The following is a 55957-nucleotide window of genomic DNA, read 5'->3' as shown; positions in this document are numbered from 1 at the left end:
GGCGGCATTGACCTGGGCCAGCAGTGATTTGTCCGCCGGCGCCTCGTCACTCATGCGCGCACCGCCCAAGGGCTGCGCCAATACCACGCGCCATTCATCCCCGATCCGATTGATGCCAATGTCCGCGTACTGGCTGTCCAGTAGCGCCGAGCAATGTTCTTCCGCCAGTATCTCGAACGCTTCGTCGGCATCCCGTGCGTCGGTCAGGCGGATGCTGCGCACGGTCCGGGCCTGGTAGCCTTCGTCCATCAGGGTTTCGCGCAGACCGCCCCGAAAGCCGATCGGCAAGGCCAGCTTGGCACGCAACACCAGGGGCGGGGCGGCGCGCATCGTTCGCCATTCGCATCGATGGGACTGGCTGCGGTAGTCATTGATGGCGTTCACCAGTTGCCCTTCACCCCGGGCATGGGCCGGGCTGGCGGACAGAGGAAGCAGGAACGGGAGACACAGCGAGGCAAAACGGCGAGAGAGAACCGAGTGGCGCATGAATGAACAGCTCTGGAGGACGGGATTGCTGGAACGCCGCGGAGGGCGCCGATCAGCCCGCAAACCTGTGGTTCCGGGCTGGGGTAGGACTGTGGATTTTCAAACTGGTTTCAGAAGGGGCGAGGATTAAATGCATGACGCCTGAATGCCGCCCTGTCGCAAGGGCGCCCAGGGGGGGCGATGCGGGAGCGGGGGACGGGAGAGAATGGCATTCACTTCGCTGCTTCGGCCATCGGCGCCTTGATCCGCTCGGCCTTGCGCCAGGTCAGCAACACGATGCCTGTCACCACGATCGCGCCGCCGAGCACCTGGCCGGGATTGAGCATCTGGTCCAGCACCAGCCAGCCGATGAGCAGGGTCGCCAGCGGTTCGATGTTCATCACCGGCGCATTGCGCGGCATGTCCAGGCGCGGCACGCACATGAACAGCACGATGAACCCTGTGCCATAGAGCACCACCAGCGTGGCCAGGGCCAACCAGCCCACATGGGTCGCGGGCAGGTCGAGGCCGCCGGGCAGGGCGCCCGTCAGGCCGGCCAGGTTGACGCTGCTGAACACGATGAAAATCGTCAGCAGGCTGCGCACCGAGCCGCGCACCTGGGACAGCTTGTGATCGGTGATCCACAACGCACACGCGAAGACGCACGCGGCGCAGAATGCCAGGCCGACGCCCAGCAGCCATTGCGGGCCGACATCCGCCTGGGACGACAATCGCGACGGCACCTCCAGCACGAACACCAGGCCGACCAGGATCATGCCCATCAAGGCCGCCGTCCGGGCGGTGGGGCGGGGGCCGCCAAGGGCCCAGGTCAACAGGGCCAGCAGGATCGGAAACAGGTTGCCCACCAACAGCGCCAGCGCCACCGGCACTCGCGCCACGGCTGAATACAGGCAAAGGCTCTGGGCAGCGATCAACAGGCCGAGGACCAGTTGCCAGCGCCATGCGCCGACCGGCAGGCGCAAGCTCTGCCGTTGCCACAGAACGATGGTTGCCAGTACCAACAGCGTCCCGCCCGAGCGCAGCAGGATCGCCAGCAACACCCCGGCACCGTCATCGAAAGCCGCCCGCGCCGCGACATGGTTGCCGGCGAAGGCGCAGCCCATGCACAACAGGATCAGCACCGCGAGGTGACGGGGAAACGGGGTGGGGGTGTCGGCAGAGGAGCGGGTCATGGCAGATATCTCAAAGGCGGGACGCCGAGGCGGATAGGCTTCGGACAATTTTTAGTTATAGGTTGTCGTACGACTGGTCTTGTACCGAAACAGACGCAAAGAGACAAGTCTCGAATCCCGAGGGCGTGCACCGTCAACCTCGAGCCGTGGACACCCCGCGTCGTGGGGCAAGGGGTGCAGAGGGCCTGACTTTCCGCGGATACCGACGCGTCCATCGGCGATTTGCTGTACAACAACTGACCGCTGCGTTGTTTTCCGCTCCGGTCCATCTGACCTTCTCACGGAGCGACCCATGCGCCTGGCCGATTTCATCGAGCACAATATCGAACCGATCCTCCAGGCTTGGGAAGATTTCGCCAGGACCATAACGCCGGCTTCGATCGGCATGGATTCGGTGGCACTGCGCGACCATGCCGAGCAAATGTTGCGGGCCATCGCCATTGACTTGCGCACCGCCCAGACCACCGAGGAGCAGATCGCCAAATCCCACGGCGACGCCCCGGCGACGGATGTCGAAACCGCGGCCGAAACCCACGCCGTCATTCGCCAGTCCTCCGGTTTCACCGTGGAACAGATGGTCTCGGAATACCGTGCGCTACGCACCAGTGTGTTGATGCTGTGGATGCCGCAGGCCCCGTTGCAGCAAGAGCAGGCGATGTCCGATGTGATTCGCTTCAACGAGGCCGTGGACCAGGCCTTGGCGGAGTCCGTCGTGAGCTACTCGGGGGCGGTGGATGCGGCGCGCAATATGTTTCTCGGGATCCTCGGGCATGATCTGCGCAGTCCGTTGGGTGCCATCCTGCTGGGCTCTGAAGTGCTCCTGCGCGCGGGCGACCTGCCTGCCAAGGCCACCAAGATTTCTTCGCGCATCTACACCAGTGTCAAGCGTGCCAACAAGATCGTCGGCGATCTGCTGGATTTCACCCGCACCCAGCTGGGGGCCGGCATACCGGTGCAGCGCTTCAGGGGAGACCTGGTCGCGGCGTGCGAAGGCATGGTGGAGGAGGCGCGCGCCTACCATCCGGAAAGCACCATCCTCTTCGAACCGCGTGGTGCCCTCGACGGGATGTTCGACCCGGCGCGAATGGAGCAGGTGTTCTCCAACCTGATCGGCAATGCCGTGCAGCATGGGACAGAAGGCGCACCGATCACGGTTTCCCTGAGCCGGGAAGGGGATGAAGGGGTCATTGCGATCAATAACCAAGGCAAGATCATTGAAAAAGATGCCCTTGCCAGCATTTTCAATCCCCTGGTCCGTCAACTGCGCAGCGGTGACATGCAATACGGACCCACGGCTGGCCTGGGGCTGGGACTTCACATCGCCTCGGCGATCGTATCGGCCCACCAGGGCACTATCGAGGTACATTCCCAAGCGCGGGCCGGCACTACGTTCACTGTACGCATCCCGCTCAGCCAGGCTTGAGGCGTATGGCGGGACGCAGGATATTAACTTGTACGATGTCTTATCACGCGGTAAAACTGGCGTCCCCGTCCAATAATAATTAACGGAGACGTACGATGGATGCTTCACAACCTTCAATCACCGATCAGCAGCGCCGGCTCTTCCTGAAAAAATCCCTGGTGGTCTCGGCCGCCGCCGCCACCCTGGGGAACCTGCCCGGGCTCACCCAGGCCGAGCCGTTGAGCCAACGGTATCCGGACCCCCTGGTGAATGTCCTAGACCCCAGCTTCATGGACCTGCGCATTTTCAACGCCAGTGTGGAAAAGCTCGCCACCGGCCTGCGCTGGGCGGAAGGGCCGGTATGGATCGGCGATGGTCGCTACCTGCTGGTCAGCGACATCCCCAACAATCGCATCATGCGCTGGGATGAGGTTACGGGCAGCCTGTCGGTGTATCGCGAGAACGCCAACTTCTCCAATGGCATGTGTCGCGATCGCCAGGGACGGCTGCTGGTGTGCGAAGGGTCCACTACATCCAGCGAAGGCCGGCGCGTCACCCGTACCGAGCACAACGGTACGATCACCGTGCTGGCGGACAGTTTCGACGGCAAGCCTTTCAACTCGCCCAACGACATCGTCTGCAAACGCGATGGCTCGGTCTGGTTCACCGACCCACCGTTCCAGACCGGCAATAACTATGAAGGGCACAAGGTCACTCCCGTCCAGCCTCATGCGGTCTATCGCATCGATGGCGAGACTGGCAAGGTCAGCCGGGTGATCGATGACTTGGCGGGCCCCAACGGCCTGTGCTTTTCCCCGGACGAAAAAATCCTCTACGTGGTCGAAGGCCGGGCCAAGCCCAACCGCCTGGTCTGGGCGATCACGGTCAAGGACGATGGCACCCTGGGGGAGCGCCGCAAGCATATCGAGGGCTTGGATTACGCGGCCATCGACGGACTCAAGTGCGACGAGAGCGGCAACCTCTGGTGCGGTTGGGGCGGTAACGGCGACCCCAGGGCCGACCTGGAGAAACTCGACGGCGTGCGGGTGTTCGATCCGCAAGGCAAGGCCATCGGGCATATTTCCCTGCCGGAGCGCTGCCCCAATGTGTGCTTCGGCGGACGTGAGGGCAACCGGCTGTTCATGGCTGGCAGCCACTCGCTGTACTCGCTGTTCGTGAACACCCGGGGTGCGACGTTCGCCTGAAGTCCAGGCATCGCGGATCGGTTGTCGCAGGCGCCACTTGCCGAGCCCGACGGCGACCTCTCGTTCATCGATCGGTCGCCGACTGGAGCGCGCAGCTCCATAGCTCCACAGCCGGTCGAGCCTGGCTAGCCGGTCCCAGCCAATGGCTCATCGGCTGGCAGTGTCCGGCATGACACAGCTGGTAGTCACCGGCTTGGGGCGTGCGCCCCAGCTTCAGCGGTTGCAGCGGTGGCAGTTGGCGATGGAAGCGCCAACTGCCATTTGCCAGCCGGGCACCTTCGGGAATTTCCATGCCGGCCCCATTGCCCTTGACCCTGGCCTCGCCCAGGACCAGGCCTTCTTCGGTGATGTGATAGTCCTCTTCCCAGCGGATCTTTTCGATGGTGTGATCCCAGGCCAGCGTGAAGTCGCGCAGCTCCAGTTGCGCCCAGACTGCGCCGGAGAGTCCCAGGCATAGGCCAATCAAGCCAAGGCCCGCCCGACACGGCGGGCGCGCCAGAGGTGTTGGCCGATCAACAGCGCACCCAGGACAAAGCCGATTTCATCGGTCAGCGGCAGCGCCACCACCAGCAGTGCGCCGGCGGCAAAACAGGCCAGCCGTTCCAGGAGGGGCATCTTCTGTTGCAGGAAACCGGTGGATGCCATTCCCCACAGGCCGACGGCGAGCAGTGTCTTGACCAGCATGTAGGCGGTCATCCACAAGTTGTCGCCCTGAAGCATCAGCGCCGGGTTGTAGACCGTCATGAACGGTATGACGAAACCGGCGAGGGCGATACGTACGGCCCAGAAGCTGATCTTCAGGCCGCTTTCCCTGGCAATGGGCGCGGCGGCGAAGCAGGCCAGGGCCACCGGCGGTGTCAGGTCGGCGAGAATGCCGAAGTAGAATACGAACATGTGTGACACGATCAGCGGCACCCCCAGCTCCAGCAAGGCGGGCGCGGCGATCGAACTGGTGATGATGTAGTTGGGAATGGTCGGGATGCCCATGCCCAGCACCAGACAGGTGAGCATGGTCAGGATCAGCGACAGCAGGAGGTTGTCCTTGCCGATGGCGAGGATGTAACCCGCAAAAGTGGACGCGACGCCGGTCAGGGAAACCACGGCGATGATGCTGCCGACCAGGGCGCAGGCGATTCCTACCGGTACGGCGTGGCGGGCACCGTCGACCAGGGCATGCAAGCAGATGACCAGGGTTTCCCGGGTGCCTTGCATGAACCAGCAGGCCATCACCAATACAGCGATGACTGCAAAGACGATACCGATCCCCAACTGGAAAAAACCGACGCAGAAAATACCCAGCGCGACCCAGAACGCACAGCGCAGGGCATAGTTCGAGACTTTCAGGATGATCGCCGAGCCGAGGATCACGATAGCCGTCAATGCCAACCCCACCATGCCGGAAAACAGTGGTGTGCGTCCGGAAAAGAGCAGGTAGACCAGCACCGCGAGCGGGATCAGCAGATACCAGTTCTCCTTGACCGCGCTCCAGGCGCTCGGGCATTGGTCCTTGGGCAGGCCTTTGAGATCGGAGCGTTTGGCCTCCAGGTGCACCATCCAGAATACCGAGCCGAAATACAGGCATGCCGGTATCAAGGCCGCCTTGGCAATTTCCACGAAGGGCACATTGATGGTCTCGGCCATGATGAACGCCACGGCGCCCATCACCGGTGGCATGATCTGGCTGCCCATGCTGGCCGTCGCTTCCACGCCACCGGCGAACGCAGCCTTGTAGCCGAAGCGCTTCATCAACGGGATGGTGAACTGCCCGGTGGTCACCACGTTGGCGATGCCCGAACCGGTGATGGTGCCCATCAATGCCGATGACACCACCGACACCTTCGCCGGGCCGCCCAGCTTGTGGCCGAACAGGCCCATGGAAAAGTCGGTGAACAGTTTGATCATGCCGGCCTTTTCCAGGAAGGCGCCGAACAGGATGAAGAGGAAGATATAGGTGGCCGATACATAGGTCGGCGTGCCGTAGAGCCCTTCGGTACCAAACGCCAACTGGTTGATGATCTGGTCCAGGCCATAACCGCGATGGGCCAGGTCGCCCGGCAGGTATTCGCCGAACAGGCCATAGGCCAGGAACAGGCCGCAGATGATCGGCAGGGCGATGCCCATCACGCGCCGTGCGGCTTCGAACACCAGGATGATCAGGAGACTGCCGATGACCATGTCGGTCGTGGTCAGGTCGCCGGAGCGCTGGATCAGGTCGGCTTCGAATATCCATTGGTATAGCGCCGTCGCCACGCCCGCCAGGCTCAAGGCCCAGGCCAGTGGCTGCCACGGTCGTTGTTTTCCGTAGGCCGGGTAGCTGAGAAATACCACCCACAATAGAAAACCAACATGCACAGCCCGTAATACGATGCTGGACACTGGGGAAAAGGCCGCCGTGATGATCTGGAATACGGAAAACAGCAGTGCCACGCAAAACAGGGCCTTGGGCCAATCCCGAGGATCTGCGGGGATGCCGTGCTGGTCTTCACTCATAGGTACCTGCCTGTTGTCTGCAGCGGGTGCGGAACGCAATGCTGCAACGGCGCGGTGCCATTGCAGCCCGGGAAACTACAGTGCGCCCACTTCCTTGTAGTAGCGCTCGGCACCGGGGTGCAGGGCGATCGGCAGGTTCTTCGCGGCGTTTTCGAGGGAAATGTCCTTGGCTGCCGAATGGGAGGTGCCCAGGCGATTGAGGTTGTCGAACAGCAGCTTGGTCATTTGATAAGCCACTTCGTCCGGCACGTCCTCGCGAGTCACCAGGATGTTGGTGATGGCAACAGTGGGCACTGCGTCGGCCTGTCCGTCGTAGGTATTGGCGGGGATCTGGGCACTCTGGTAAGCCGGGTTGCCTATTTTTCCTATCACATCGGCCGGAATCGACACGTAGTTCAGCGCCATTGTTGACGCCAGGTCGCGAATGGCCGCCATGCCCAGGCCGGAGGACTGCAGCGTGGCATCCAACTGGCGGTTCTTGATCAGGTCCACCGACTCGGCGAAGGGCAGGTACTGCACCTTCATATCGTCGTACGTCAGGCCCGCAGCCTTGAAGATCGCCCGGGCATTGAGCTCGGTGCCGGATTTCGCCGCGCCGACCGAAACGGTCTTGCCCTTGAGATCGGCCAAGGTCTTGATGCCCGACTCCTGGCTGGCGACGATCTGGATGTAGTTGGGGTAGGCTCCGGCGATGGCCCGCAACTTGGTCAAGGGGGCCTTGAAGCCAGCGTCTTCCACGCCATTGCTGGCGTCCGCCACCGAATCGCCCAGGGCAAAGGCCAATTCCCCGCGTCCGGCTTGGAGCAGGTTCAGGTTCTCCACCGAAGCCTTGGTAGCCTGGACCGAAGTCTTGGAATCCTTGATGCCGCTGCTGTAGATCTGGGAGAGCCCGACCCCGATCGGGTAATAGACACCGCTGGTGCCCCCGGTCAGTATGTTGATGTACACCGGGGCTGCGTAGGCCGTGCTGGCCACCATCAAGGCTGCGGCGGTGGCCAGGGAGATGAAGTGCTTGTTGATTTGCATGGGGAGACTCTCCGTCTTGTTATGGCTTTATGCAGAGTCTTTCCACTGTAGTTGAAACGGGCCTGATGGCGAGTCGATAAAGCCCATGTGCCTGGTCAGGTCATACCGGAACCTGGCGCCGCACTGCTGCCGCGCACCGTCAACTCGAACGGCAGCAGCACATGCCGCTGTGGGATGGGCTTGTTCTCGATCAGGGCGATCAGCATGTCCACGGCCATCTGGCCGAAGGTTTCGGCCGGTTGGGAAATGGTGGTCAGGGGCGGATCGCAATACGCCGCGAAAGGGATGTCGTCGAACCCCACCAGAGAAATGTCCTCGGGCACCCGCAGGCCCGTCTGCTTGATGCGCTTGAGGGCGCCGATGGCCATCTCGTCGTTTTCGCAGAACAGCGCACTGGGGCGCTCGGCCAGTGCGAGCATCGCGCCGGCACCCTCGAATCCGGCCTTGAGGGTGAAGTCGCCATGGCAGATCAGCTCGGGGTCGATGGCGATGCCGGCGTCGTGCAAGGCGTCCTGGTAACCGGCCACGCGGTCGAGGGTCAACGGACTGCTGCGCGGCCCCTTGATGATGCCGATGCGGCGGTGGCCGAGCCCGAGCAAGTATTGGGTCATGGCCCGGGCGGCGCTGCGGTTGTCCAGGCTGATGGTGGGGTAGGAAGCGCCCTTGACCACTTCGCAGGCATTGACCAGGGGCAGCGGGTCGGTGCCGGGGGGCAGTGATACGAAAGGGTCGCAGGCGCGCAGTTGTATGACCCCATCGGCCTGATGGGCGTAGACCAGCGCGGCAAAGGCCTGCTCGATGTCTTCCCGGCCCTGGGTGTCGCACAGCAGCAATCGGTAACCCGCCGCCTGCGCCGCCTGTTGGGCGCCGCTGATGACCCGGGCGAAAAAGGTATTGGCAATGGTCGGGACCAGGATCACCAGGTTACCGGTTCGCCGGGACCGAAACTGCACGGCCATCAGGTTCGGTCGATAGCCGGCCTGTTCCACCGCCGCGTTCACCTTGTCCCGCGTCTGGGGCAGCACCCGCTCCGGGGATTTCAGCGCTCTGGACACCGTGGCCACGGAAACGCCAGCCAGCCGGGCCACTTCACGAATATTGGACAAACGCACCTCGACGCAGCGCCAGGAAATAGGGGCACGGCTGCGCAGCTTACCGCAGGTTGGACGGCGCACAAACGTCCGGGGGCGTCCCTCCTGGATTTGACACGGCACGAAACCGGGCCTAGATTCGGCCATGATGTAACCGGTTACATCTCATATCAATCCTGCATGAGAGCGTCGTGATGAACCCTGTGGCACCCAAAATAAGAATGGGCTTCGTGGGCGGTGGAGAGGGCGCTTTCATCGGCCAGGCCCATCGCCAGGCCGCCGGCCTGGACGGCGGCTTCGAACTGGTGTGCGGTGCGTTCAGCCGCGACCCCCATAACAACCGGCAGACCGGCGCGTCCCTGGGACTGCCCGCCTCCCGTTGCTATCACGACTGGCAGCAAATGCTCGATGCCGAAGCGGTGCTGCCCCTGGATCAACGCATGGAACTGCTGGTGATCGTCACCCCCAATCACCTCCATGCCCCCATAGCCAGCCAGGCACTGAAGGCCGGTTTCCATGTGTTCAGCGAAAAACCCGCCGGGCTGGACCTCAAGCAATTGCTGGCGCTCAAGGACGATCTGCGAGGCAGCCGCTGCCTCTACGGTCTGGCCCACACCTACCTGGGCTATCCCATGGTCTGGCAGGCCCGGGAAATGGTGCGCTCGGGTGTCATCGGCAGGGTGCGCAAAGTGTTCGTCGAGTATCCCCAGGGCTGGCTCAGCCAGGACCTCGCCGGGCAAGGCAACAAGCAGGCCGAGTGGCGCGACGACCCGGCCCGGTCCGGGCTGGGCGGTTGCATCGGGGACATAGGCACCCATGCGTTTTCCCTGGCGGAGTTCGTCGCGGACCAGCCGATCCAACATCTGTGCGCCGCGTTGGGCACCCATGTCCCAGGTCGGCAACTCGATGACGATGTCGCCATGTTGTTCCGGATGGAAGGCGGCGCCAGTGGCGTGTTGCTGGCCAGCCAGGTCTGCAGCGGTGAAGAGAATCCGCTGAAGATCCGCGTCTATGGCGACAAGGGCGCCCTGGAATGGCGCCAGGAAGAACCTTCGAGCCTGATTCATCGTGCCGTCGACCAACCCTTGCGCATCCTGCGCAGTGGTGTCGGCCAGCCTTGGCTGAGCGAAGCGGCGACGCGACGCATGCGTTTGCCGGCCGGGCACCCCGAGGGCTACCTGGAAGCCATGGCGAACCTCTATGGCGATTTCGCCCGGGCCATTCGCGAGCGGGTCGAAGGCCCCGACGTGCCTGGCGTACCCGGCATCGAGACCGGCCTGCGCACCATGGCATTCATCGAGGCCGCCATCATCAATCATCGCGGCGAGGCGAAGTGGACCGCGCTGGAAACCGGAGAATCGCTGTTGTGAAAACCACCGAAGAAACACCGATGGGCCTGCGCGGGCCGGCTATTTTCCTGGCCCAGTTCATGTCCGACGAGACACCGTTCGACTCGTTGGCGAACATCGCCCGGTGGGCCGCCTCGCAAGGCTACAAGGCCATCCAGTTGCCGACCCTGGGCACGCGCTACATCGACCTGGCCCGGGCCGCCGAGAGCCAGGATTATTGCGATGAGCTCAAGGCCACCTGCGCCCAGGCCGGGGTCGAAATCAGTGAGTTGTCGACGCACCTGCAGGGGCAACTGGTGGCGGTGCACCCGGCGTTCGACGCGCTGTTCGATGACTTCGCCCCGGCCCACCTGCGCGGCCAGCCCCAGGCGCGGACCGAGTGGGCCATCGAGCAACTGAAGCTGGCCGCCCGGGCCAGCCGGCGCCTGGGACTCAAGGCCCACGCGACCTTTTCCGGTGCGCTGCTGTGGCCCTATATGTACCCGTGGCCACAGCGCCCGTCCGGGCTGGTGGAACAAGGGTTCGCCGAGCTGGCCCGGCGCTGGTTGCCGATCCTCGATCGCTTCGACGAGGCCGGCGTGGACCTGTGCTACGAAATCCATCCCGGCGAAGACCTGCACGATGGCGCCTCCTTCGAACGCTTCCTGGAAGCGGTGGACCATCATCCTCGGGCAGCCATCCTCTACGACCCCAGCCACCTGTTGCTGCAGCAGATGGACTACCTGGGCTTCATCGACCGCTATCACGAACGCATCCGCATGTTCCACGTCAAGGACGCCGAGTTCCGCCCCGATGCTCGTTCCGGTGTCTACGGCGGCTATCAGGGCTGGGTCGATCGACCCGGCCGATTCCGCTCCCTGGGCGACGGACAGATCGACTTCGGATCGATCTTCAGCAAGTTGACCCAATACGATTTCAACGGCTGGGCGGTGCTGGAGTGGGAGTGCTGCCTGAAGGATTCGCAGCAGGGCGCCGCCGAAGGCGCGGCGTTCGTCCAGCGGCACATGATCAGCAAGACCCGCAAGGCGTTCGACGATTTTGCCGGCGTTACGGCGGACGAAGAATCCAATCGGCGGCTGCTGGGCCTATTGAAATAGACCTGCACCCGTGTGGTGAGGGCGCTCACGCCCGCTGGAGCGCGAAGCGGTCCCAGGCCTGACACTTCGGCGTGTCAGGCTCATGGAGTCCATGGCCTCGGGCCCGCTTCGCAGCGCAGCGGGGATAGATCCCCTCGCCATCGGGAGCTTGCCTGGCTCCAGAGGGTTTATGAACTGGATAAACCCATGGCCTGGTTGCTTAACGGTCCTTTTACAAAAACAACAATCAGAACGGTGACGGTCATGACCACGATGAATGCACGCCTGAGCGTGATGATGTTTTTTCAGTTCTTTATCTGGGGAGGCTGGTTCGTCACCCTGGGGACCTTTCTCTCCAACACCCTCGGCGCCAGCGGCGGGCAGGTCGGCATGGCGTTCTCCACCCAGTCCTGGGGGGCGATCATCGCGCCGCTGGTGATCGGCCTGATCGCCGACCGTTATTTCAACGCCGAACGCATCCTCGCGGTGCTGCACCTGATCGGCGCGGTGCTGCTGTACCAGCTGTATGGCGCGGCGCAATTCGGCGAGTTCTATCCGTATGTGCTGGCGTACATGGTGGTCTACATGCCGACGCTGGCCCTGGTCAATTCCGTGGCGTTTCGCCAGATGCGCGACCCGGCGCTGGAGTTCTCGCGCATCCGGGTCTGGGGCACCCTGGGCTGGATCGTCGCGGGGGTGGTGATCAGCTTCGTGTTCGCCTGGGACTCGCGTGAGTCCATCGCCGCGGGCGGACTGCGCAATACTTTCCTGATGGCGGCCATTGCCTCGCTGGTCCTTGGGCTCTACAGCTTCACCCTACCGGCCACGGCGCCGCTGGAGGAGCAGGCCGGCGGTGGCGGCATCAAGCAACTGCTGGGACTGGACGCGCTGGGACTGTTGAAGGACCGCAGCTACCTGGTGTTCTTCATGGCCTCGATCCTGATCTGCATCCCCTTGGCGTTCTACTACCAGAACGCCAACCCGTTCCTGGCCGAAACCGGCATGGCCAACCCCACGGCGAAGATGGCCATCGGGCAGGTGTCCGAAGTGCTGTTCATGCTGCTGCTGCCACTGTTCATCCAGCGCTTCGGCATCAAGCTGGCGCTGTTGGTGGGGATGCTGGCGTGGGCGTTGCGCTATGTGTTGTTCGCCTACGGCAACAACGGGGACCTGGCATTCATGCTGTTCACCGGCATTGCGCTGCACGGCATCTGCTATGACTTCTTTTTCGTCTCGGGGCAGATCTACACCGACGCCAAGGCGCCCAAGCACCTGCGCAGTTCGGCCCAGGGGTTGATCACCCTTGCGACCTATGGGGTGGGGATGCTGATCGGCTTCTGGGTGGCGGGGCAGGTGACCGATCGCTTCGTCGTGGATGCAGGCCACGATTGGAACAGCATCTGGCTGTTCCCGGCCGGTTTCGCGTTGGTGGTGCTGGTGTTCTTCCTGCTGACCTTCAGTGGCCGGCAAGCGCTGGCGGCGACCTCGAAGGCATGAGGCCGGGCGGGACGTCGGTCATTTATGGCTGACGTCCAGCTTGGTGTAGGTCACTTTCCCGCCTTCGCTGGCGTTGCCGACGTTGTCCAGGGTGTAGACACCGGCCTTGAAGTAGAAGTTATAGGGATGCCAGGACGAGTCCAGCTTCACCTGCTTGCCGACGTTGTTGACCAGTACGGTGAGCTTGCCTTGCTTGTCCATCTGCAGCGAGTAGTTGAAGACTTTGTTCAGGGCCACGTTGGGTACGCTGAAGAGCACGGGGCTCTTCTTGTCCTTGGGTTTGACCCGGTACTCCACATCCACATTGCCCTTGCCCTTGGCGTAGCGGTACACCAGTTTCAAGAGCGGCGTAGGGGCATCCTTGGCGTGGATCTGCGCCACCACCACGCGACCTTCGGAAGGCACCTGGTTCACCGCCAGCGTGCCCTTGAGGGTATTGATGCCGCTGTTGTAGCGCCAGTTGCGCAGCTTGCCGTCCTTGCCGGTTTCCCGCAGCTCGGAGCGCGGGAATTCGCTCTTGCCGGTATGGGAACCGGTCACCGGTGCCCAGAACACGATGCGTTCGCCGCTGCGGTTGAAGTACTTGTTCTGCAGGCTCGGCATGGCCTTGGTGTGCACCACTTGCGCCGGGGTCTGCACGGGAAGGGTGATGTTCCAGACAGTCAGGTCAATCATGATCGGGTACTCCCATGGAGTCGGCCGTGGTCTCGGCCGTAATGGCAAATTTGCCTTCCATGGCACAGTGTCCATGTTATCGACCCAGGCCTGTTTCGCTGGAGAGGCACCTGACGGATGGCTCTGCACCGAGCCTTGCCGGCGTTTTTGCGGGTTGGCGTGACTGATGTCAAATTGAAGTCGATGGGGTAGAGTACGCGCCGCCCGAGAGATGGATCCCGGGCGTTATCCCATGGAGTAGTTGATGAAGCATTTCAGCAAAGTTGTCGCCGGCGCATTGTTGGGCCTGGTCCTGGCGGGTTGCACCGGTACCGCGATGAAGACCCAGCAGTACGACAGCAGCCAGTACACCGTTGTCGGTCACAGTGAAGCCAAGGCCACTGGCCTGCTGTTGTTCGGTTTCATCCCGATTCGCCAGAACAACCGCTTCGTGCGTGCCCAGGATGCGGCGATCAAGGCCAAGGGCGGCGACGCCATGATCAACACCCAAGTGCAGGAAAACTGGTTCTGGGCCTGGGTCCTGACCGGCTACACCACTTCGGTGTCCGGCGACGTGGTCAAGCTGAAGAACGTTCAGTAAAGACCCACGCTCGCAAGGTCAGAGCCCTGACCCGTGGCGAGGGAGCCAGCTCTCGCTCTCCCTCGCCACAAAGCGGATTACCTTCCTCCCACCACCATGTGACTGAAAGGCTCCACATACGCCTGCAGCGTCACCAGCCCGCCCACCAGGATCGCCAGCACCACCGAGTGGAAAAACACATACCGCAGGATTTCCCCTTCGTGGCCGTACCAGCGTGTGGCGGTTGAAGCGACCACGATCGACTGGGCGTCCACCATCTTGCCCATGACCCCGCCGGAACTGTTGGCAGCGGCCATCAGCACCGGGCTGATCCCCAGCTGTTCCGCCGTCACCCGCTGCAAGCCCCCGAACAGCACGTTGGACGCCGTGTCCGAACCGGTCAGCGCCACGCCGAGCCAGCCCAGCAAGGTGCCGAACATCGGATAGAAAATGCCCGTGGCCGCAAAGGCCAGGCCCATGGTGGCGTCCAGCCCGGAATAACGGGTGAGGAATCCCAACGCCAGCATCGCCACGATGGTAATCAGCGAATAGCGCACCACCCACAGCGTTCGCAGGTATTGGCGCACCAGTTGCGGGATGGAATAGCCCATCAGCAGGCCGCCGAGAATGGCCGCCAGGAAGATGCCGCTGCCGGTGGCGGTGAACCAGTTGAACTTGTAGACCGCTTCTTCGGTTTTTGGCTGGGGCACCACCGGCGGGACTTTTTCGATCTGCTGGTGGATGGTGCCGAAGGTCAGCAGGGGCGAGAAGACCGGATTGGCTTCGCGCATCGGCTTGCCCTGGGGGTCGAGCCGGACCGACTGGGTCTGCGGATCGATGGCCGGGCGGGTATCGAACAGGTTCTTGAAACCCTGGGTGCCCCAGGCGAACACGAAGACCGTGAGGATGATCCATGGCATCCAGGCTCGCAGCACGGCGGGGCGGGTGTCGCTGGCGAAAGCGCCGCTGGCCGCCGGTTGCTGTTGCTCGCTGGCGTCGATCTTCGAGTCATCGTGCCGGCCCGACAGCGCCGCCGAGGTGTGCACCGTGGCCGGTTTCCAGACCTTGAGGAAACCGGTCAGGCACGCCATGGAAATCAACGCGGCAATCACATCCACCAGCATCGGCCCATGGTAGTTGGAGACCAGGAACTGCGGGATGGCGAAGCTGACGCCGGCCACCAGGATCGCCGGCCACACCTCAAGCATCTTGCGCCACCCGGCGAACGCCCAGATCAGCCAGAACGGCACGATCACCGAGAAAAACGGCAACTGCCGACCGACCATCATCGACAGCTCCATTTCATCCAGCCCGGTAACCTTGGCAAGGGTGATGATGGGCGTGCCCAGGGCGCCGAACGCCACCGGCGCGGTGTTGGCGATCAAGGCCAGCCCGGAGGCGGCCAATGGCGAAAAACCCAGCCCGATCAGGATCGCACCGGTCACCGCCACCGGCGTGCCGAAGCCCGCCGCGCCCTCGAAGAACGCCCCGAAACAGAAGGCGATCAGCAGCAGTTGCAGGCGTCGGTCATCGGTGATGCGGGCCAGGGAGTCCTGCAGCACCTTGAACGAGCCGTTTTCGGTAGTCAGTCGGTGCAGGAAGATGATGTTGAGCACGATCCAGCCGATGGGCAGCAGGCCGTTGGCGGCACCATAGAGCGCCGCTGAGCCGGCCATGTCGGCCGGCATGCCGAAGGCGAAGATCGCGATGAGCAGCGCCGAGGCCAGGGCATACAATGCCGCCAGGTGCGCCTTGATATGAAAGAACGCCAGAGACGCCAGCATCACCACCACCGGAACCGCCGCCAGGATCGTCGACAGCACCGCATTACCGAAGGGATCGTAGACTTGTTGCCAAACCATGTTCCACCTCTGCTTTTTATTGTTGGAAGTGCAGGCCCCGGGAGGGATTGGCACAAGAGTATAGGCGGGTATTGGCGGGGGGATTGGCGCGCGGGCGAGGGGCAGGCTCCAAGGGGAGGCCAGCGCCCTTGCCGCAAGTGGTGTGCTGGCCAGCGCAGGTCAGCGCTCACCTTCCTCCTGGCGAAGTCCGAGACTCAAGCCGTCGCAGCTTTGCGACCAGGCGACCAGCCAGTCGGGCATGGCCGGCGACTGTTCGGCCAGGCCCAGCTCGCGGACGAATTCAGTCGGCGCCAGGGTGCCTTTGGCCGAGCGGAACAGGCCTCGCATGATCACCACCCCGACCACACGTCCCCGGCTGATGAAACGGTGCTCCATGAAGGTCCATTTTTCGTCCCAGCCGAGCATGCGCGTGTGTACCTCGAACGCTTCGAACAACTTCAATTCCCGCCTGAATTTGCCCCACACATCCCCGACGATCGGCACCGCCCGGTTGCGCAACGCCACCCTGTAGGCGCCGCTGCGCAGCACGTAATCCATGCGTCCCACATCGGCCAGGGTGAAATAACGCCCATTGGTGACGTGGCGATTGAGGTCCAGGTCCAGCGGCCACACGCGCATGCGCACCACCGTAGTACCCAAGGGCGCCGCGGGCTTGCGCCACGGGCGGCGGAACAGCATCAGCAACAGTCGGAACCAGAGATTCATAAGTACGCCGTGAACAAGGAAAACGGCGCACTTTAGCCTCCGCGCAGGGGGCGGGCTAGGTGCGTAACTGACGAATTGCGTGGGAAACGCGCATTTGAGCTATGTTCGGGATATTTGCGGCGAGGGGGCGATGTTTCGCTCAATCCCCTCGCCACAAAGCGTTTTGCAGGTCCACGAACGTTCTTTGCCGCTCAGCCCTTGGCCGCCATCGCCGTCACTTCCACCCGCATTCCCTCGACCGCCAGCGAAGCCACGCCCACTGCCGCCCGGACCGGCCATGGCTTGGCGAAGAAGCGTTTGTAGACTTCGTTGAAAGCCGCGCGATCGGCCATGTCGGTGAGGTAGATGGTCAGGTGCAGCACGCGGTCCATGGAGCTGCCGGCACGTTCCAGCGCGGACTTGAGGGCCTGCAGCGTGCATTCGCTCTGCAGCGTGATGTCCCCCAGTTCAAGGCTGCCGTCGGCGCGGGTCGGGATCTGGGTGGACACCAGCAGGCCGCCGAAGCCGGCGACGTCGGACGAGATGGAATCCGCATCCGGGTCGGGGGTGAAGGTGATGTCTGGGTGGGTCATGCGGCGCCTCATGAGTTAGGAAAAGACGCCGCAGTTTACCGCCCAATGCCGCCTCGTTCCCGGATTCCTTTATCCCGAGGACCGTCAACCGTTCTGCCTGGGTCAAAGATTGCCCTGGACCTGGGCGGTCATCGCCGGTTCAAGGTGCGGTTCCATGCCGTTCAGGCGCTCGGCCAATTGTTGCGCCTGCTCCCAGCCGAACTCCGGGTCCAACCAATCGAGCGCGTCTTCGGTGCCCAAGGCCAGTACGCACTGCTGTTGGCTGGCGATATCGCCATAGGTCACCAGGCTCAGGCCGTCACAGCCCAAGGGGGTTTCGCTGGCCTGGGCCAGGGCCGCAAGGAAAATCGGGGCCGAATGCCGGGACGTCGTGTACGTGAGGCGTTGTGCCTGGCTTGAGGAGGGGACCTGCGTCTCGTACCAGCCTTCCACGGGAACCAGTACGCGGCCTTCGCGCTTGATCGCGTCGAAGACCTTGGAACGCATCACCAGATGCAGCGGCAGATGCGTCAGGGGCGGCATCGTTCCCACTGACCAGATGGGTGACCAGCCCCAGCGAACCTTGATGGACTCCAAGTGCCCGCCGCGACGACGAATGGCGCTGACCTGCATGTTCGGCTTGATCAGGCTGTGCCGCTCCGGTGGCCTGACGGGTGTCGTCCGAAACAGGTCCATGCGTGTCAGGTGCGTATCGATACGTTCGCCGGGAGTGTCTCGCTGGGCAAAATACGCCAGGGAGTCCTTTGAGCAAACGTGCTGAACAAAACCGTCACACATAGTGAAAACTCCCTGGAGTGAAGCGCAAAGGACCCTCGATGCGCCTGACGAGTCCCGATTGTCCAAGCGCGCCGTCATTGCTTTCAGTGGGGCCATGTAAGTCCGAGCCGTGGGCCGATGCTTGGTTCGAAAATCCTCGTGACGGGGAGACGAGCGGCGGTCCGTGCCTCCTGGGCCTGCCGCCGTCTCGGTGCGTAACGGCTTGCCCTGGCACGGGCAATGGAAAAATACTGGCAGGTCTCTGCCAACCACCGGGCTGCTCATGACTGACACACCAATTGAAATTTCCCAGCAAATCACCCGTGCTCTCCAGGTGCTGGCGGCTCATCTCGGCGATGGACTGCAAGCCGTCTACCTGTTCGGTTCCGCGGTGGACGGCGGGTTGCAGCCCGGCAGCGACATCGACCTGCTGGTGATCGTCCACCAGCCACTGCCGCAATCGCTGCGGCACGGGTTGATGAGTGATCTGCTATCGGTATCGGCCTGGCCGCCGACCGAGTCATTGCGGCCGCTGGAGGTGACGGTGGTCGCCCAAGCGGCGCTGGTGCCGTGGCGCTATCCGCCGGTGCGCGAGTTGCAGTTCGGCGAATGGCTGCGCGAGGACTTGCAGGCCGGGTATTTCGAACCGCCCATGGCCGATCACGACCTGGCGATCCTGCTGACCAAGGCCAGGCAGCACAGCGTCTGTCTGCTCGGGCCCGCGGCCACCGCGATCATCCAGCCGATACCCGAGGCCGACTTGCTGCGGGCGCTCTATGACACCACCACGCAATGGAATGAAGACGCCGATTGGCAGGATGAACAATGCAATGTGGTGCTGGCCCTGGCTCGCATCTGGCTGACCCTCGCCACGGGCCACATCGTTCCCAAGGACGGGGCAGCGACATGGCTGCTCGAGCGTTTGCCCCTGGCCCATCGGCCTGTACTTGAAACGGCCCGGGCGGTCTACCGGGGGCAGGCCCGGGATGACCTGGCCAGCCGACCCCGGCAGGTTGCGGCGTTCGTGTGTCACGCCCGGTCGGAGATCGACCGGCTCTATTCGCGGTCGCTCAGCGGCCCCGGTTCTGATTGATGAAATCCACGAACGCCCGCAACGGCGAGGGCAGGTAGCGGCGGCCGGGGTAGTAGAGAAACGGTCCGGTAAAGCCCTGCCACCAGGGTTCGAGCACCGGCTCCAGGGCGCCGCTGTCCAGGTAGGGGCGGAGCCAGTCTTCGAACAGATAGACGATGCCCAGCCCGTCCACCGCGGCCTGCACCGACAGGTCCACCGCACCGCCAATGCGAGTGATCAACGGGCCGCTCGGATCGACGCTGACGGTTTCGCCGTCACGCTCGTACTCCCACAACGGCATGGCGCCGCTGGGGAACTTGCCCCGCAGGCAGGCGTGTTCCAGCAAATCCCTTGGGTGCTCGGGACGCCCCCTGGCATCGAGGTATGCCGGCGAGGCGGCGGTCGCGAAGCGCTGCAAGCGTGGGCCAATGGGCAGGGCGATCATGTCCTGCTCCAGGCGCTCGTCGTAGCGAATGCCCGCATCACACCCGGCCGCCAGCATGTCGACGAAGCTTTCTTCGGTGATCACTTCCAGGCGAATGTCAGGGTAGCTCTTCAGAAACGGTGTGATGATGGACGGCAGCACCAGGCGTGCGGCACTGACCGGTACGTTCAGCCTGAGGGTGCCGGAAGGGCGGTCGCGAAAATCGTTGACCACATCCAGGGCGGACTCGACCTCGCCCAAGGCCGGCACGATGCGTTCCATCAAGCGGGCGCCGGCCTCGGTCGGCACCACGCTGCGGGTGGTGCGGTTGAGCAGGCGGACACCGAGCCGGCTTTCCATCCGGCGTACGGCATCGCTGAGGCTGGAAGCGGACTTGCCGCTGGCCCGCGAGCCTTCTCGAAATCCCCCTGCATTGACCACGGCCACGAAGGCCAGCAGGTCCTGAATATCCGTCGCCATTGTTCTCTCCACCGTACAGCCCGTGCGGATTGCACCTGATTATCAGTGGAGTGGTCAACGCCTATAGTCGGCTTCAGGCAATCAATCCAAGGGGTACGAGATGAGCAAGGCAGACAAGGCAGGTCATTTTTCGTTGGGAGACCGTACGGTCAACCGCATGGGCTACGGTGCCATGCAACTGGCGGGGCCTCACGTGTTCGGGCCGCCGAAGGATCCGGCGGCGGCCATCGCCGTGCTGCGCGAGGCGCTCGCATCAGGGGTCAACCATATCGATACCGCTGACTTCTATGGGCCCCACGTCACCAACCGGCTGATCCGTGAGGCGCTGCACCCTTACGCCGAGGACCTGGTGATCGTCACCAAGGTGGGTGCCGTTCGTGGCGCCGACGCTTCCTGGAATCCCGCCGCGAGCCCGGCCGAGTTGACCCAGGCCGTCCACGATAATCTGCGCAACCTGGGTGTGGACGTATTGGACGTGGTCAACCTGCGGGCCTGGGGCGACATGCAGTCGCCCACGGAGGCGTCCATCGAAGAGTCGTTCACCGCACTGGCCGAACTGCAGCGTCAAGGCCTGATCCGTCACCTGGGGTTGAGCAACGTCACGGCAGCGCAGGTCAAGCAGGCCCAGGGCATTGCCAGGGTGGTCTGCGTGCAGAACCACTACAACCTGACCCATCGCGGTGACGAGTCACTCATTGCCGACCTGGGCCGGCAGGGTATCGCCTACGTGCCGTTCTTCCCGTTGGGCGGTTTCACACCGCTGCAATCGGGCACCCTTTCGGCCGTAGCGGCGCGCCTGGACGCGTCACCGCTGTGCGTGGCGCTGGCGTGGCTGCTGCAACGTGCGCCGAACATCCTGCTGATTCCCGGTACGTCGTCGGTGGCGCACCTGCGGGAGAACCTCTCGGCGAGCGAGCTGCAGATCCCGGCGCCATTGCTGGCCGAGCTGGATGCCCTGGGCGAGGGCTCGAATTGACCGTACAGAGCCTAGGCAGGCTGGAACTCCAGCGTCTGGCCATCTTCCGGCACATGCAGTCGCGCTCCGAGCCCGGCTGTCATGGCGGCGTCGCGCAGTGCCTTTCGCGTGGTGGGGCAGTGGCTGATCGCTTCGAGGTGATTGGCGAGCACGGCTGCACCCGATAAACGGGTGAACTCGATGGCTTCCTCGATTCCCATGATGATATCGCCGCCCAAATCGAAGCGTGCGCCGCCGGCCGGAATCACACTGACCTGCGGTTGATGGCGCAGGACGAACTCGCGCACGGTAGGGGTGAGCACGGTGTCGCCGGCGAGGTACACACTGGGTTCACCGGGCAGCTCGATCAGGTAGCCGACGCCGTGTTCCATCAGTTTGCCCACCAGGCCACGGCCGTGGGTGCATCTGACGGAGCGAAGAGTGCCGTCCAGGAAGGACACGGGCCGCTCGTGGTCCTCGGCCAGCGGCTGGACATTCAAGCCCCGTTTGGCGAGGTAGCCGGCATCGTGGGGCGTGCAGATGACCGGGATCCGTTTTTCCCTCAGCCAGCGTTTCGCCGTGCGGTCCAGATGATCGAAATGGCCTTTCTGGCAATGCGTGATGAGGCAGTGAGTGACGCGCTCCAGGTCTTTTTCGGCAGAGGCTGGAAGCTCCACCAGCGGATTGCGCTGGGTGGCACCGAACAGGCGAAGCGGCGGCAGGGTGCCTTTGCCGGCCAGCATCGGGTCGACAAGCACGCGATACGGACCGGACTCCAGGATGATCGTGGCGTTGCGGATCTGTTGGATTTTCATGAAGGTTTCCTGTTCAAGGCGAGCGCTTCATGGTGCCGATCCGGGGGGGCGGGCATAATGGCCGAGTCTGACATCATTGATTCATTTCATGCCATGCCCCAGCCAATCCGTGTCGGTCTACTCCTGTTCCCCGGCTGCATGCCTGCCGGCCTGTTCGCATTTGCCGATCTGCTGCACGCGGCCAACCGTCGCAGGGGCCGGGATCTGTTCGAGGCGACGTACGTCGCTCTGCAGGCCGGTCCGGTGGACTGTGCCCATGGCGTCAGCCTCCAGGCGCAGGCGGCCCTGGGCGAGACCGATCTGGACGCGGTCCTGGTTCCCGGCTTCTGGGCCGAATCGGCCGAACAGGTGAATGCGCTCGTTGCCGCCCAGGCCCTGCTAGTGAAGGCGTTGTCCAAAGGTCCCCGGGACCGTCAGCTCTGGGCCTACTGCACCGGCGTCTGCCTGCTGGCTGCCTGCGGCCGTCTGGATGGGCAATGCGCGACGGTGACCTGGTGGCTGGCGCAGGCGATGCAAGCGCGGTATCGCAAGGTGCGTTGGCAAAACGAACGCATCTGCGTGTTCAACGAGCGCAACGCCACTGCGTCGGGGGTGAACGGCTATTTGCCCTTGGCCGAAAACCTGATCGAGAAAAGTCTCAGCCGTGATGCGCTGCGCGACATCACCCGGCTGATGGTGTTGCCGCGCCCGGCCGTCCCCCACGCGGCATTCCAGGGCATCGCGCTGATCCAGCAGCCCGACGGGTTGCTGCGGCGGTTGCATGGATTGGTGGAGCGAATGCCGGCGGAGCAGATCACGGTCAAGGCGCTGGCGGATCGGCTGGCCATGTCCGAGCGTACCCTGGCTCGCAAGGTCGGCAGCGAAACCGGCCAGACCGTCGCCGCCTACGCCCGTTGCATCAAGTTGAACCAGGTCGGCGAGCGCCTGGTAATGACGTCATTGCCTCTGGCCAGCATCGGCGCCGAACTGGGTTTCAGCAGCAGTTCCAACCTGCAACGGATGTTCAAGGCGCTGACCGGGCTGACGCCGATGGCGTACCGGCGTCAGTTCGCACGTGTGTGAGGAGGGCGGTCTAGCTGCGCGCCTCCTCCGTTTCGTTGCGATGATGTTCAGGCCAGCTGTCGACGGGGTGGGCTCGGTCTTCGTTGAACATCTCGGTGAGCAGGGCATTGGCGCGCCGGTAGGCGTCGTGGCGGAACTTGAGGTCGTCTTCCGGCTGGGCGACGATTTCCTCCAGCATCTGCAGGTTCAGGCGACGGAACTGATCCGCTCGCTCCCGCGCCTCGTAGGCGCCGACACCCATCTGCACCAGCGCCCGGCGACCCAGCGACAATGCGCTCTCGAAGGTTTCCCGCTCGGCCACCTCGACCCCCATCTGGCGCAGGGTGATCAGGTGCCCCATGTCCCGGGCCCGCACGATCAGTTTCAGCGCGGGGAAGTGCTCCTGGACCAGGCGGGTCAGCGTCAGGTTGTCCTGCAGATCGTCAATCGCGTTGATCAGCACAGTGGCCTGGGCCGCGCCGGCGGCGTGCAGCAAGTCCAGGCGCGTGGCGTCGCCGTAGAACACTTTCACGCCGAACTTGCGCAGGGTCTCGATGTTGTCGGGGTCGTGGTCCAGGACCACCACTTCCACGCCGCAAGACATCAGCAGGCGGCCGGCGATCTGCCCGAAACGGCCGAACCCGGCGATGATGATCCGTGGGTTCTGCTGATCCACCAGGTCGGTTTCCTGGCGGCCCTTTTTGCTCGCCGATTCCAGTCGATCCAGCAGCAGGATCAGCAACGGCGTCACGCACATGGACAGGGCCACTGCCAGGGTCAGACTCTTGCCCCACTGGTCGGTGAGGATACCCGCCAGCGTCGCGGCGCCGAACACCACGAAGGCAAACTCGCTGCCCTGGCCGAGCAAGACCGCCTGCCAGGAGCGTTGCCCGGCGGGGACATTCAGGAAGCGGCTGACAGCCTTGATCACCAGCAGCTTGATCAGGATGAAGCCCAGGGTCAAGGTGATGACTTTCAGCGGCGCGTCGATCAGCGTGCCGAAATCGATGGACATGCCCACGCCGATGAAAAACAGCCCCAGCAGCAGCCCCTTGAACGGTTCGATGTCGCTTTCCAGGGCATGGCGGTACTCGGAGCTGGCCAGCAACACCCCGGCGAGAAACGCCCCCATGGCCATGGACAGGCCGGCTTCCTCCAGGAGAAAGCCGAAGCCGAACACCAGGAACAGGGCCACGGCGCTGAAGATCTCCCGCAGGCCCGAGCGCGCGGCGAAGCGCAGCAACGGCCGCGTCACGTAGCGTCCCAGCAGGACAACGGCGCTGATGGCCGCGACGATCTTGACGATGGACAGCACCAGGGCGGTACCGGACGGTGTTTCGCCGTGGGCCGACAGCAAGGGGATCATGGCCACCAGCGGAATGGCCGCGATGTCCTGGAACAGCAGCACCGCGAAGCTGCTGCGCCCGACGGCGGTGGCGGTCAGGTTGCGTTCGCTCATCGCCTGCATGGCGATGGCCGTTGACGACAGGCTCAGGGTCAGCCCCACCAGCAGCGCCGCCGTCCAGCCCAGGCCCAGGGCTGTGCAGAACGCTGCAATGGCGGCACCGCAGGCCAGCATCTGCAAGGCGCCGCCACCGAACACCATCCGTCGCAGCGCCCAGAGACGCTTGGGATCGAGTTCAAGGCCGATGATGAACAGCATCAGCACGACGCCGATCTCGGCGAATTCCAGGATCGCCTTCACGTCAGTGATCAGCTTCAGCCCCCACGGGCCGATCGCGCACCCGGCCAGCAGGTAGCCCAGCACGGGCCCCAGGCCCAACCGGACGGCAATCGGCACGATCAACGCCGCCGAGCCCAGGTAGATGAGCATCTCAATCAGGCTGTGGGTCTCCATATCAATCTTCCTTCCAGGCGGCCAGGCGGGCGGCGTAATGTTCGATTTGTGCGTGTTGCGCAGCGGATTCAGCGGCATAGGCGCCGTGCACCACCACCGGTTCCAGCCAGCGCATGTGGCAATAGAGGGCCGTTGCGTGAAGGGGCTGGGCCAGCACGGAAAAACTCGGATGGGCGCCGATCTGGAAATGCGCCTGGTCGCCACCGGTGGTGACCGCCCACAGCAGGCTCTTGCCCTTGAGGGCCGTGGTGCCCCGGCCATAGGCCCAGCCGTGGGTGAACACCTTGTCGATCCACAGTTTCAGCAGGGGCGGCATGCTGTACCAATACATCGGATGCTGGAGGACGACCAGTTGCGCCTGCTCGACCACACGCTGCTCGGCCTCGACGTCGATGGCAAAGTCCGGGTAGAGATCGTAGAGGGACCGCACGACTACGTCCGGATGACCGGACACCCGCTCGAGCATCTGCTGGTTGACCCGCGATTGGTCGGGGTAGGGGTGGGCATAAACGATCAGGATCATCGGCAATTCCAGCGCGGGTCCAGGCAAAAGGCCGGACATCCTACCGAGGAAGGCGACAGTTGTTTAGGCTTTAGTTCGTCGACCATTGCGGGGATGGTCAGGTCAAGGGCAACGAGACCTTGACCTCCAGGCCGCCATCGGGGCGATTGCCGAGGGTCAGCGTCCCGCCGTGTTCGAGCACCGTGGCCCGCGCCGCCGACAGTCCGAGCCCGACACCGCCGGTGTGCTTGTTGCGCGAGCCTTCGATCCGGAAGAACGGGGTGAAGACCTGCTCGAGGTATTCGGGGGCAATGCCGGGGCCTTGGTCCAGGATGCGGATGTCCACGCGGTTGGCATCGGCCTCCAGCGTGATGGTCGCTTCGCCGCCATATTTGATGGCGTTGTCCATCAGGTTGACCAGGGCGCGCTTGATGCCGATGGGCCGGCCCAGATAGACGAGGCGATGGGAGCCCTGGAAAGACACCTCGGCGCCCGCATCCTTCAAGTCGTCGACGATGGTGTGGAGCAACTCCGCCAGGTCGAACGCGGTGGCGTGTTCGAGCCGCGCGTCGTCGCGGAAGAATTCCAGGGCCGAATTGACCATCGCCTGCATCTCGTCCACATCCCTGAACAGCCGGGATTGCTGCTCGGGGTCTTCGATGAATTCCCCCCGCAGGCGCATGCGGGTCAGGGGCGCCCGCAGGTCATGGGAAATGGCCGCGAGCATCTGCGTGCGATCCTGCAGGTAGTGCTTGAGCTGGGCCTGCATGGCGTTGAAGGCACTGATCGCCTGGCGGATTTCATAGGGGCCGACCGCGGGGATGGGCGGCGCCTGGTGATCCACGCCAAAGCGCCTGGCGCCTTCGGCGAAGCGCTCCAGTGGGGTTGCCAGGTGCCGCGTGGCCACCAGCGCGACGACGAAGGTCGACAGCAGGATCAAGCCGATGATGATCAGATTGCGCTCCCATTCGTCCAGCCCCCAACTGCGCGAGGGGGCAGACAGCACCAGCCACGTCTGGTCGGCCAGCCCGATGATCACCGCGTAGCGTGCGGCCGGGTCATCGTTCGGCCAGTCGCCGGGTTGGTAGGCTTCCACGGGGGCATCCGGCCTGCCCAACTGCTGGCGCAGGAAGTCCAGCCCTGCGCTGAATTCCGGATCGTCGATCACCGGCAGCCGGGCCTCCTCACGGCGTTGCAACCATTGCACGTTGAAGCCGGCGTCGCTGGCCGCCCTGGCGATGTCGGGCCGTTGTGCAACGGGTGCCGTGTCAATGATGCGGGCCACGGCGGCGACTTTTTCGATCAGGCCGGTCTCCATCAGCGGCGGCCGCGCCCAGGCACCGGCCAGCATGCTGAACAATTCATTCAAGGCCAGCAGGGTCAGCATGGCGAGCAGGGTGGTCAGGGCGATCCAGCGGGCCACCGTGTCCCGTGGCCGGCGGGGGGCCGTGGGTGAAGGTCTCATCGTTTCAGCACCTGGGGGCTGAAGTAGTAGCCGCTGTTGCGTACGGTGCGGATCATGGACGCGCCGCCGATGTCGGTCTCCAGCTTGCGACGCAAGCGGCTGACCTGCACATCGATGCTGCGGTCGAAGGCGTCGAAGGTTTCGCCCCGGGCCAGGTCCAGCAATTGCTGGCGGCTCAGCACCCGGCGCGGGTGTTCGGCGAACACCAGCAACAGTTCGAACTCCCCCGTGGACAGCGGGATCATGACCTTGTCTGGCGAACGTAACTCGCGCCGGGCGACGTCCAGCTGCCATTTCTCGAATTCCAGGACCGGGCGCGACGCGTCGCCCGGCACGCCCCTGGCTTCGCCGGTGCGCCGCAGCACGGCACGTACCCGGGCCAGTAGCTCCCGGGCGTCGAAGGGCTTGGTCAGGTAGTCGTCCGCCCCCATCTCCAGGCCGACGACGCGGTCACTCAACTCGCCCATGGCGGTGAGCATGATGATGCCGACCCGGTGCTCGGCCCGCAGGCGCTGGCACAGTACCAGGCCGTTGTCCCCCGGCAGCATGACGTCGAGGATGATCAGCTCCGGCATCCTGCGTTCCACCGCCTGCCACAGGGCGATACCGTCGGCGGCCACTTCCACGCTGTAGCCGTGTTGTTCGAGGAATTTGCGCAAGAGGGCGAGGACTTCGAGATCATCGTCCACCAGTAGTAAATGGCTCACGGCGAGTACGCAGGGTGATGGATACAGGGGGCGATACTAGGGTCAATCCGTGGCCTGCGTCATATATTTCAATCCGGAAATAAAGTTGCAGGCGGGCAATATTGCGGAAATCTCCAGGCAAGAAAACAGCGGCAGGATCGCGCCGTTGCCAGTCGATCAGCCAACCACGGGTTCGGTTCTGGGCGGGCGTTGGGCGACACCTCTCCATTCCTTGCCGAGATAGCCTCGTATGCCGAAGTTCAAACCCGCGCCGCTACGTGTTGGATCCTCCCTGGTCATTGCACTGGCGGCACTCGCCAGCGGCTGCACCAGTACACCCGCTGCAAAGCCCGGCAGTTGCGAAAGCGTTCCGTACACCGTCCACGATCCTGCGCAGCCCATCAACCGTGGGATCTTCGCTTTCAACCGCACGGTGGACGATTATGCGCTGGCCCCGGTGGCCCGCGGGTATCGCAAGCTGCCGGACGCGGTCCAGACAGGCGTGCACAACTTCGTGGCCAACTTCGGCGAGCCCAAGGTGTTCATCAACGACCTGCTGCAAGGCAATGCGCAACGTTCGGTCAATACCCTGGGACGTTTCGTCATCAACTCGACCGCAGGCATCGTCGGGCTGATCGATGTCTCGGGCAAGCTCGGGATCGAGCGCCACAAAGCCGATTTCGGCCAGACATTCGGGGTCTGGAACCTCGCCCCGGGGCCCATCGTCGAGCTGCCGTTGCTGGGCACCGCCAACCTGAGGGACGCCACGGGCAAGGTGGTGGGTTTCGTGGTCGATCCGTTCGCAGGCGACAGCGACACCCTGGACACCCTGGGTACGATCAACACCGCAGGCGGCATCGTCGATGGTCGTGCGCAGGCGCTCCCGCAAACCGACCAGTTACGCACCCAACCGGATTACTACGTGGCCCTGCGTGACGCGGTGGCGCAACAGCGCGCCGATTTTGTCGCACAAGGCAAGCTGGGGGCGGTCACCCCGCAATGCGCGCAGGAACAGGCCGATGACTAACCAGGCGCTGGTGTTGCGACGACACACCAAGACCCTCAGCCGGGGCGGGCTGCAGTGTCGTGAGGTGGAGCTGCGGCTGGCCGAGGATGGCCATCATGTGTTGCTCAGTCGTTACGTCGAGCGCTACCACCATGAGCAAGGCGGTGAGTGCATCGTCCAGCATCATCAGGTGTCGATGGCGACCCTGATACGTTGGATGACCGAGCATGGAGAGCGGGTGAGGGCGTAGCCGCCAGCCTTGCCTGGCGGTGGGAACGCTTCGTGCACCGGCGCGGATTTGGCCGTCCGTGTCTAGAAACATTTTTACACACTTCGTCGACAATAAAGGTTGTACGACGTCGTATGTAGTGTGTTCGACTAGCTCCGTTTCTTACAAAAAAAATAAACGGAGACTCCATCTCATGACGAGCATTCCTACCGTCGAGGGTCAGGCCGCAGCGTCTACCCAAAGCCGCTTCGTCCGCATCCTGAAGCTTCTTGGTCCTGGAATCATCGCAGTATTGTCCTGGCTGGGCGCAGGCGACCTGATCACGTCTTCCGTGGCCGGGGCAAACTACGGCTACGCCATGATGTGGGTGTTGGCAGTGTCGCTGCTGTTGCGCTACCTGATCGTCAACATCATCGCGCGTTTCCAGCTCTGCAATAACCAGGGCATGACCATCCTGCAAGGCTATGCCCAGCTCAACCCGTTCTTCGCCTGGTTCCTGCTGGTGTACGCGCTGCTGATGGGGCATCTGATGAATGCCTACATGATCAAGGGCGCCGGCGAATCCCTGGCCATGCTGCTGAAGGTGGATTACCCCCTGGCTTGCTCGATGGCCGTGGTCCTGGCGGTGTGGCTGCTGGTCGGGCGCAATATCTATTCGATGATCGAAGGCGTCATGAAGGCGCTGCTGGCAATCATGACACTGGCCTTCATCGCCCTGGCTGTCATGTCCGGCCCGGATGTCGCCGGTATCGTGCGGGGCACCATCGGCTTCAGCATTCCACCCGATGAAGGCGTACACGGTGCGTTGCTGGTGGCCGTCTCGGTCATCGGTGCGGTCGCCGGCTCCATCGCCAACTTCGTGCACCCCTATGTCATGCGCCAGAAAGGCTGGACAGGTCCCGAGCACAAGCGCATCCAGCGCAACGACCTGCTGTTCGCGGTGTTCGTCGGGATCGTCATCAACCTGGCGATATGGATCGTCGGCGCGGAAATCCTGCGGCCCAACGGCATAGAGGTCAAAACCCTGGGCGACCTGGGCAAGGCCCTGGAACTGTTCTTCGGCCCGATCGGCTGGTATGTGTTCTTCGTCGGCGTGTTCGCCACGCTGTTCGCCAGTATTTCCGGCAAGACCACCGCTTTTCCGATGCTCATCACCGATGCCTTCCAGCACGTGCGGCCCGAGCGCCGGGAGCGGTATGGCAAGGAGTTCCACCGCGATCCGATGCACAAGTGGTTCATGCTGTTCATCCTGGTCACGCCGCTGATCTGGTCGTTCCCCGGCATGCCTGACTTCGTCACGCTGACCATCGGGGTCAGTGCCCTGAACATCATCGGCTTGCCGGTGATTTCCCTCGGACTGCTGATCATGTCCAACCAGAAATCGTTGCTGGGCAAGGAGTACCGCAACAACCTGTTCGAGAACATCGCCCTGGCCTTTGCCACCGGCCTGGCGCTGTGGGTCGCGTTCCAGCTGGGTGTCGACCTGTTCACTTGAGGCCGGGCCGCGCCCATCCGCTTGCCGCAGTGCCATGTCGCTGCGGCAGGCCGTTCATCACACCGACCATGGCGCAACGGGCGCACTGCTAGACTTTGCCGACCCGTGCCATTTCGGAGAATCCGGATGAACAAGAACAGAATCTGCCTGTGGTATGACGGTGCGGCGCTGGACGCCGCGCAGTTCTATGCCGCGACGTTTCCCGACAGCACGGTGGATGCCGTGCATCACGCTCCCGGTGATTATCCGGCCGGCAAGGAAGGCGACGTGCTGACCGTGGAGTTCACGGTGATGGGCATTCCTTGTCTCGGGCTCAACGGCGGCGCCCTGTTTCCCCACAGCGAGGCCTTCTCGTTCCAGGTCGCCACCGATGACCAGGCCGAAACGGACCGGCTGTGGAATGCGATTATCGACAACGGCGGCCAGGCCAGCGCCTGTGGCTGGTGCAAGGACAAGTGGGGGCTGTCGTGGCAGATCACGCCTCGGGTCCTGAGCAACGCGATCGCCAACCCCGATAGAGCCGCCGCCAAGCGCGCGTTCGAAGCCATGATGCAAATGAGCAAGATCGACATCGCGACGATCGAGGCGGCGGTCAAAGGCTGACACGATATCACCGGCGCCGCCGATTCCTTGCGCGAGCGAGCCTGCTCGCGATGGCGCCGCTGGCCTGCGCCGACCCACTTAGCCCCCAGCGGCGTCAGGCACTTTGGCGATCACCTTGATCTCGAACTCAAACCCATACAACCAGGTCACGCCCACCGCCGTCACCGTCGGATGCGGCGCGTTGCCCCAGAACTCAGGCACCACTTCCCATATCTTCTCGAAGGTGGACTGTGCATCGACCATGAAAACGGTCACGTCCACCACATCGTCAAAGGTGCAACCGGCGGCTGCCAGGATCGCGTTCAGGTTGTTGAAGGCGCGCCGGACCTGGGCTTGCAGGTCGGCTTCCGGCGAACCGTCTTCCAGGCTGCCCACTTGTCCCGATACGAACAGAAACCCATTGGAGCGCACGGCTGGAGAGTAGCGGTTGCGCTCGTAAAGCGCCTGGCGTCCAGGGGGGAAAACAACGTCACGCTGTGTCATAGATACCTCCATCAAAAAGGTCGGACCTGACCCGAAATCAACGATGAAGGCACTCTAGGGGCTTGTGCCGAGGCGATAAACGAGCAACCTTGGCGATCACTGTTTGTAAAATCCAAACAATCCGATGAGCCGGGGCAACCATGGACCGTTTCGATGCGATGCAGGCGTTCGTTCGCGTGGTGGAGGCGGGCAGCTTCACCAAGGCGGCTGAAACACTGCACATGAGCAAGACCACCGTGACCCAGCTGGTGCAGCAACTGGAGGCACGGTTGCGGGTCAGGCTGCTCAACCGCACCACGCGCAAAGTCAACGTGACCGCCGACGGCGCCGTCTACTACGAGCGGGTCATCCGCCTGCTGGCCGACATGGACGATGCCGAGACCAGCCTGTCCGGTGCCCAGGCCTTGCCCAGGGGCCGGCTGCGGGTGGACGTGCCGAGCCCGCTGGCCGCCCTGATCCTGGTGCCGGCATTGCCGGCGTTCTACGCGCGATACCCCGACATCCAGATCGACCTGGGGGTGAGCGATCGCATCGTCGACATGATCGACGAGAACGTCGATTGCGTGGTGCGCGGCGGCGAGCTGACGGACCAGTCATTGATCGCCCGCCGCATCGGCGATCTGGCCCTGGGGGTCTTCGCCTCGCCGGACTACCTGGCACGGGTGGGCACGCCTGTGCATCCGCGAGAGCTGGAAGAGGCGCCGCATCGCATCGTCGGCTTCCTGTGGGCGCGCACCGGCAAGGCCGTGCCGTATGCCATGCGCAATCACAGCGAGCAGCTGCATATCAAGGGACGCCATGCCCTGGCCGTCGACGACGGCAACGCCTACCTGGCCGCCGGCCTGGCGGGGCTGGGGGTGCTCTGGTTGCCGGAATACATGTCCAGGCGCCACGAGGCCCAGGGCGAGTTGGTGCGCCTGTTCCACGGCTGGCGCCTGGATCCGATGCCGCTTTACCTGGCCTACCCACCGAACCGGCACATCAGCGCCAAGCTGCGGGTGTTCATCGCCTGGGTGTCGGAGCTGATGGCGGAACATGCGCCTATCATTGAACGTCATCCGTTGTAAGTCGAATCCGATTGCAGAGGAGAACATGATGGAACGATTCACCGGCGGTTGCCTGTGCGGCGATGTGCGCATCGAGGCTTCGGGGCGCCCTTATCGAGTCGGCCTTTGTCACTGCCTGGACTGTCGCAAGCATCACGGCGCGCTGTTTTTCGCAGCGGCCGTGTTCCCCCAGGACGCGGTGACGATCCAGGGCCAGACACGGGAATATGCCGGGCGACATTTCTGCCCCCGCTGCGGTTCGTCGTTGTTCGCTCGCAGCACCGATGAAATCGAAGTGCACCTGGGCATCCTCGATGCTCCCGACCAACTGGCGCCTACCTACGAAAGCTGGACCGTGCGCCGCGAAGGCTGGCTGCCGCCGTTTCCGCTTGCACACCATTACTCACGGGACCGTGACGGCCAGGGGCGGTTCGAGGATTGATCGGCTTCATCGACCGGGCTAGCTAGCTGCGCGAACCTGACGGACGATAGAGCAAGACAGGCTCTGCTACGCCGGGCCCGCGCCGTCATTGCCCGTCTGGATCAGCGAACTCACCCGCTGGCCGAGCTCGTTCAAGCTGAACGGCTTGGTCAATATCCGGGTGTGCGCATCGGCCGTCACCAGCCTTTCGCCCTCGGCGAAACCGGTGATGAACAGCACCTTGAGCCGTGGATGCCTGGCTCTCATTTCCCGGGCCAGGGCGATGCCGTTCATGGCGCCGGGCAGGCCGATGTCGGTCAGTAGCAGATCCACAGGGCCGGTCTTTTCGGCCTGCTTCAAGGCCGAAACGCTGTCCAGCGATTCGATGACGCGGTAGCCGGTTTCAGCCAGGAATTCGGCCACCATCTGCCGGATGGCGGCTTCGTCGTCCACCAGCAGGATGGTTTCGTTGTTGCCCGGCTGCAACGACGTCGTCTCCTCCGAGCCGGGCTGTGGCGTGGTGGCGGACGGCTGGCTGACCACCGGGAAATACATCGTCACGGTGGTACCCACCCCGACGCTGCTCCGGATCCTGACCTGTCCGCCAGACTGCTGGACAAACCCGTAGATCATCGACAGGCCCAGGCCGGATCCTTCGCCAATGGGCTTGGTCGTGAAGAACGGATCGAACACCCGGGACAGGATGTCGGCGCTGATACCGGTGCCTGTGTCCACCACCGAGATGTCGACGTAGGGGCCCGGCGGCAGCATCTTCTCGTCGGCGGACTGTTCATCGATCAGGCAACTGTGCACGTTCAACTTCAGGGCGCCGCCCCCGGGCATGGCATCCCGGGCATTGATCGCCAGGTTCAGCAGGGCGTTTTCCAGCCCGTTGGGATCGCATCGGATCGGGTCGTTACCACTGAAAGAGCACTCGACCTGGATACTGGGCCCCACGGAGCGCCGGATCATTTCTTCCAGGCCCGCCACGACAATCCGTGGTTCGAAGACTTCGGGCTGGAGCGACTGCTGCCTTGAAAAGGTCAACAGGCGCTGGGTCAATGCCGCCGCGCGGGTGGCCGAGGTCAGGGCGACGGAGTTGTAACGTGACAGCTCGTCATACCGGCCCTGGTCGATGTGCCGTTGCATCAGTTCCAGGCTCGACGTGATGCCGGCCAGGAGATTGTTGAAGTCGTGGGCGATACCGCCAGTCAGTTGCCCGACCGCTTCCATTTTCTGGCTCTGGCGCAGCTTGGACTCGGCCAAGGTGCGTTCCCGCTGCTCGCGTTCGAGCTGCTCGGTGCGCTTGGCGATGCGTTCCTCGAGCCGGTCGTTCCAGTCCCTCAGCGCGTTTTCCAGCTGGACGCGTTCATGGATGTCTTCAACGGTGCCATACCACTGCTCGCACTCTCCGGCAGGGCCCAGGCTGCAGAGCGCCCGGATCCTGAACCAGCGGTATTCGCCGTTGCTCTTGCGCAAACGCAGCTGGGTGTCGAAGGGTTGCAAAGTGGTAAGTGACAGCGTCCAGAGCCGGGCAAAGGCCATTCGATCATCGGGGTGGGCGGCGTTCAGCCACTGGCGGCCCAGGGTTTGTGTCGGCGAGCGCCCGGTGTACTCGTACCAGCGCTGATCCAGGGTCAGCACCGCGCCGAGGCTGTCGGCGGTCCAGGGCCACAGGGGATTGAGCTCGGCGGCGATTCGATAGTGTCGCTCGCTTTCGCGCAGTTTTTCTTCAGAGCGGCGCATGGCCTGCAATGCGTTGACCCGCCGCTGTGCCGCGCCGAGCAGGTTGCCGTATCCGCGCAGAAAATCGATATCGCTTTCGCTGAACAGGCGGGGGCTGCGGCTGTCGACTTCGAAGATGCCGAACGGGTGCTTCTGCCCGGCGTCGTACACCAGCACGTTGACGAAGGCCCGGACCCCGTTGCGTATCTGGAAGTCGTGGTAGCGAAACCGGGTTTCGGTGGCGATGTCCGTGGAGATGACCGGGCTGCTGGTCTGCAGCGAATAGCGCTCCGGTGTCCCCGGCAACGCCTGTACGCGCACCTGGCCGACGACATCCGGTGTCCAGCCCACGCCGTTGCGCACCAGGAACGTCACGCCGTCTTCCTCCAGCCACATGAACTTGGCCAGGTGCGTGTCGAGCGCCTCGCTCACCAGGCGGCACGCCTGGTCAAGGATGTGCTCCAGGTCATCCGAGGCCAGGGCCAGCTCGCCGAACTCGGCCAGTACCTTGCGTTGGCGCAACAACGTGTCTTCGATTGCCATGGGGATCATCCGTGGTACGTCCTCAGTATCCGAGGGCCGGACGGCGGCGAGGTTCACAGCAATCGATGAGCGTTGCTCCGGGCGCTTCCGGCGAGGGTCTGGGTAACGCAAAAGCCCTTCCAGGGAAGGGCTTTTGCGAGGGGCAGGTGGGCGCGAGCCGGCTCGCGCCTACAGGGTTTATTCCTGGAGGAACTTCAGCAGATCCTGGTTGAGGCGATCCTTGTGGGTCTCGGTCAAACCATGGGGCGCACCTGCATAGACGATCAACCGGGCACCTTTGATCAGTGCGGCCGAAGCCCGGCCGGCGGCATCGATGGGCACGATCTGGTCGTCGTCGCCATGGATCACCAGCGTCGGCACGTCGAACTTCTTCAGGTCGGCGCGAAAATCCGTGGCCGAGAAGGCCGCGATCGAGTCATAGGTGTTCTTGCTGCCGCCCATCATGCCCTGCGCCCAGAAAGTCTGGATCAGACCTTGGGATGGCTTGGCGCCCTTGCGGTTGTAGCCGTAGAACGGGCCCGAAGCGATGTCCAGGTAGAGCTGCGAGCGATTTTCCAGGGACGCCTTGCGCAGGCCGTCGAACACCGTGATCGGCAGGCCGCCGGGGTTGGTGTCGGTCTTGAGCATCAGCGGTGGCACGGACGAGACCAGTACGGCTTTCTTCACTCGCGCGGTGCCGTGGCGACCGATGTAGCGCGCCACTTCACCACCGCCGGTGGAGAAGCCCACCAGGGTGACATCCTTCAGGTCCAGCGCTTCGATCACCGCTGCCAGGTCGTCGGCGTAGTGATCCATGTCGTTGCCTTCCCAGGGCTGGCTGGAACGGCCATGGCCGCGGCGGTCGTGGGCGATGACCCGATAGCCCTTCGAGGCGAGGAACATCATCTGCGCTTCCCAGCTGTCGGAGTCCAGCGGCCAGCCGTGGCTGAAGGTCACTACCTGGCCGTTGCGAGGGCCCCAGTCCTTGTAGTAGAGCTGCACGCCATCCCGGGTGGTGATGTAGCTGGCGGACTGGACGACGCTGCCGACGGCGGACACGGTCGTGCCGGCCTGGGCAGGCGTCGCGGCATGGGCGCTGAGGGTGGCGAGTGCGAGGGTGGCAATGGCCAGGGTGCGGTTGAAGGTGTTCATCGTTTCTCTCTCCATAAGGGGTGTGGTTCGATCTGCGGCGGTCGTCATCGATCGCGTTGGTGGGCAGATTAGAGAGAGTGGAGGGGGACGAGAACTGCATGCTATCGATAGCGACTATAAGGAAAACGGATAGCTGCGCTGCGCTTGGGTCGAGGGCTCCCCGAGCCCTCACGCATCGCGGCATGCAGACGCTCAATATCGATGGACGATGCCCAGCCGCCCCATGATTTCCAAGGCATCGACCAGGCCCAGGCCATTCATGGGCAGGCAGGCGAAGGCCTGGTATTCATCGAAATGCGTGCCGAGGGCCAGCAACTTCAGATCGTGGGCGTCGAGCCGGGCATTGAAATATTGCAGCACCGCCCGCTCCCAATCGCTGGCACGGTTGACGGCATCGACGGTGTCACGCTCAGGTGCGGGGATTTCGATACCCGACTGCCGTAGCGGGGCCAGGGCATTGACCGCATGGATCCCGCAGGACGACCACGCTTTCCATTCGAACTCGGCCAACTGGTTGGCCGCGGTGAGTGCTGAGGCCACCTGCGTCCACGCCCAGTCCCACTGCGCGGCAGGCGCCGGCAGGTTCTCGACGAGCGCTTGGGCGTGGACCTCGTCGAACAGGCAATGGAACAGGTCGGCCAGCGTATCGGCCACATCGAGCCCGGGGCCTTGCGCCTGGGTGTCCAGGTCGCGGCTCAAGCGCTGCCAGAGGCTGTCCAGCTCCTGCCAGTCCTCTTCGTCCATCTCATCGTCGATCACCTGGGCCTTGTGCCCGCGCTGGTAGTTATCCAGCCGCGTCTTGTGCACGCGAACCTCACATTCGGCAAGATGGACGGCATAGCTGGTGTGGTCCAGGTAGTTGGTCTGCAAAACGATGCGGTCTGGAAACACATCATGGACGAGGCTTTCCTCGGCATCGAAATACGTCGCGCCCTCGAACGTGCCATGGGCCGTGGTGATACGTTGAAACGACAGCGGATCGATTGGATTCATAGGGCAAGGGCCTGCAGGAGGGCGGGAGCGGATGCGCCGGGGCAGGTGCACCGCTTTTTCAATGGCGCTGATCCTACACCAAGGTACCGGGGTTGCTGAATCCCGGGTTCTGCAAGGAAAAATCCGAAGGCTCGAACCGCTCGCCAGTGTCCATGCGCACGTTGCGCAGCCCCACGGTCTCCAGGTGCGAGGCGTACAACGTCTCGGCAAAATAGCTGATCAGAATGGAGCGCCGGCGCGTGCCCACGGAATTCAGGCTGCCGGCATGCACCAGGTCGACATCGAGCACCAGGATGTCACCGGCGCAGCCCGCCAGCTGCACGGAGCGTGACTCATCGGCGAAGTCGAAGGCCGGTTCCCCCGGCCCGGGGCGATGGCTGCCGGGAACGAGACGGGTCGCACCGTTGCCGGGGCCATAGTCATCGAAGAAAGCCAGGGCAATCGCAACGTCGCCGGGCCGTTTGGCTGACAGGTCCCGATGCAACGGCTGATGGCCGCCACCGGCAAGAGGTTCGCGTCCTTCCACCTGGGACAGAAAGAACCGCTCGGCGATCAACTCGCCTGCTACCGCCAGCACCTGGGGCAAACGACACACTGCCTGCACCGTCTCATTGTCATCCAGCATCGAATAACGCCAGCCCGTGCCACGCGGTACCGGCCATTGATCCGCCGGCCTCACGCCGGCATCGAAAGCCTTGCGCAGCGCCTCCAGCCACCCGGCCGGGATCGCCCGACGAAGCAGCGCGTAGCCATCGCGATGAAGTCGCTCGCGATCCGTCATGTCTTTCCTCGACTTGCGTACAAGGGCATCCGCAAGGCTAGCCGTCAAACCCAACCCAGACCACCCCGCATGGCAAATCGAAGGCGATCACCGGGACAATATCCCGCGCCACCGTTATCATCACGCCACCATCCAGAAAAGGACTTCACCGATGAAGCGTCTGTTCGCCTGTACCTTCCTGGCGCTGGCTGTTGCCGGCTTTGCCAACGCCGAAGAAAGCACCTTCGAAGAAACCAACCAATGCACGCAAGACATCGACTGCCAAGGTGACTTGATCTGCAAGAACGGCCTGTGCGATCTGCCCCAGCCGCAACAAAGCCCCGTGGCAAAAACCACCACCACCCAAAAAGCCGCACCGTCGGCACCGCCCGGCGTAGCCTACCAGGCGCTGCCCATCAATACGGAGCGTGCAGGCCCCTTCACGACCCAGCCCCAGGGCACGGGAACCGCGCTGAACTACCGATCCCGTGCCGGTGTGATCAACGTCATGGAATCGGTCGTCGAACAGGCCGAATACACCGGCTATGTGACCATCGAAAGGGCCTTCACATTTGGCCCGAGCCGGTACGTGGTGGTCGTGTCCACCGGCGAGGGCGGCAATGCCTGCCCGGCGTCCACCTATGTCTTGAGCTTCGACACCGAGGCCGAGCGGGTCGATGGCAAGCAAGAGGTCAAGGGTTGCTCGGAACGGGTGGAGGTTGAGGCGCAGGGGAATAAGTTGCTGGTGAAGAAGGAGGACGGTGAGGTGACGGTTTATAACGGGGTTGTGCAATAGGCACGGACTCGTCCACACAATCATGCAGGCAGGGCCCGATCCCGCTGTAACCCCAACGGAATTTCTCAACATGCATTTGCGTTCAAGCCTGTTTTGCCTGTGTCTTTTCAGTGGCCTGACCCAGGCAGCCGTCGACTGTTCAGCCCTGGCGGAAAAGCTATCGGGGACGGTGCCGGAATTTCATCCGCCGCTACAAGGCAAGGTCATTGGCAGCGGCCGCCTGCATTTCCACGAAGCCCCGGACGAGGCCTGCGCCAACAAGAAAATCTTCGTCATACCCGGCGACTCCCTCACCCTCTACTCCAGCCTTGAAGACGAGTCATGGCTGGAAGTGAACTTCATCGCCAAGAGCGGCGATGACTTTACCGGTTGGGTGAGGGCGGATCGGGTGGAGATCGGCGAGTCTTATGGAGCACCATCGGGTGAGGCTGGGGATTCGGCGGAGGGGGATGACCAGTAAGCGTTGGGTAGCGATGAATACGCTCAGTTGAGGTGTGCTTACAGGTTGGGGAGGTGGTGAGTGAGTCTTGATCTGCGCATAGAGGCTGACCTGTATGTTCCGACGATGATGGCAGTCTTTTACTTCTCCAGAGAGCCAGGCTGTGCAATTTCTGTCAATGTCATTCCGACCTCAGGTGCGGCCTTCCATTGAAATAACTTGCAACCCTTGAGTGATTGAGAAACCGCACGCGCCTCTCTAAATTTTTTCTCACAACGCCGGGCCCCTCTGACAGCGAATCGCTGCCATGTCGGAGTTGCAGTTTGTACAACTTCGACATCAGAGGAGGGGGCTCATGACTGCCCTGGAAGCGTTCTTTCTTGCCGAGTTTCTCGGCACCGCCAGCTGGTTGTGGCTCGTTTTTGTCAGCATCGTCTTGAGCCTGTTGATCTTTGACCTCGGGGTGCTGCACCGTGAGCATCGAGAAATCGGCGTTCGTGAAAGCCTGTTACTGTCTGCCGGCTATGTCACGGCTGGCTTGCTGTTCGGCCTCTGGGTCTGGCAGGTCAAGGGCGGTGATGCAGGGATGGATTTCTACACCGGCTTTCTTATCGAAAAATCGTTGTCGATGGACAACGTTTTCCTCATGGCGATGATCTTCAGCTTTCTCTCAATTCCGCGTAAGTATCAGCACGAGGTGCTGTTCTGGGGCATTCTCGGTGTCATAGTGCTGCGCGCTATCATGATTGGCCTAGGTGCAGCGCTGACCGCCGAGTTCAGTTGGATTCTCTATGTATTCGGCATCTTCCTGCTGTTGACCGGGGTAAAGATGCTGTTCAGCAAGATCGATGCCCACCCGAACCTTAGCGATAACTTGCTGGTGAAGTTCCTGCGCAAACACATGCGGGTCACCGATCGCTTGCATGAAGAGCGCTTCTTCGTCCGCCAGATGGATGCCAATGGCAAGTCCGTGGTCTGGGCGACGCCGTTGTTCCTGGCCTTGGTGCTGATCGAGTGCGCCGACCTGGTATTCGCTGTGGACAGCGTGCCGGCGATCTTTGCCATCACCCAGGACCCCTTCATCGTCTACACCTCGAACATTTTCGCCATCCTCGGCCTACGAGCGCTGTATTTCGCTCTGGCGGCGATGATCCACCGCTTCGCCTACCTCAAGTACGCCTTGGCGCTGGTGCTGGTGTTCATCGGCGGCAAGATCTTCATGGTCGGCATCATCGGCAAGATTCCGGCAGTCCTTTCTCTGGGGGTAACGGTGGCTTTGCTGTTGGGCGGTGTGCTGCTGTCGCTTTGGAAAACCCGCGACCAAACCTCCGCTGGTCCCCAGGTTTAGATCCAGAAAACTGTCGGCTGCCAAACGAAAACAGTAAACCCGGCGCGAGGGCCGGGTTTGGAAACATATGCCAGTTACGCTTGCAGCGGATATCGTCCCTAGAAGTGGCTGTGAGCCAAGGAAAAAAGGGACAGTGATGACGAAGGGAAATCGAGTACTCCATGCTCTCATTAAGATAGGCGTGGGCTTTCTACAAGTGTTTGAAGTTGGGCTACGCTGACGAACGGCGGTTTCGTTGTGGCAACACGAAGACAGTGTAGAACGCCTACTTAACTCAGTCGTCCTGGACTGGCCAGCCTCTCCTGTTGTCAGATGAATCCGCGTTCTGCCTTGCCTGACTTGACATTAAGCACAACCTGGAGCGCTATCATGTCCGACCAGTCTCATCAGCAATTCAACAAAGACAGCACTGCCATTCATAAGGCCGACGCAAATCTCGATGATCAAACAGGACCGTCAAGCTGGAACTGGGCTGCAGCACTTACCCTGATCCCTATCATTGCTATCCTCCTTGCAACATGTGTGGCCATCGCTGTGGTGCCCATTCCGAGCCTGGAAACTTTAATTAATCCGACTCTGATCATCGCCGGCCTCGTTGCGATTCTCATGGTTGTCACTCTCGTCGCCCCATCAAACTACGTAAACATTGCTCGTGTTATCTGCTTGGTGGCGATTATCGCCGTAGTCATCATGTGGATGCGCGGACAATTGGCGTAAAGTCGCTGCCGTTTCAATTTGCGCGGAGAATGAAAATAGAGGGGCAGATTTCTTTTCTCGGTAATAGGTCTACCCCTTTGCGGTTATGCGATTGTTCCTGCTCAAGTCACCATCAACTTGCTGCAGTGATATCAAGACGCTATACGGTTTCAGCTATCCTGGCGCGCAAGATCAGTTGCACCGATAACAAACTAGAACGCCACCTCAGAACCTCTCTTCGCTGCATAACTGGCAACCAGACCGAGCCGTGTCTATTGTTTTGGGCGACTAATTGCTACGGGAGGCATGGACATGAGTCATAGCACTTCGCCCACCGCTGCGGCTGTGGGAAACACGGGCATGGTAGCCACGGCCTTATGGGGCTCGGACAAGATCGGCGGCATCACGGTCGATCCGGACGGTGCCATCTGGCTTGGCGCCTACAGCCGCCTGGGCCTGGGAGGCGAAGAGGATTCGGGCTTCACCGGCAGCCTGGTCCGGTTCAATGCCGACGGTCGCCTGGACCGCAGCTACAGTGCAGACGGCAAATCCCTCCTGCCTGTGTCGCTCGATATCGAGGACGGCGGTAATGCCGCGGTGCAGCCGGGCGGGGGCTACCTGGTGGCTCAGTACGTGAAAGTCGGCGATGCCTGGGTGTCGGGCGTAAGTCGTACCTTGGCTGACGGCCGCCTCGATACGAGTTTCGGCAACGGCGGAACCGCGACCGTGCCGTTCTACTGGAATGAATCTCTAGGCCAGCAAGCGTCGTTCTCCGTGCAGCGCGACGGCAGCTTTTTCGCGAGCGCTGCGTATCCCACTGGGGAAATCTATATCGCCCGCTTCGACGCGACGGGGGCCCTGGTCTCGTCTTTCGCAGAGGGCGGGGTCCTGCACCTGCCAGCATCCGTCGGCATTCAACCCCGCGGTACGATCGACGTTTCCCTGCAGGAAGACGGAAAAGTACTGGTCACGGGGCAGGACACCCTGACCCGCCTTAACCAGGACGGTACCCTGGATAGCAGCTTTGCCAACGGCGGCAGCCTGGCCCTGGATGTTCATGCAAACGCCCTCGTTATCCAGGAGGACGGCAAAATCCTGCTGGCGGGCGCCTCGGGCGGCGTGGCGACGGTCACGCGGCTCAACGCCGATGGCTCGCTCGACACCGGGTTCGGTGATCAGGGGCAGGTGAGCTGGGGCTCGCAAAGTGCGCCTTTCGCAGTCGCCGACATGGTGGTGCTGGCCGACGGCAGGGTGTTGATTGGGGGAAGCCAGGGGACGAAGGCGGACGGTTATCTGGCCGCCCTGGTTCAGTTGAACCCCGACGGTAGCCTGGATCACAGCTTCGGCAATCCCGACGACGGCTATTACCACCTTGACGGTAGCCAGAATGATGACTTCTTGCTGGGTACCGACTCGTTCGACGATGCCATCGTTGGCGGGGCCGGTAACGATCTGCTCGATGGCCAGCAAGGTCGCGACCTGCTGACGGGCGGCGTCGGGGCCGATACGTTCCGTTACGAGTCAGTCGCAGACAGCTACCGAACCGTAACCACGGCCCATAGCGACCGAATCACCGACTTCGACCCCAACACCGATACGATCGATCTCTCATCCCTGGGCTTCCTCGGGCTGGGCAATGGACATGACGGAACGCTGGCGATACGAGTCAATGAAAGCGGAACGCGGACCTACCTCAAGAGTTTCGATGCCAACGCGGAGGGGGAACGCTTCGAATTGGTCTTCGACGGTGACTTGAGCCAAACGCTGAATGAAACCAATATCCTGTTCCAGCAAGCCAGGTTGACGGGCACCGAAGAGGCCGATCGTCTACAGGGCAACGCCCGAGGCGAAATCATCGAAGGGTTCGCGGGGGATGACCGCCTCTATGGCGCACTGGGAAATGATGTGCTGGTAGGCGCAGAGGGCCGGGACCTGCTGGCAGGTGGCGGTAACAACGATGTGTTCCGCTTCGACGCGCTGAGCGACAGCTACCGTACCGCCACCGAAAACCACACGGATCGGCTGCTTGACTATACGGTGGGTGAAGACACCATCGATTTGTCCGCCCTGGGCTTTACCCGGCTGGGAAATGGCTACAACGGCACGTTGGACGTGGTTGTCAATGAAGCCAAGAACCTGACCTACTTGAAGAGCTACGAAGCCGACGCCAATGGAGCTCGATTCGAGTTGAGCCTGGCAGGGGACCACTCCGGGTACCGTAACCTGGACATCATCTTCGCCGAGCCTGCGGGAGATGAAGTCTTCCAATTGATCGGAGTGACTGACCTCTGGGTGTGAACGCCAACCTGGTCATTCCTTGCCTTGGGCCGATTCCTGAGCGGTCCAAGGCGCTATGCGCGTGGAAGACCTCCATATAGGGCAGCTTTAGGTCGATCGCTGGCCTTGGTCATTGCACCTACCCAGCACCCAACCCCCTCAACACATCCAACACATGTTGCGTAGACCGCTCGACCTCGCCACCCCGGTGGGCAATCCCCAGTTCACGCCACAACAAGGGCTGCAATGGCCTCATGACGATTCGTGTATCGGGCAATGGCGTGGAGGCTTCATGGGGCAGTAACGTTGCGCCATAGCCGGCAGCCACCAGGCTTTTTATCGCATCGTTGTAGTTCAGTTGAATTCGCGGCGTAGGCTGGCGTTCATCATTGGCGAACCATTCCGACGTCAAGCGCGAAAGCCGTGTGGTGCTGTCGTTCAGAATCAAGGGTTGGGCGGCCAGCCAACCGGGTGTCACGATGTCCGGGCAGTCCCAGCGAGCCGGCAAGAAGGCCATGACCGGGTCGCGTCGCCATGGCTCGATCCGCAACCCCTTCACCGGGGGCTGTGGCAGCGCGACCAGGCCGATTTCCAACGAGCCCTCGGCAAGCTTCTTCAACGTCTCCTGGGAGGTAAGCACGGCGACCTGCACATCGATAGCGGGATGGCGTTGGTCTAACGTCTCCAACGCTTGCGGCAGCAACTGGGCGATGGCCCCTGTGGAGGCCCCCAGCCGCACACGCCCGGCCAAGCCCTGTACCTGACGCTCGACGTCCTCAAGCGCCTGTTCCGCATCCGCCAACAGGCGCCGCGCGCGGTCCACCAGTGTTTCGCCAATCGTCGTAGGCTGAATGCGTCCACGGGTACGTGACAACAGCTGACCACCAACCCGCGACTCCAGATCGGTGATATGCAAGCTGACAGTGGGGGGCGCAAGGTGCAAGGCACGAGCGGCCTCGGCAAACGAGCCCAGGTCGACAATGGCTACCAAGGTGCGCAGGCGGTCCAGGCTGATTTCGCGCATGGGTCATTCCATATTCAGGAAAACTGAATTCAATCGTTTGGAAATTCAACTTTTCCAATCTTAGCCGTTCCCTGAAGATGGAGTCTCCTGATTTCCTGTGTCCGGGAGCTTTCCATGGCGATTCCTCACCTGTTCATCGACGGCGACCAAGGCACCACCGGGTTGCAAATCCATCAGCGTTTAAGCGGGCGGACCGATCTGCGGCTTGTCACGCTCAGCTCCGAACATCGCAAGGATCCGCAACGCCGCGCTGAAATCATCAACGACTGCGACATCGCCATTCTTTGCTTGCCCGACCCGGCTGCACGCGACGCGGTAGCGAGCATCAGAAACCCCGCTGTACGGGTGATCGACGCAAGCTCCGCGCACCGTACCCATCCAGACTGGGTCTACGGTTTCGCGCAGATGAACGCGCAGCAGGCCAGACGAATCGCCACGGCGCAGCGGGTCAGCAACCCCGGTTGCTATCCCACGGGAGCGATAGGGCTGCTGCGTCCATTGCTGGAGGCTGGGTTGCTTCCCACGGACTACCCGATGAGTATTCACGCCGTGTCGGGCTATTCCGGAAAAGGGCGCGTCGGCGTACAAGAGTATGAGGGTGAGGGCGCATCGCAGGCGCCCGCGTTCCAGGTCTACGGTCTGGGGTTGGCGCACAAACATATTCCGGAAATACAGCAGCACAGCGGTTTGACGGAGCGGCCGATGTTCGTACCGGCCTACGGGGCTTTTCGCCAGGGCATCGTGCTGACCATCCCGTTGCAACTTCGCTTGCTGGCGCCAGGCGTGGATGCGATGCGGTTGCATGCCTGCCTGATGCAGCACTACGCCGACGCCCCCTCTGTACAGGTCATGTCGATGCAAGAGGCTAAGGAGCTGACATACCTTGATCCCCAGGCCCTCAACGGGACTGACGGTTTGCGTTTAGTGGTGTGTGAAAATGACGAGACGGGACAGGTTCTGTTGGCGGCGGTATTCGACAATCTCGGGAAGGGGGCCGCTGGCGCGGCGGTGGAGAATCTGGATTTGATGATGGCGTGAGGATTTTTCATCAGCATCTTGATCGCTAGGAGGGAGCTTGGCACCGAAAGCTATTCTGTTCGATCTGGACAACACGCTCACCCATCGTGCGCTCAGTATTGACCGCTACGTTGAGCGATTTCTGGATGAGTTCAAGGGTGAAATCTCGGGAGTGGACCCCCGTCGGATCTCCCATCTGATCGCACGCACCGATAACGGTGGGTATCTGCGACCGGAGTCTGAATACTCTTCCATCCGTGAGGCGGTTGGGTACACGTTGGCTCAGGAGTTGAAGTGGCGCGGGCCAATCGATCCCAAGCGATTGATCACCCATTGGATCAATCACTTTCCGAGCGCTGCGGTTGAAATGCCAGGCGCTGGCGCGATGATTCAAGCGCTTCGTCGCAAGGGAATTGCCATCGGTGTCATCTCCAATGGCGCCGAGCATTCGCGACGGCAGACCCTGAAGGCACTGCCCTTCGGGGATGCCATTGAGACGATGATTTGCTCTGAAACGTGGGGTGTTTCGAAACCGGCGCCTGAAATATTCCATCAGGGAGCGAAGGCATTGGGGGCCCGTCCCGAGCATTGCTGGTTTGTGGGGGATCACCCGCAGAATGATTGCCTGGGTGCCACAGCCGCCGGAATGCTTGCCGTCTGGTTGAGTGGATTCCATCCGTGGCCCGCGAACATAGCACCAGCGGAGCGCTCCATTGAAACATTGAAAGAGCTCTTGGACATGCTTACAACCTGATAGCGGTACCTGACGGCCAATTGGCATATCACCGTCTAATCGACGCAGGTCTGCTGGATCAGATCGTGCACTGCTCGCCCTTTCTGACCAGACTTTGACCGAGTGGCTGCCCTCAGGGCTTGCTCCCCATCCGACCTTGGGTCGCCCCGCGCAGGCAGCCCCAGGCGATGAGGCCAATGATCAGTCCCCCCGACGATGCCCACCAGCAAGTTGAATGCAACGCTCCATGGTCGCTCGGCCCAGTAGAAGATCGTAGAGCCCGTTCGAAAGCCACTGACGCGCAACCGACTGGTAAACAGGGTCTGCACCAAGGTAACGATGTCAGTCAGCTCCAGCACCACGATGAAGGCGACCCATAGCGTGAGCAAGGCACGTGCGGGAACGCCTGGTTTCTCGGTCGGCTCAGGGGCAGGCATGTCGCCCTTTTTAGACGCTGCCGGGTTTCCCTGACCGTCTTGCCGCTGGTGGGGGGGAACTGGCCGATAGGGCTCCTTCACAGGCGCCGTTCCTTCGGCGACTTCGGTGGGCAGCGCCATGTCAGGTAGTCGGCCAGCTCAGGCAGCCACCCGTCGGTGCATTGACTTCCCGAGGGCCAGCGGAACGCTGTCGGTCGTCAGGCGGTGCGCGGTGCCATCGCGCATCATCAGCCATCAGCGAGGCGCCAGCGACGATCACAAACACGGCGAACGCCACCGGTAACATGAAGGTCAGCGCGCCTGTCACCAGCGCGAAAGCCCTCTGCGCAAGGTCGCGCGAGTGGATGAGCAGGTCACTCTGCGCAGTGCGCTCGAACTGTTATTTAATGAACATGCAGAACTCCTGATGCGTCGCTGTTTAACTGATCGAAGGGGTTGCTAAACGATTGCAAACCACAGGGATTGGTTGACGCCGCCCAGCACATCTCCTGCCGAGGCTGTGGCGTGTTGGGGAGGGCGAGCATGGCATGGTGCGCACTCAGTCACACCTGGCTGTGCCTATGGAACGTGGGCAGTTCAATTTCGATTTGCAGCAGGTATGACAGACTTTCCCTTTTTGAGTGAGCCTTACGAGAAACACATGGATATTCGACGCTTCAGAAGCGGGGATGAGACTGCGTTGTTTCACGTCTTCTACTCCGCCATTCATGGCATCGCCTCACGCGACTACACTCGCGATCAAATCGAGGCATGGGCGCCTGCGGATCTTGATCCGAATCTCTGGGCGAATCATCTCAGCAATCTGCGCCCGTTCGTGGCTGAGGTCCACGGCGAAATTGTGGGCTACGCCGACATTCAACCGAACGGCTACATAGATCATTTTTTTGTGGCGGGTACTCATCCTCGCCAAGGAATAGGCTCTTCGCTCATGAACCGCATCCATGAAGAAGCCAGATCGCTTGGCATTGAAAAACTGACTTCAGATGTCAGCAAGACGGCTGAGCCCTTCTTTGCATTACACGGTTTTCGTGTCGTGGAGCGAGGGTTTCCAATCCGTCGGGGTGTAACCCTTGAGAATGCGTTGATGCAGAAAAACCTGAAGTGCGGAGCATGAATACCCGGGGGAGCAAGTCTCTGCGGTTCATTAATCCAGATGCGTTGCATAGGTGCTGAGGTACTGAGAGCAGGCACGGAGGTCTGTGAGTTTTTGTGACCGCCGCGCGAATTTTTATCGATTGCTGGATGGACGGCGCCTTCTTAGGATTTCCACTGACCGACTGGGCTTGGCAACGATAATAAAAGAGGAATTCTCGATGACGCTTGCAAACAAGAAAGTCGCCGTAATTACCGGCGGCGCTATGGGCATCGGTGCGGAAGCTGCGAATGCGCTGGCGAGTGATGGTCATCATGTAATCATTTGCGACATCAATACCAACGAGGCCGAACGTTACGCGCAACACCTGCGAGACCAAGGTTTCTGCGCCGATGCCTTCCAGATCGATGTTGGCACACCTGCCTCAGTGTCTGCTGCGTTCGAGTGGGTTGAAGGTAAGTTTGGACGCTGCGATGTGCTGGTCAATTCCGCTGGTATCGCCAAGACCATGCCTTTCCTGGAATTTGATGCCGAGGTCTTCAACCGGACAATGCTGATCAATGTCACTGGCACGTTCTTGTGCTGCCAGCTGGCGGCACGCATCATGCGTAAGCACGAATTCGGCCGGATCATCAACATTGCCTCCGTTGCCGGAATGCGCGCAGTGGGCAAAGGCCGGACGGCCTACGGCACATCGAAAGGTGCTGTGATCGCGCTGACAAGGCAGATGGCCGTCGAGCTGAGCGAATACGGAATCACCGCCAATGCCATCGCCCCTGGACCGGTCGATACGCCGATGACCAAAGAACTGCACAGCGATGAGTTCCGTAAGGCTTACAGCAACGCCATCCCAGCGAAACGTTATGGCACCACGCGTGAAATCGCCGGAGCAGTCAGCTATCTGGCGTCTGACGTCTCAGCTTACGTCAACGGAATTGTCCTACCCGTGGATGGTGGTTTCCTTGCGTGGGGCGCTGGCGATATCTGAGTTGCGCTGATACGAATAAACGGGGTGCGTAATGACTAGGCACTCCCTGTGCGGCTGATCATTCGGCCGCCATTTCTTCTACGATCCACTTCACCAGGTCTGCTGTGTCGGCCCGCGCTCTGGCGTTGGGCGAGATCCACAGCACCAATTTTTCCGGGCCTTCAACACAGCCAAACGGGGCTACCAGCGCGCCGCTCTCCAGTTCCGCTTGCACCAGCATCCGCGGCACACAGGCAAATCCCAAGCCGACCTTAGCCGCTTGAATCAGCAGATAGAAATGCTCGAAGTATTCCAATTCAGGGGGGGCGGGCATGGTCATCTGCAACGCTGAATACCATTCTTTCCAAGCATGCGGGCGAGTCTTGGTAGCCAGCAGCTTTTTGCCGCTCAGGTCGCTCACTTGCTGCACACCTGAAGCCTTAAGGTAATCAGGCGAGCATATAGCCCCAATCCATTCATTGGCCAACGGGATCGGCGCGATGCCGGGAGGTGGGGCAATGCTTTCCAAGCGTATTGCCACACTGACGCCATCTTGGACAAAGTCGATTGGACCGTGTCCGGTTCTCAAGCCCAGCTCCATCGTCGGAAAGTTGCTGTGCAACCCGGCAAGCCTGGGTAGCAACCAATGCATCATGATCGACGCCGAACATGACAGCTCCAGCGGTTGAGGGCGCACTTCGTCGATACTTTGCTGGATCAAGTTGAATGCGCGGCTCAAGCCAGCGGCAAGGCGCGCGCCTTCTGGAGTCAGTTTAGTGCCATGGGCATTGCGCGTGAGCAAGACGACCCCCAGCACATCCTCAAGCGTCCGAATGTGTCGGCTGATAGCGCCGTGAGTCACGGAAAGGGCATCAGCGGCTTCGCCGAAGGTGCCTTTCCTCGCAACCATTTCGAAAGCTCTGAGTGCATTGAGAGACGGTCGCGGAGGGGATGACATGTGCGCACCTCGTGAGCAGGCCATGGCGACCAGAGCGCCGGTCGAACCAGAAGCCTAATGTGAGTTTTTCTCAACTTGGCGGGAAATCATATCGTTAGCCCGTCAGCAGGGTCAATGTATATTCGAAGTGAAGGCCGCCCCTGCAAAAGCGGCCAATGAATATAAAAAAAGTAGAGCCAAGGTGATTATCGATGGTCGATCAAACAGCCGGGCGCGAAGAGTTTACGGCCCGTTTCTTCGTAGAGAGCAGTTACCCGATTGAGCGGGTCGGCGAGGTCATCGCTGGTGAGCAATCCAGCGGTACATTCATTGCCTTGCCCGGCGAATCAGCTGAGTTGAAAGAGCGTTCACGGGCCCGTGTGGTGTCGGTCAAGTCTCTTCCAGCGGTCACCAGCGCTTCGTTACATAGCGAATACCTGGCTAGGCACAATCCTTCGGCGACGTACTATCGCGGCGAAGTTGAAATCGCTTTTCCAACGGCCAATATTGGTCCGAATCTTCCTGCACTGCTGACCACCATTGCCGGCAATCTATTCGAGATAGGTGAAGTCAGCGGTTTAAGAGTGCTCGATGTCGATCTTCCGGCAACATTTGCCACTGGCTTCTTGGGCCCACAGTTCGGTATTGAAGGGACTCGTAAACTGTGCGGCGTTCATGACCGTCCAATCATTGGCACCATCATTAAACCCAGCATCGGCCTGACACCTGAGCAGACCGCGACCGTGGCCGATGAGCTGTGTGCGGGTGGTATTGAGTTCCTCAAGGATGATGAACTCTTGATCGACCCGACCTATGCATCCTTCGATGCGAGGCTAAATGCTGTCATGCCTGTACTTCACAAGCATGCAGATCGCCTCGGCAGGATGCCAATGTACGCGATCAATATTTCTGGGAGCATTGATGAAATGCTTCGCCGCCACGACGCCGTGCTGGAGTCGGGGGGGAGCTGCGTCATGCTCTGCCTGAACTGGGTTGGGCATTCGGCGGTCGAGCACATCCGCAAGCATTCCCAACTACCTATTCACGGCCATCGCAACGGCTGGGGTGCCTTCACCCGCAATCCACAGCTGGGCTTTTCGTTTGAGGTCTACCAGAAAATCTGGCGCCTGGCTGGCATCGATCATCTGCACGTCAATGGCATTCAGAGCAAATTCTGGGAACCGGATGACTCAGTCATTGCCTCGGCACTGAGCTGCCTGGCCCCGTTTTCGGGCGTCCAACCGATCCTGCCGGTTTTCTCTTCCGGCCAATGGGCTGCGCAAGCGCCAACGCTGTTCGAAAAGCTGCAGTCGGTGGACCTCATGCATCTGGCAGGTGGTGGAATTATCGGCCATCCCCTAGGTATCGGTGCCGGCATTCAGAGTATGCGCGAAGGATGGGAAGCGGCGACTCAAGGCATCCCCTTGCAACAGTATGCAGAGGGTCGGCCAGCACTAACCGCCGCCTTGGCAAAGTTTGGAGGCGTATAAATCATGCAGTCAGCCAATACGCCCAGGCTTCGTCTGGTGTTTTACGGTGATGATTTCACCGGCTCGACCGATGCTCTGGAAGTCCTTACCGCAGCCGGCCTGAGATGCGCACTGTTTTTGGCGCCACCGTCGCCCGAGTTGTTAGAAGAGCTGGGTGGTTTCGACGCTATTGGCATCGCTGGCGATAGCCGCGCGTTGTCCAATGCTGAAATGGATGAGGTGCTTCCAGACCTATTCGAAGCAATCAAGCGCCTGTCCCCCGACCTTGTGCATTACAAAGTTTGCTCCACGTTCGACAGCGCTCCCGACGTGGGCAACATTGGCCATGTCATCGAGCTCGCATCACGCGCCTTTGGGGTCAAGGGGGTGCCGATCATCGCGGGTAACCCGGCCCTGGGTCGTTACTGCGTGTTTGGCAATTTGTTTGCGCTGTCCAAGACCGACCACTGTGTACACCGGATCGACCGCCATCCCGTCATGCGGGCGCACCCCATCACGCCTATGGGAGAAGCCGATCTGAGTGTCCATATCGGCCAGCAAAAGAATTTATCGATTGCCAAAATCGACATCCTTCAGCTTGATCAAACTGCCGACCTGACTTTCTTGGTCAGCCAAGCTTCTCTGAGCCATGACTCGGTTCTGATCGACGGCACTACCACTGCACATATGACCCTTGCAGGAAAAGCACTCACGGAGATCTCTGGCCGCTCGGCGCCGTTGTTCGTAGTTGGCTCTTCAGGTGTCGAGTATGGATTAACGCAGCACTGGCATTCGGTGGGGCTGATAGATGCTTACCAAACTCAGGTCATTGCGCTGCAGCCCGCCAGACAAGTGTTGGTCATTTCTGGAAGTGCATCCCCGTCAAGTCGCGCTCAAATCGATACCGCTATCGCGAGTGGATTTGTCGAACTGGCGGTGGATGCGGCAGCGATCCTCACAGAATCACATAAAGGAGGGCGGGTTCAAGATGTAGTGGCGACGGCAGTCGCGCACCTCAAAAGCGGACGCTCCGTGCTGATCCACACGGCAAAAGGTCCGGATGACCCGAGAATCGAACAGATGATCGAAGCGATGATCGCCGAAGGACTGCTTCGTGACGAGGCAAAAATCCGCGGCGGTAAGCAATTGGCTGTCGAAATGGGCTACATCGTTCTGGACATTCTTAAGGCGTATCCGCTCGAAAGACTGGTTATTTCCGGCGGTGATACGTCAAGTCAGATCACCAAGATTCTCGCCCCTGATGCATTGGTCATCAAATCCGATCTCTCTCCCGGTGCGCCCCTCTGCCAGGTGCGCTCAAACAAACCGTACTTGGACAACCTGGAAATCGCCTTGAAAGGCGGGCAGATGGGTGACCAGGACTACTTCGTAAAAGCGCTCACAGGTAGGAGCTAAGGTCCGTTCAAGGACAGGAACACGCTTGCATATTTACAATAACAACAGGTGAAACTATGCAAACCTCACTCTTAAGTAACAGCGAGACTCATCATGAACATGTTGATGATGAGAAGAAAAAAACCATGAAAAATGTTGTTGCCGGAAGTCTCTTCGGCACAGCGTTAGAAACCTATGACCTCTATTTGTACGGTACCGCGGCGGCGCTGATCTTCGCTCCTCTGTTCTTTCCTGGCACCGATGAAGCTGTCTCAAGACTCGCCTCGCTAGCGTCCTTCGCCATATCATTTGTCGCACGGCCACTGGGTTCGCTGGTGCTTGGACATTTCGGCGACCGGATAGGCCGCAAGAAATTGCTCTACCTCACGCTGATCATCATGGGCTTGAGCACCGTCGGCATTGGCTTGCTGCCTACCTACGCGAGCGTAGGAATCTGGGCACCCATCATGCTGTGTGTGCTGCGCTTCATTCAGGGCTTCGCTTTTGCCGGAGAATACAGCGGTGCAGTGCTCATGCTGCTTGAGCATGCGCCCCGGCGAAAACGTGGTTTTTATGCAGCCATCAACAATATTGGTCCGGTGTTCGGATTCATCGCCTCGGCGGGGTTGCTGCTGATCGTCAGCAGTTTATTGTCGGTGGAGGATTTCTATAAATGGGGATGGCGCATTCCATTCATTGCCAGTCTCGCCCTGTTGGTCGTTGGCGTCTTCGTACGGTCTAAAGTTGCCGAATCTCCGGTGTTCGAAAAGACCGCCGAAAAACGCGCGGCAGCCAAGGGGCCGAACCTGTCACCTGCCATGCGCCTGTTCACCAAGTACCCTAAACAGTTACTTTTGGTCGCGGGTGCCAACATTTGTCATTTTTCGACATTTTATCTTTTTACCGTGTTCGCATTGAGTTACGGCCAGAAGGAACTGGGCCTTTCCAATGCCTTTGTGCTCTCGGTAGCGATGGTCGCTATCTGCACGCACTTGGTAATCGTTCCTTTCGCTGGCGCAATGGCCGATCGACTGGGTCGACGCACCATGATGTTGATCGGCTTCGCGGTGACTGCACTGGCCGCGTTTCCCTTTTGGCACCTCTTTTCTACAGGCCAGTTCCTACCCATGGTCTTGGGCTCATGCCTGTTCATGGCCGGCTACGGCCTGGTATACGGTGCCGTGCCTTCCTTCACCGGCGAGGCATTCGGACCCAGCGCACGATTCACCGGGTTCGCCATGGCCACCAACGTCGGTGGCATCATCGGCGGCGGCACGGCCCCCATCGTCGGCGCCTATCTGCTCAGCCATTACGGCTCGCCCTATGCCATTTCGGTGTACACGGTAGCGCTCGCAGTAATCTCTGCCTTGTGCGTCTACCTGTCAGCCGAAACCAGAACGATCAATATTGCTGACGAGTAATGCCCATCGCGTGCGGCTTGCCCACATGCCGCACGCTTGCTCGACTCAGCACGCGCCGACAATGCCGGAAGAAATGCTTCTTCGGTGAGCCTGCCTTCATCACCGTCGTAGAGCTGTTTTAGAGCGCAATGACCAAGTTTGGGTTTTTACACCCATCAAGGGGACGGATGCCGCAAGTTCTGACTAATTGAAAGTCATTATCATTTGATATACTCTCGCGATTCTTCCTTGCTAGAGTCGCATGCGTGTCCTGGCCATCCGATCCTCATTCCGCCGACGGCCAGTTCGAGAGCCATTCGAACGAACTGCTGCGCTTTCTCACACGTCAGGTGAAGTGTGAAGAGCTGGCGGCCGACCTGCGCCAGGAAACCTGGTTGCGCTTTCGTCGGCGCGAGTCCGGGACGGAAATCGGCAATCTTCGCGCGTTTCTCTACCGCATCGCGCGCAACCTGATCATCGACTACCGCCGCCAGCAAAAATCCCGCCCGGTCGAGGAGCAGATATCCATCGAATTGGTCAGTGCCCAGCCGGGTCCGGAGCGAGCGGCAAGCGACGCCCAGCGCCTGGAGCGACTGCAGCGCGTGGTCGAGGGTTTGCCCCCGCACCTGCGCCAGGCGTTGTTGTGGAATCGCCTGGACGGGCTGACCCAGCGTGAGATCGGCGAGCGCCTGGGTGTCTCGGAAAGTATGGCCGGACGCTATATCCTGAAGGCCCTCGAACACTGCCAGCAGCAGATGGACCCGCAGCCGTGAATCATCCTTCGCTTCTCGACCAGGCCCGACAGTGGCAGGTGCTGCTGCACTCCGGCCGCGCCACCGCTGCCGATCGCGCTGCCGCGCAGGCCTGGCGCCAGGCGGCGCCCGAGCACGAGCAGGCATTGCGGGAGGTGGAAGGGCTGTGGTCGTTGCTCGGCCAGATAGAACGTCCGGCCGAGCAGCCTCAGGTGCGCGTGCTGCGTCGTCGTCGACTGTGGGCGGCTCCGCTGGCCTGCGCCGCGATGCTGTTGCTCGCCCTGTGGCTGCCGCGCGGCACCTGGATTGGCCTGTATGCCGACATCAGCACCCAGCCGGGCGAGGTGCGCGAGGTGCGTCTGGCCGATGGTTCGCTGTTGACCCTCAACGGCGATTCGGCGCTGGACTGGCAGTTTGTCGACGGTCGTCGCGAGGTCAGGCTGTACCGTGGCGAGGCGGATTTCCAGGTCGCCCATGACCCGGCCCGGCCGTTCATGGTCAGTGCCGGCGAGGCGCGCATCCGCGTCACCGGCACGCGCTTCGATGTGCGTCTGGAGGAGGGCGGTGTCGACCTCGCAGTCAGCGAGGGCCGAGTGCTGGCCTCCAGCGCGGGCGGCGAGCCGCGGCCCGTGGTCGGCGGGCAGCAGGTGCAATGGCGCGGCGGGGCGCTGCAGGCGCCGCAAGCACTGGATGCGCGCCAGCGCCTGGGCTGGCAGCGCGGCAAACTGGTGTTCCGCGACCGGCCCCTGGAGCAAGTGTTCGCCGAACTCGAGCGCAGCCAGTCTGCGCGGGTGCTGTTTGTCGATGACGCCGCTCGCCGCCTACAGGTGACCGGCGTGTTCGCCCTTGACGATCCGCAGGCGGTGTTGAGCGCTGTGGAAACCACCTTGCCTGTGCGCCTGGTGCGCCTGCCGGGGTTGATCCTGGTCGCGTCACGTCGCTGAGACCCGCGCCGCGCCTGTACCTTCAAGAAAAAAGAAAATATTTGGGCGGCGATGGTTCAGAAATCATCGCCGCCTTCGTCTTCCGTTCCTGCAAATGCGACTTCTTCGTATTGATAGCCAAGGACATCAGCATGCGGTCGACTTCCTTCCTCGCGGCGCTAGCCGTTCTCCCCCTGGCCATTACTGCCGCACAGGCGCAGGCCGTCGAGCTCGACGTGCCGGCCCAGCGCCTCGACTCGGCGCTCACCGACTTCGCCGAGCAGGCCAATGTACGGCTGCTCTATGACGCCGGCCTGACCCGTGGCAGCGGCATGGTGCCGGCACTCAAGGGCGATTATTCGGTGGTCGACGGTCTGCAGCGGTTGCTGGAGGGCAGCGGCCTGACCTTCCAGGCCGGCGGCGACGGCACCATCACGCTGGTGCCGCTGCCCGAGCAGGGCGTGTTGGAGCTGGGTTCGACCACCATCAATGGAATCACCGAAGGCCGTGTCGACCTGCCGGCCGAGTACGCCGGCGGGGAGGCGGCGCGGGGTGCGCGCATCGGTGTGCTGGGCAACCAGGACATGCAAGATGTGCC

54 protein-coding genes (2 of these 54 cut by a window edge) are annotated in these 55957 nt (G+C 61.9%); 30 read left to right on the top strand and 24 right to left on the bottom strand.

Annotation, left to right across the window (positions count from 1 at the left end; all coding sequences use genetic code 11):
* Positions 1-486, bottom strand: the 5' portion of a protein-coding gene (locus BLP99_RS06680) for a CAP domain-containing protein (RefSeq protein WP_072392932.1). Its footprint begins 375 nt before the window's first position; 486 of the gene's 861 nt are visible here — the first part of the coding sequence; it begins with the start codon at positions 484-486; its stop codon lies beyond the left edge, outside the window.
* A 212-nt stretch (positions 487-698) separates the two neighbouring features.
* The gene (locus tag BLP99_RS06675) at positions 699-1658 is read right to left on the bottom strand and encodes an EamA family transporter (protein WP_072392935.1); all 960 of its coding nucleotides are present in this window, start codon (positions 1656-1658) and stop codon (positions 699-701) included.
* A gap of 292 nt (positions 1659-1950) precedes the next feature.
* Between BLP99_RS06675 and BLP99_RS06670 the strand changes: the two genes are divergently transcribed.
* Together BLP99_RS06670 and BLP99_RS06665 are read left to right on the top strand one after the other, a co-directional pair.
* Complete coding sequence (locus BLP99_RS06670) at positions 1951-3081, top strand: sensor histidine kinase (RefSeq protein WP_072392938.1); 1131 nt, start codon at positions 1951-1953, stop codon at positions 3079-3081.
* A gap of 95 nt (positions 3082-3176) precedes the next feature.
* Positions 3177-4265, top strand: coding sequence for an SMP-30/gluconolactonase/LRE family protein (locus tag BLP99_RS06665; RefSeq protein ID WP_072392941.1), 1089 nt, complete (start codon positions 3177-3179; stop codon positions 4263-4265).
* Between the two features lie 64 nt (positions 4266-4329).
* Here BLP99_RS06665 and BLP99_RS06660 read toward each other — a convergent pair whose 3' ends face one another.
* From BLP99_RS06660 to BLP99_RS06645, 4 genes are all read right to left on the bottom strand, one after another.
* Complete coding sequence (locus BLP99_RS06660; protein ID WP_072430631.1) at positions 4330-4731, bottom strand: DUF1850 domain-containing protein; 402 nt, start codon at positions 4729-4731, stop codon at positions 4330-4332.
* The gene (locus tag BLP99_RS06655) at positions 4728-6755 is read right to left on the bottom strand and encodes a TRAP transporter permease (protein ID WP_072392947.1); all 2028 of its coding nucleotides are present in this window, start codon (positions 6753-6755) and stop codon (positions 4728-4730) included. The genes BLP99_RS06660 and BLP99_RS06655 overlap by 4 nt, the downstream gene beginning before the upstream one ends.
* A gap of 75 nt (positions 6756-6830) precedes the next feature.
* Positions 6831-7781 (bottom strand): TAXI family TRAP transporter solute-binding subunit, encoded by a 951-nt coding sequence (locus BLP99_RS06650; protein WP_076406818.1) that lies wholly within the window; start codon positions 7779-7781, stop codon positions 6831-6833.
* Positions 7782-7876: 95 nt separating this feature from the next.
* Positions 7877-8887, bottom strand: a complete 1011-nt coding sequence (locus BLP99_RS06645) for a LacI family DNA-binding transcriptional regulator (protein WP_092180115.1) — start codon at positions 8885-8887, stop codon at positions 7877-7879.
* A gap of 179 nt (positions 8888-9066) precedes the next feature.
* Between BLP99_RS06645 and BLP99_RS06640 the strand changes: the two genes are divergently transcribed.
* The 3 genes from BLP99_RS06640 (at position 9067) to BLP99_RS06630 (ending at position 12794) form a co-directional block, all read left to right on the top strand.
* Positions 9067-10242 (top strand): Gfo/Idh/MocA family protein, encoded by a 1176-nt coding sequence (locus BLP99_RS06640; protein WP_072458341.1) that lies wholly within the window; start codon positions 9067-9069, stop codon positions 10240-10242.
* A 20-nt stretch (positions 10243-10262) separates the two neighbouring features.
* A complete protein-coding gene (locus BLP99_RS06635; protein ID WP_176776497.1) occupies positions 10263-11318 on the top strand; it encodes a sugar phosphate isomerase/epimerase family protein in 1056 nt (351 codons plus the stop codon).
* Positions 11319-11561: 243 nt separating this feature from the next.
* A complete protein-coding gene (locus tag BLP99_RS06630; protein WP_072430627.1) occupies positions 11562-12794 on the top strand; it encodes a nucleoside permease in 1233 nt (410 codons plus the stop codon).
* 18 nt (positions 12795-12812) lie between these two features.
* Here BLP99_RS06630 and BLP99_RS06625 read toward each other — a convergent pair whose 3' ends face one another.
* Complete coding sequence (locus tag BLP99_RS06625; protein ID WP_072392959.1) at positions 12813-13469, bottom strand: polysaccharide lyase family 7 protein; 657 nt, start codon at positions 13467-13469, stop codon at positions 12813-12815.
* Positions 13470-13713: 244 nt separating this feature from the next.
* On the opposite strand from BLP99_RS06625, the gene BLP99_RS06620 reads away from it, so the two are divergent.
* Entirely contained in the window at positions 13714-14049 is a 336-nt protein-coding gene (locus BLP99_RS06620) for a hypothetical protein (RefSeq protein ID WP_072392963.1), read from the top strand.
* A gap of 77 nt (positions 14050-14126) precedes the next feature.
* Here the strand turns inward: BLP99_RS06620 and BLP99_RS06615 are convergent, their stop codons facing one another.
* From BLP99_RS06615 to BLP99_RS06600, 4 genes are all read right to left on the bottom strand, one after another.
* Positions 14127-15890: an L-lactate permease gene (locus BLP99_RS06615; RefSeq protein WP_072392966.1), complete on the bottom strand. Its 1764-nt coding sequence runs from the start codon at positions 15888-15890 to the stop codon at positions 14127-14129.
* Positions 15891-16049: 159 nt separating this feature from the next.
* Complete coding sequence (locus tag BLP99_RS06610; protein WP_072392969.1) at positions 16050-16595, bottom strand: thioesterase family protein; 546 nt, start codon at positions 16593-16595, stop codon at positions 16050-16052.
* A 191-nt stretch (positions 16596-16786) separates the two neighbouring features.
* A complete protein-coding gene (locus BLP99_RS06605) occupies positions 16787-17167 on the bottom strand; it encodes a RidA family protein (RefSeq protein WP_072392972.1) in 381 nt (126 codons plus the stop codon).
* Between the two features lie 102 nt (positions 17168-17269).
* Entirely contained in the window at positions 17270-17944 is a 675-nt protein-coding gene (locus tag BLP99_RS06600) for an SOS response-associated peptidase family protein (protein WP_092180007.1), read from the bottom strand.
* Between the two features lie 262 nt (positions 17945-18206).
* Here BLP99_RS06600 and BLP99_RS06595 point away from each other — a divergent pair, with 262 nt between their 5' ends.
* Positions 18207-19016: an aminoglycoside adenylyltransferase family protein gene (locus BLP99_RS06595; protein WP_072392979.1), complete on the top strand. Its 810-nt coding sequence runs from the start codon at positions 18207-18209 to the stop codon at positions 19014-19016.
* Here BLP99_RS06595 and BLP99_RS06590 read toward each other — a convergent pair.
* Positions 18994-19899, bottom strand: a complete 906-nt coding sequence (locus BLP99_RS06590) for a LysR family transcriptional regulator (RefSeq protein ID WP_072392982.1) — start codon at positions 19897-19899, stop codon at positions 18994-18996. The genes BLP99_RS06595 and BLP99_RS06590 overlap by 23 nt on opposite strands.
* 100 nt (positions 19900-19999) lie before the next feature.
* Between BLP99_RS06590 and BLP99_RS06585 the strand changes: the two genes are divergently transcribed.
* A complete protein-coding gene (locus BLP99_RS06585) occupies positions 20000-20875 on the top strand; it encodes an aldo/keto reductase family oxidoreductase (RefSeq protein ID WP_072392985.1) in 876 nt (291 codons plus the stop codon).
* Positions 20876-20886: 11 nt separating this feature from the next.
* On the opposite strand, the gene BLP99_RS06580 is transcribed toward BLP99_RS06585, so the two are convergent.
* Complete coding sequence (locus tag BLP99_RS06580; protein ID WP_072392987.1) at positions 20887-21669, bottom strand: MBL fold metallo-hydrolase; 783 nt, start codon at positions 21667-21669, stop codon at positions 20887-20889.
* A 93-nt stretch (positions 21670-21762) separates the two neighbouring features.
* Between BLP99_RS06580 and BLP99_RS06575 the strand changes: the two genes are divergently transcribed.
* A complete protein-coding gene (locus BLP99_RS06575; RefSeq protein WP_083568877.1) occupies positions 21763-22731 on the top strand; it encodes a GlxA family transcriptional regulator in 969 nt (322 codons plus the stop codon).
* Between the two features lie 10 nt (positions 22732-22741).
* Here BLP99_RS06575 and kefC read toward each other — a convergent pair whose 3' ends face one another.
* The 4 genes from kefC to BLP99_RS06555 all read right to left on the bottom strand — a co-directional run bounded on the left by kefC (position 22742) and on the right by BLP99_RS06555 (position 27242).
* The gene (gene kefC / locus BLP99_RS06570; RefSeq protein ID WP_072430622.1) at positions 22742-24568 is read right to left on the bottom strand and encodes a glutathione-regulated potassium-efflux system protein KefC; all 1827 of its coding nucleotides are present in this window, start codon (positions 24566-24568) and stop codon (positions 22742-22744) included.
* 1 nt (position 24569) lies between these two features.
* Positions 24570-25091, bottom strand: coding sequence for a glutathione-regulated potassium-efflux system oxidoreductase KefF (gene kefF, locus BLP99_RS06565; RefSeq protein ID WP_092180004.1), 522 nt, complete (start codon positions 25089-25091; stop codon positions 24570-24572).
* Positions 25092-25188: 97 nt separating this feature from the next.
* Entirely contained in the window at positions 25189-26535 is a 1347-nt protein-coding gene (locus BLP99_RS06560) for a sensor histidine kinase (RefSeq protein WP_072392995.1), read from the bottom strand.
* Entirely contained in the window at positions 26532-27242 is a 711-nt protein-coding gene (locus BLP99_RS06555; protein ID WP_072392998.1) for a response regulator, read from the bottom strand. Before BLP99_RS06555 ends, BLP99_RS06560 begins: the two co-directional genes overlap by 4 nt.
* Positions 27243-27471: 229 nt before the next feature.
* Here BLP99_RS06555 and BLP99_RS06550 point away from each other — a divergent pair, with 229 nt between their 5' ends.
* The 4 genes from BLP99_RS06550 to BLP99_RS06535 all read left to right on the top strand — a co-directional run bounded on the left by BLP99_RS06550 (position 27472) and on the right by BLP99_RS06535 (position 30554).
* Positions 27472-28248 carry an MlaA family lipoprotein gene (locus BLP99_RS06550; protein ID WP_072430620.1) on the top strand — a complete coding sequence of 259 codons (777 nt, stop codon included), beginning with the start codon at positions 27472-27474 and terminating at the stop codon, positions 28246-28248.
* The gene (locus tag BLP99_RS06545) at positions 28241-28477 is read left to right on the top strand and encodes a hypothetical protein (protein WP_072393005.1); all 237 of its coding nucleotides are present in this window, start codon (positions 28241-28243) and stop codon (positions 28475-28477) included. The genes BLP99_RS06550 and BLP99_RS06545 overlap by 8 nt, the downstream gene beginning before the upstream one ends.
* 172 nt (positions 28478-28649) lie before the next feature.
* The gene (locus tag BLP99_RS06540; protein ID WP_072393008.1) at positions 28650-29951 is read left to right on the top strand and encodes an Nramp family divalent metal transporter; all 1302 of its coding nucleotides are present in this window, start codon (positions 28650-28652) and stop codon (positions 29949-29951) included.
* A 126-nt stretch (positions 29952-30077) separates the two neighbouring features.
* Positions 30078-30554, top strand: a complete 477-nt coding sequence (locus tag BLP99_RS06535; RefSeq protein WP_072393012.1) for a VOC family protein — start codon at positions 30078-30080, stop codon at positions 30552-30554.
* A 78-nt stretch (positions 30555-30632) separates the two neighbouring features.
* Here BLP99_RS06535 and BLP99_RS06530 read toward each other — a convergent pair whose 3' ends face one another.
* Entirely contained in the window at positions 30633-31037 is a 405-nt protein-coding gene (locus tag BLP99_RS06530; protein WP_092180002.1) for a RidA family protein, read from the bottom strand.
* Between the two features lie 140 nt (positions 31038-31177).
* On the opposite strand from BLP99_RS06530, the gene BLP99_RS06525 reads away from it, so the two are divergent.
* Together BLP99_RS06525 and BLP99_RS06520 are read left to right on the top strand one after the other, a co-directional pair.
* On the top strand, positions 31178-32104 hold the full coding sequence (locus tag BLP99_RS06525) for a LysR family transcriptional regulator (RefSeq protein ID WP_072393018.1): 927 nt from the start codon (positions 31178-31180) through the stop codon (positions 32102-32104).
* Positions 32105-32132: 28 nt separating this feature from the next.
* Positions 32133-32525 (top strand): GFA family protein, encoded by a 393-nt coding sequence (locus tag BLP99_RS06520; RefSeq protein ID WP_072458351.1) that lies wholly within the window; start codon positions 32133-32135, stop codon positions 32523-32525.
* 66 nt (positions 32526-32591) lie between these two features.
* On the opposite strand, the gene BLP99_RS06515 is transcribed toward BLP99_RS06520, so the two are convergent.
* The 4 genes from BLP99_RS06515 to BLP99_RS06500 all read right to left on the bottom strand — a co-directional run bounded on the left by BLP99_RS06515 (position 32592) and on the right by BLP99_RS06500 (position 37677).
* Complete coding sequence (locus tag BLP99_RS06515; RefSeq protein ID WP_083714569.1) at positions 32592-34772, bottom strand: ATP-binding protein; 2181 nt, start codon at positions 34770-34772, stop codon at positions 32592-32594.
* A gap of 177 nt (positions 34773-34949) precedes the next feature.
* Complete coding sequence (locus BLP99_RS06510; RefSeq protein ID WP_076406825.1) at positions 34950-35903, bottom strand: alpha/beta fold hydrolase; 954 nt, start codon at positions 35901-35903, stop codon at positions 34950-34952.
* A gap of 192 nt (positions 35904-36095) precedes the next feature.
* Positions 36096-36896, bottom strand: coding sequence for a DUF6630 family protein (locus tag BLP99_RS06505; RefSeq protein ID WP_092180000.1), 801 nt, complete (start codon positions 36894-36896; stop codon positions 36096-36098).
* A 73-nt stretch (positions 36897-36969) separates the two neighbouring features.
* Positions 36970-37677, bottom strand: coding sequence for a phytanoyl-CoA dioxygenase family protein (locus BLP99_RS06500; RefSeq protein WP_092179998.1), 708 nt, complete (start codon positions 37675-37677; stop codon positions 36970-36972).
* On the opposite strand from BLP99_RS06500, the gene BLP99_RS06495 reads away from it, so the two are divergent.
* From BLP99_RS06495 to BLP99_RS06475, 5 genes are all read left to right on the top strand, one after another.
* Positions 37676-38452, top strand: a complete 777-nt coding sequence (locus BLP99_RS06495) for a hypothetical protein (protein ID WP_172834637.1) — start codon at positions 37676-37678, stop codon at positions 38450-38452. The genes BLP99_RS06500 and BLP99_RS06495 overlap by 2 nt on opposite strands.
* Before the next feature lie 70 nt (positions 38453-38522).
* The gene (locus BLP99_RS06490) at positions 38523-38912 is read left to right on the top strand and encodes a hypothetical protein (protein WP_072393037.1); all 390 of its coding nucleotides are present in this window, start codon (positions 38523-38525) and stop codon (positions 38910-38912) included.
* A gap of 334 nt (positions 38913-39246) precedes the next feature.
* The gene (locus BLP99_RS06485; protein WP_092179996.1) at positions 39247-40239 is read left to right on the top strand and encodes a TerC family protein; all 993 of its coding nucleotides are present in this window, start codon (positions 39247-39249) and stop codon (positions 40237-40239) included.
* Positions 40240-40608: 369 nt separating this feature from the next.
* Positions 40609-40956, top strand: coding sequence for a hypothetical protein (locus BLP99_RS06480; protein ID WP_092179994.1), 348 nt, complete (start codon positions 40609-40611; stop codon positions 40954-40956).
* 339 nt (positions 40957-41295) lie between these two features.
* Positions 41296-43233, top strand: coding sequence for a M10 family metallopeptidase C-terminal domain-containing protein (locus BLP99_RS06475; RefSeq protein ID WP_092179992.1), 1938 nt, complete (start codon positions 41296-41298; stop codon positions 43231-43233).
* 118 nt (positions 43234-43351) lie between these two features.
* On the opposite strand, the gene BLP99_RS06470 is transcribed toward BLP99_RS06475, so the two are convergent.
* On the bottom strand, positions 43352-44236 hold the full coding sequence (locus BLP99_RS06470) for a LysR family transcriptional regulator (RefSeq protein WP_072393057.1): 885 nt from the start codon (positions 44234-44236) through the stop codon (positions 43352-43354).
* A 114-nt stretch (positions 44237-44350) separates the two neighbouring features.
* Here BLP99_RS06470 and argC point away from each other — a divergent pair, with 114 nt between their 5' ends.
* The 4 genes from argC (at position 44351) to BLP99_RS06445 (ending at position 48504) form a co-directional block, all read left to right on the top strand.
* The gene (argC, locus tag BLP99_RS06465) at positions 44351-45274 is read left to right on the top strand and encodes an N-acetyl-gamma-glutamyl-phosphate reductase (RefSeq protein WP_092179990.1); all 924 of its coding nucleotides are present in this window, start codon (positions 44351-44353) and stop codon (positions 45272-45274) included.
* A 37-nt stretch (positions 45275-45311) separates the two neighbouring features.
* Positions 45312-46007, top strand: coding sequence for an HAD family hydrolase (locus BLP99_RS06460; RefSeq protein ID WP_092179988.1), 696 nt, complete (start codon positions 45312-45314; stop codon positions 46005-46007).
* 1056 nt (positions 46008-47063) lie between these two features.
* Positions 47064-47537 (top strand): GNAT family N-acetyltransferase, encoded by a 474-nt coding sequence (locus BLP99_RS06450; RefSeq protein WP_072458406.1) that lies wholly within the window; start codon positions 47064-47066, stop codon positions 47535-47537.
* Positions 47538-47736: 199 nt separating this feature from the next.
* Positions 47737-48504: an SDR family NAD(P)-dependent oxidoreductase gene (locus BLP99_RS06445; RefSeq protein WP_072458362.1), complete on the top strand. Its 768-nt coding sequence runs from the start codon at positions 47737-47739 to the stop codon at positions 48502-48504.
* Between the two features lie 58 nt (positions 48505-48562).
* Here the strand turns inward: BLP99_RS06445 and BLP99_RS06440 are convergent, their stop codons facing one another.
* Positions 48563-49441: a LysR substrate-binding domain-containing protein gene (locus tag BLP99_RS06440; protein ID WP_072458363.1), complete on the bottom strand. Its 879-nt coding sequence runs from the start codon at positions 49439-49441 to the stop codon at positions 48563-48565.
* A 191-nt stretch (positions 49442-49632) separates the two neighbouring features.
* Between BLP99_RS06440 and BLP99_RS06435 the strand changes: the two genes are divergently transcribed.
* From BLP99_RS06435 to BLP99_RS06410, 6 genes are all read left to right on the top strand, one after another.
* On the top strand, positions 49633-50910 hold the full coding sequence (locus tag BLP99_RS06435) for a ribulose-bisphosphate carboxylase large subunit family protein (RefSeq protein WP_072458364.1): 1278 nt from the start codon (positions 49633-49635) through the stop codon (positions 50908-50910).
* Between the two features lie 3 nt (positions 50911-50913).
* Positions 50914-52305: a four-carbon acid sugar kinase family protein gene (locus BLP99_RS06430; protein WP_072458365.1), complete on the top strand. Its 1392-nt coding sequence runs from the start codon at positions 50914-50916 to the stop codon at positions 52303-52305.
* Between the two features lie 56 nt (positions 52306-52361).
* Positions 52362-53705 (top strand): MFS transporter, encoded by a 1344-nt coding sequence (locus tag BLP99_RS06425; RefSeq protein WP_072458366.1) that lies wholly within the window; start codon positions 52362-52364, stop codon positions 53703-53705.
* Positions 53706-53950: 245 nt separating this feature from the next.
* Positions 53951-54457, top strand: a complete 507-nt coding sequence (locus BLP99_RS06420; protein WP_072399132.1) for an RNA polymerase sigma factor — start codon at positions 53951-53953, stop codon at positions 54455-54457.
* Positions 54454-55380: a FecR family protein gene (locus BLP99_RS06415; protein ID WP_072399130.1), complete on the top strand. Its 927-nt coding sequence runs from the start codon at positions 54454-54456 to the stop codon at positions 55378-55380. Before BLP99_RS06420 ends, BLP99_RS06415 begins: the two co-directional genes overlap by 4 nt.
* A gap of 131 nt (positions 55381-55511) precedes the next feature.
* A protein-coding gene (locus BLP99_RS06410) for a TonB-dependent receptor (protein ID WP_092180113.1) crosses the window boundary here: on the top strand, positions 55512-55957 show its start. Its footprint extends 1954 nt past the window's final position; only the first 446 of its 2400 coding nucleotides appear in the window; its start codon is at positions 55512-55514; its stop codon lies beyond the right edge, outside the window.

It is taken from the genome of Pseudomonas sp. NFACC32-1 (genome assembly GCF_900101215.1).
GTDB lineage: Bacteria > Pseudomonadota > Gammaproteobacteria > Pseudomonadales > Pseudomonadaceae > Aquipseudomonas.
This window is presented reverse-complemented; position numbering and strand designations above follow the sequence as displayed.

Excerpts from the sequence above, each read along its gene's own strand:
- BLP99_RS06675 (WP_072392935.1), bottom strand. The coding sequence starts at position 1,658 with ATGACCCGCTCCTCTGCCGACACCCCCACCCCGTTTCCCCGTCACCTC.
- BLP99_RS06670 (WP_072392938.1), top strand. The coding sequence starts at position 1,951 with ATGCGCCTGGCCGATTTCATCGAGCACAATATCGAACCGATCCTCCAG.
- BLP99_RS06665 (WP_072392941.1), top strand. The coding sequence starts at position 3,177 with ATGGATGCTTCACAACCTTCAATCACCGATCAGCAGCGCCGGCTCTTC.
- BLP99_RS06655 (WP_072392947.1), bottom strand. The coding sequence starts at position 6,755 with ATGAGTGAAGACCAGCACGGCATCCCCGCAGATCCTCGGGATTGGCCC.
- BLP99_RS06650 (WP_076406818.1), bottom strand. The coding sequence starts at position 7,781 with ATGCAAATCAACAAGCACTTCATCTCCCTGGCCACCGCCGCAGCCTTG.
- BLP99_RS06640 (WP_072458341.1), top strand. The coding sequence starts at position 9,067 with ATGAACCCTGTGGCACCCAAAATAAGAATGGGCTTCGTGGGCGGTGGA.
- BLP99_RS06635 (WP_176776497.1), top strand. The coding sequence starts at position 10,263 with ATGGGCCTGCGCGGGCCGGCTATTTTCCTGGCCCAGTTCATGTCCGAC.
- BLP99_RS06630 (WP_072430627.1), top strand. The coding sequence starts at position 11,562 with ATGACCACGATGAATGCACGCCTGAGCGTGATGATGTTTTTTCAGTTC.
- BLP99_RS06625 (WP_072392959.1), bottom strand. The coding sequence starts at position 13,469 with ATGATTGACCTGACTGTCTGGAACATCACCCTTCCCGTGCAGACCCCG.
- BLP99_RS06620 (WP_072392963.1), top strand. The coding sequence starts at position 13,714 with ATGAAGCATTTCAGCAAAGTTGTCGCCGGCGCATTGTTGGGCCTGGTC.
- BLP99_RS06615 (WP_072392966.1), bottom strand. The coding sequence starts at position 15,890 with ATGGTTTGGCAACAAGTCTACGATCCCTTCGGTAATGCGGTGCTGTCG.
- BLP99_RS06610 (WP_072392969.1), bottom strand. The coding sequence starts at position 16,595 with ATGAATCTCTGGTTCCGACTGTTGCTGATGCTGTTCCGCCGCCCGTGG.
- BLP99_RS06605 (WP_072392972.1), bottom strand. The coding sequence starts at position 17,167 with ATGACCCACCCAGACATCACCTTCACCCCCGACCCGGATGCGGATTCC.
- BLP99_RS06600 (WP_092180007.1), bottom strand. The coding sequence starts at position 17,944 with ATGTGTGACGGTTTTGTTCAGCACGTTTGCTCAAAGGACTCCCTGGCG.
- BLP99_RS06595 (WP_072392979.1), top strand. The coding sequence starts at position 18,207 with ATGACTGACACACCAATTGAAATTTCCCAGCAAATCACCCGTGCTCTC.
- BLP99_RS06590 (WP_072392982.1), bottom strand. The coding sequence starts at position 19,899 with ATGGCGACGGATATTCAGGACCTGCTGGCCTTCGTGGCCGTGGTCAAT.
- BLP99_RS06585 (WP_072392985.1), top strand. The coding sequence starts at position 20,000 with ATGAGCAAGGCAGACAAGGCAGGTCATTTTTCGTTGGGAGACCGTACG.
- BLP99_RS06580 (WP_072392987.1), bottom strand. The coding sequence starts at position 21,669 with ATGAAAATCCAACAGATCCGCAACGCCACGATCATCCTGGAGTCCGGT.
- BLP99_RS06575 (WP_083568877.1), top strand. The coding sequence starts at position 21,763 with ATGCCCCAGCCAATCCGTGTCGGTCTACTCCTGTTCCCCGGCTGCATG.
- kefC (WP_072430622.1), bottom strand. The coding sequence starts at position 24,568 with ATGGAGACCCACAGCCTGATTGAGATGCTCATCTACCTGGGCTCGGCG.
- kefF (WP_092180004.1), bottom strand. The coding sequence starts at position 25,091 with ATGATCCTGATCGTTTATGCCCACCCCTACCCCGACCAATCGCGGGTC.
- BLP99_RS06560 (WP_072392995.1), bottom strand. The coding sequence starts at position 26,535 with ATGAGACCTTCACCCACGGCCCCCCGCCGGCCACGGGACACGGTGGCC.
- BLP99_RS06550 (WP_072430620.1), top strand. The coding sequence starts at position 27,472 with ATGCCGAAGTTCAAACCCGCGCCGCTACGTGTTGGATCCTCCCTGGTC.
- BLP99_RS06545 (WP_072393005.1), top strand. The coding sequence starts at position 28,241 with ATGACTAACCAGGCGCTGGTGTTGCGACGACACACCAAGACCCTCAGC.
- BLP99_RS06540 (WP_072393008.1), top strand. The coding sequence starts at position 28,650 with ATGACGAGCATTCCTACCGTCGAGGGTCAGGCCGCAGCGTCTACCCAA.
- BLP99_RS06535 (WP_072393012.1), top strand. The coding sequence starts at position 30,078 with ATGAACAAGAACAGAATCTGCCTGTGGTATGACGGTGCGGCGCTGGAC.
- BLP99_RS06530 (WP_092180002.1), bottom strand. The coding sequence starts at position 31,037 with ATGACACAGCGTGACGTTGTTTTCCCCCCTGGACGCCAGGCGCTTTAC.
- BLP99_RS06525 (WP_072393018.1), top strand. The coding sequence starts at position 31,178 with ATGGACCGTTTCGATGCGATGCAGGCGTTCGTTCGCGTGGTGGAGGCG.
- BLP99_RS06520 (WP_072458351.1), top strand. The coding sequence starts at position 32,133 with ATGGAACGATTCACCGGCGGTTGCCTGTGCGGCGATGTGCGCATCGAG.
- BLP99_RS06515 (WP_083714569.1), bottom strand. The coding sequence starts at position 34,772 with ATGGCAATCGAAGACACGTTGTTGCGCCAACGCAAGGTACTGGCCGAG.
- BLP99_RS06510 (WP_076406825.1), bottom strand. The coding sequence starts at position 35,903 with ATGAACACCTTCAACCGCACCCTGGCCATTGCCACCCTCGCACTCGCC.
- BLP99_RS06505 (WP_092180000.1), bottom strand. The coding sequence starts at position 36,896 with ATGAATCCAATCGATCCGCTGTCGTTTCAACGTATCACCACGGCCCAT.
- BLP99_RS06495 (WP_172834637.1), top strand. The coding sequence starts at position 37,676 with ATGTCTTTCCTCGACTTGCGTACAAGGGCATCCGCAAGGCTAGCCGTC.
- BLP99_RS06500 (WP_092179998.1), bottom strand. The coding sequence starts at position 37,677 with ATGACGGATCGCGAGCGACTTCATCGCGATGGCTACGCGCTGCTTCGT.
- BLP99_RS06490 (WP_072393037.1), top strand. The coding sequence starts at position 38,523 with ATGCATTTGCGTTCAAGCCTGTTTTGCCTGTGTCTTTTCAGTGGCCTG.
- BLP99_RS06485 (WP_092179996.1), top strand. The coding sequence starts at position 39,247 with ATGACTGCCCTGGAAGCGTTCTTTCTTGCCGAGTTTCTCGGCACCGCC.
- BLP99_RS06480 (WP_092179994.1), top strand. The coding sequence starts at position 40,609 with ATGTCCGACCAGTCTCATCAGCAATTCAACAAAGACAGCACTGCCATT.
- BLP99_RS06475 (WP_092179992.1), top strand. The coding sequence starts at position 41,296 with ATGGTAGCCACGGCCTTATGGGGCTCGGACAAGATCGGCGGCATCACG.
- BLP99_RS06470 (WP_072393057.1), bottom strand. The coding sequence starts at position 44,236 with ATGCGCGAAATCAGCCTGGACCGCCTGCGCACCTTGGTAGCCATTGTC.
- argC (WP_092179990.1), top strand. The coding sequence starts at position 44,351 with ATGGCGATTCCTCACCTGTTCATCGACGGCGACCAAGGCACCACCGGG.
- BLP99_RS06450 (WP_072458406.1), top strand. The coding sequence starts at position 47,064 with ATGGATATTCGACGCTTCAGAAGCGGGGATGAGACTGCGTTGTTTCAC.
- BLP99_RS06445 (WP_072458362.1), top strand. The coding sequence starts at position 47,737 with ATGACGCTTGCAAACAAGAAAGTCGCCGTAATTACCGGCGGCGCTATG.
- BLP99_RS06440 (WP_072458363.1), bottom strand. The coding sequence starts at position 49,441 with ATGTCATCCCCTCCGCGACCGTCTCTCAATGCACTCAGAGCTTTCGAA.
- BLP99_RS06435 (WP_072458364.1), top strand. The coding sequence starts at position 49,633 with ATGGTCGATCAAACAGCCGGGCGCGAAGAGTTTACGGCCCGTTTCTTC.
- BLP99_RS06430 (WP_072458365.1), top strand. The coding sequence starts at position 50,914 with ATGCAGTCAGCCAATACGCCCAGGCTTCGTCTGGTGTTTTACGGTGAT.
- BLP99_RS06425 (WP_072458366.1), top strand. The coding sequence starts at position 52,362 with ATGCAAACCTCACTCTTAAGTAACAGCGAGACTCATCATGAACATGTT.